Raw genomic sequence first — 57,671 nt, forward strand, 5'->3', positions numbered from 1 at the left:
GTCTCTTATAATAGTTGCTAACCTACGCTAATGTGCTTCGGGACAGGCTGGTTGTATTATCTAAATACTGCTGGACAATCGCTAGCTGTTGGTGCAAAGAAGCAGTGCGCTTTAAATCGCCCCGTATTTTGCTGATCGTACCATGTGTCCGGGCAGGCCCCGACAGGGCGAAAGAACCATAATGCGTTAGAGGCTGGCCAAGTTTTCTCACCGCCAATGTTTCTTCTTGCAAGTCGGATGTCCCTATCGCGCGCTTTTTGGTAAAAATAACTTTTTTGAACAGCTTCGAAACCACCCGGATTCTGGTACACCATATCGGGTATGCTTCTAATATTTCGGAAATCGAGACAATCTCCAAGCACACGATTCACACCAACATTACCGACCATCATCATGCCTTGCTCGCCTTCACCTTCGGCTTCCGAACGCATGAGACGGGCCAGCATTCGCTCGTGTTCCGAATTGGATTTAATTACTGCCATTCGGCGCTTTCCCTCCCTTCACACGTTACCATCATATGTGTTATCGCCTAATTGGTGACTTCTGTACGCTTGTCATTTTTAATCTAAAATTAACTTTTGATTAAGGCTGGCCTATACTAAGGCGTATATAGTAAAATTTAGATGTTCGAACTTAGAGGAGGAATAAACTGCAGTGAAAGATCAAGAGACGGAATTAGAAGAGAAGCAGAACAACACGCAGGACAAGCCAACACCTGAACAAACAAGCAACAAGGAGGGTCACGAGGAGCCCATAACAGAGCAGACGCTCCTTACTACACAAGAGACACCAGTAGCTGAATCATTAGTGAATGAGCAGCCGCGCGCAAAGGGAATCGGCACAGGATTCTGGATCGGGACAACCGTTATATTTGCATTGGCATTAGTAGCACTTATTTTGCCGATGTCCATCAAGAGTGACGCTTCCAGCTCTACGGTAGCAACCGTAAATGGAACGTCTATCAGCAAGGATAAATTGTATGATGAACTCGCTAAGCAGGGCGGGGCACAGACGCTGGACACCCTGATCACCAATGAGCTTATTCGTCAAGAGATGACGAAGGCAAACTTGACTATCTCAGATGCTGATATTAACAAAGAGATGGAAAAGGTTAAGAAAGGCTTTAATTCTGAAGATGAGCTGAACGCCGCACTGGCACAAGCAGGCATGACTACAGAGACATTGCGTCAACAGGTTGTGAAGCAATTAGAACTCACTAAACTTCTGTCCGTCAAAGTATCGGTTACAGACGATGAAGTGAAGCAAATGTTCGAGCAGAACAAAGCCAGCATGGACACGCCTGAGCAAGTTCGTGCATCTCATATTTTAGTGAAAACCAAAGAAGAAGCTGACGCCATTGTAAAACAGCTTAAAGAAGGCGCAGACTTTGCAGCACTAGCCAAAGAGAAGTCATCGGATGGTTCCAAAGACAAAGGAGGAGACCTCGGTTTCTTTGGAGCTGGAGCAATGGTGCCTGAATTCGAAAAAGCGGCCTTTGCTTTGAAGACGGGAGAGGTAAGTGAACCGGTCAAGAGTCAATTTGGCTACCATGTCATTAAGACGACTGATCGCAAGGCAGCCCATACTGCTACATTTGAAGAGAAGAAAGGCGACATCAAGGACGCGCTTATCGCTCAGAAAGTGTCTCAGTTGTATCCTTCCTGGATTGAAGAACTGAAGTCCAAGGCTACCATCACCAATTCTTTGGAAAAGAAAGCCGCTACACCGACTGAAGGAGAATCTCACTCCTAATATGAATTGGGGTCAGCCGCTCCTATGCAGTTGACCGCAATGCCAAAGACTCCACTCAAGCTGATGCCTGACTGGAGTCTTTGTTTTATCCTTTATGTTGCATCTGTCCCTACCCAATCCCATCGCTGCCGATATTGTGTCAGCCGTGGATGAATGTGATCTGGTTCTGCTGACAGGAGTAATCTAACCTTAACGATCCAAGCCTCAAAGGACGCGTATGAAGCTAATAAGTTAGCCATGTCCGGCGTGACGTACAAGAAATAGGGTGCCCGATAGGTGTCCATTATGTGGTGGAGCGCCGTTTCTACTGGCGTATATTTCTTCCGTCTTCCCTCCCAGCTTTCAATGGCAACATCATGATAACCGCGATCGCGTTTCCATTCATGCAATCGATCTTCCCGCTTGTAATAAGCACTAACTGGTTCAGCATACATCCTTTTAGTGCTTTGCTCATGCAGCGGGTACAATACCAGCTTGGCAAAAGACCGCTGTTCAGCCTGCTGTACCGCCAGATCTAACTGTATGTCCGACGTGTGCTCAAACGAATCATAATAAATTAACGTGCCTTTGGATAAGGCTTCTGCCGGCTCATATCCATACGGTATCTTTATATTCCGCATGATGCATCCTCCCACGTATCATATTTTGGCTTAGTATCTCCAATTATACGTATTTGACCAAGCTATTGATACGCAAATAAGCGAGCCTATGTTAGACTCGCTCCGCTTGGTACGTGACTTAAACTTAAGTATTAGCGCTGCTTCATACGCCGATTGTTCAACCACAGCGGGATTCGGAATATCAGATTAATAAATAATACGACAAACACAAGGACCGCAGCGGACTTGTCTGCAATCGAAGCCGCATCCTCTACTATCGCTTCCGATTGGACGTACCATAGATGCACAGCCAACGTTTCTCCTGGCGAAAATAAATTAAAATCCCACATTTCACCAGACGTGCTTAATCCTGCCGTCAAAATAATAACCGCCGACTCACCAAATGCACGTCCTGCCACGAGGCAAATGCCTGTAATAATTCCCTGCAGCGCAACTGGAATAACAACTGTACGGATTACTTGGAACTTCGTTGTACCAAGCGCATATGAAGCATTGCGCAATTCTTCTGGCACTGCTCGAATCGCTTCTTCGGTCACACGAGCCAGCATTGGCAAGTTCAAAAATGCCAAACTGACAGCGCCACCCACAATCGTAAGTCCAACTTGAAAATATTCAGCAAATATAGCCAGACCAAGCAAGCCAAATACGATCGATGGTACAGATGACAACGTCTCTACAGCCATACGCAGTATCTCAGTAAAACGATTGTTCGGAGCATATTCGGCTAAGTAAATACCTGCCCCTACCCCAATAGGTACAGAAATAACAAGGGAGATTATTAAGATGTAAAAAGAGTTAAATAGAACCGGACCAATACCGCCACCCGCATCCATCTCCTCAGGAACCTTTGTCAAAAAGTCCAGCGTGATACTAGGCAGTCCTTTGCTCAAAATCGTGTACAGCATCCAGAAAATGAGCAGCAGCACGGCGCAGCCAAGCAAGTAGAACAACCCAGTGGCCGTATGATTGTAGAGTTTGGCCCGCTTGTTGCGATTCGTATTTACAAATGAATTCATGCTTCCTGCCTCCGTTTGCGGCTCATTAAGCGAATGATGAGAATCAGAATAAAGGAAATGATGAGCAAAAGGAACGCCATCATATGAAGCGCATAGTTCCACGTTGATTCAAATTCAACGTTGCTGATCTGCATCACAATATTACTCGTCAGCACCGACGTTGGCATAAAGAGATCTGTCGCCAACTGGGCCGTATTACCGATTACCATCACAACCGCCATCGTCTCGCCGATGGCACGTGTCATACCAAGAATAATCGCAGCCACAATCCCTCTGCCTGCCGCTGGCAGCACTACACGCATCATTACCTGCAAACGCGTTGATCCAAGCGCATAAGCCGCTTCTCGATACTTCTTCGGCACCGCCGCAATAGCTTCGTCGCTAACGCGGGCAATCGTCGGCAGAATCATCAGTGCCAGCACGAGCGCTGCTGCGAACAGGCCATCACCTAGATTCTCTCCACTCCATTCGCGGAGCAGCGGAATTAAGACAGTCAACCCCAGATAACCATATACAATTGAAGGTATACCTACCAGCAGGTCCAGAACAGGTCTTACAAATTGCTTAAACCATTCCGGTGCAATCTCGACCAGCAAGAACGCCATTCCCACTGAAATCGGCACAGCAATTAGCAGTGTAATTCCAGTCAATGACAGCGTATTTAATATAAAAGCCAACGCTCCAAAATGCCCTTCCTCAGGTGTCCAATCCATGGATAAGAAGAAGTCTGCAAAGCTAATGTCCTTAAAGGTGAGGATGCCCGTCTTTCCAATAAAGAAAATAACTAATGCTAGTACCAAACATAACATTAGGATACTGAACAGAAAAATGTATTTAAATAGCTTATTTGTAAATTGAACTCGCGCGTAACGATTAAAACGGCGCCGATTGGATGTCTTTAACAAGCTGGCGCCCTCCATGGACGCGATTCTCTGCACTTCAGTGCTCATGCTCATCGTTGTTCCCCCATATAACGGCCAGCCTCTTTAGGTTGAGAGGCTGGCCGTTATGAACAATATGGAATCTAGTTCTAACCGATTATTTCATAGCAGAAAGCGGGATGAATTTTAACTTTTTCAACGAACCTTGTTGGAACTTGGAGCTTTGCACATATTCAATAAATGCCTTAGTCGCGCCAGTAGGCTGGCCTTTTGTCATATAATAGCCGTAAGACCACACTTTATATTTGCCATTAATGACGTTGTCTGTTGTTGGTTCTACGCCGTTAAATTTCACAGCCTTCACATCACTGTTTACATAAACAAGGTCGATATAACCAATAGCGTTAGGTGTTGTTGCGACTGCTGTTTTCATATCGCCGCTAGAGCCTACTTCTTTATAGTTCTCTTTCTTCTTTGTGATATCTCCGCCACCAAGTGCTTTCAGTTGATAGTTAACACGAGTACCGGAACCAAAAGCACGTGTAATTACAACGATATCCGAATCACTGCCGCCTACGTCTTTCCAGTTCGTAATCTTGCCGGAGTAAATCCCTTTTAATTGTTCTGTAGTCAGGTTGCTTACGCCCACATTTTTATTTACGATAGTCGCGAACGGAATTACTGCCACTTTGTTAGCAACTTGGCCGTCAAAGGCCTTAAAGCCTGGAACATCTATTGAGGCATCCCAGTCGCATGCGCCAATTTGAGCAATACCTTTCTTAACCGCTTGTGGTCCTGTAACAGATCCTTTACCGGAAGCTGCAATTTTAACTTTCGGATTCAGCTTCTGAAATTCCTTAGCTGCTTGTAAAGTCATCGGCAGCAAAGCTGTAGAACCGTTAATCGTAATGCGGCCTTTTAGTTCTTCTTTAGCAGAAGCAGCACCGCTAAATAAAGTTGTTACTGCAAATAAAGAAACAATAAGAGCCATCGAAAATGCGCGAACTCGTTTGTTCATTTTATATTTCTCCTCTCGTGCGTACACGTCATTGTAGTGGATCTGTTATTTACTTAGCTTTGTTGCTTTGCCTTCCGAAATGACAATGGCAGAACCGTCTTCGATTGCCGCAATGCTCGTTCCATTGGCTGACGGCGTCAGCTCGGTAATCGAACCGGATGTACTATACAGTACGTTTTTCTTACCATCCGCTTTGACTTCATATACCTTTGTGCTGCCATCTTTGGATGTACCCGCTACGAATAATTGTCCAGATGCAGACAACGCAGCTACTGTTACATCAATATCATCCACCAGGATTGTCGTTTTCTTGTCGCTAATCGTAATAGCGGACAGGTTAGCATTAGCTGTACCATCTGGATCGGCACTCACATATACAACTCGACCGTCATTCAGCAAGCTTGCATACAACTTGTTGTCTTTGCCAGTCGTTATTTGAACAGGTTTACCCTCTTTAACGCTTGTATCCAATATGTACAGTTGATCTCCTGCATTGGTATAATCGATAGTTAGAGACTCTTCGGTGCTGTCTGCATCGTTTTTGGCAACACCTGTAATACTTACGGCATACAAGAGCGTCTTGCCATCGGCAGCGATTCGAATATTGGATTTGTTCTCTACCTTATCGTTAACGATTGTCTTGACCGTTCCTGCGTCCAAATTGATGGAAGCAATCTTCTCTTGCTTGTCACCTTGCGCAAAATATAACAGCTTGCTATCCGGTGACCAGCTCAAGTCCGTTTTCACGGAAGAGTCGCTGCCCCAAGTCTGAGTAGATCCACTTGCCAAATCGATCAGGTGGAGCTGGCTGTTGGCGTCCGTGTAGGCCCCCCACTTTCCATCAGGTGATACAGCAAGATCCGCAGCGTCTTCGTTAGCTGACAGCTGCTGATATTCAGCAGTAGTAGGGTTGAAAGCATAGACTTGAATGCCTGCATCAGATGTACGTGTTACAACCGCTTTTCCACTAGCGTTCCATCGTGGAGCGCTGAAATCACCATCAAGCTTCTTGTATCTTGCAAATTGCAATTCGCCTTTATCAGTTGTACGCTCACCGCCCAATGCCGTCACCAATGCATCCAGTTCTACATATAGAACCCCGTTTTTTGAAACAGGAGCTTGCGTGAACTCTAACGTAACACCATCTGCCTGATAAGACTTCACATTCGGCTGGAACTGTATCACATGCAAAGGTTGTCCGCCATATAAGTAGATATTGCCTTGCTCTGCTTCAAGTGCAACATGCAGCGCACTTGCCAGGTCACGGACAGCGTATAAAGTAGTGCCGCCTGTTTGAAGCGCACGCACAGTGCTTGCCTTACCGTCGACTACAATACTTACAGAAGATAATGCTGCTGCCTTCTGGGCAGACGCCAAGATCGTTACCTTGCTCTTGCCAACTTCTGCTGCACCTGAGACACCTGGTACGAGAAAAGAGGAGACAATTATAGAGGTTGCTAATACGGCCAGCATGTTACGTTTCATATTTTCACCCTTTTGTATGTAGTAGGATTCTGGATTCATTTTCACATATGAATGTAAATTCAGTTTCAGCTTCTTGTGAAGATCATGTAAATATTAGATTTTTATAAAATATCGTTCTCAGTCATATGCACACACACGACCAGCCATTCACCTGCCACGTTTGCGACATTATCCCTTCTTTTCGCTGAAATGAGGATGAATGCTGGAAGATGAGAAGAAGCACTCTTTTTACACATCCTTTACCCGAAGAGCTGTAACGCCATCAGATTTGTCTCCAGCAGGACAAACACGATTGCATAAAAAAGAGGAATTCCCCAGTCGCTCTGACCAGGAAATTCCTCTTCTTGTTATCCGTTATCTTATACAGTTGCAAACAATCGTTTTACACTTGCTTCTGCGTTTACTTTAGCAGCTGCCAATAGTGCTTCCGCTTGGTCAGGAGCTGCGTTCATACCTTCAACAACGATATTTTCGAAGTCTGTGATGCCGACAAATCCCATAATCGCTTGCAGGTAGTTGTTAGCAAATTGATAAGCAGGAGCTTCCGCATATGCTCCACCACGCGCTTCGATGTGAACAACTTTCTTGCCGTTTAGCAAGCCTTGCGCGCCTTCTGCTGTGTAACGGAATGTACGGCCTGCAATACACAGGTTGTCGATGTATGCTTTAAGCAGCGGTGGATAGCTCAAATTCCACATAGGTGTTACGAATACAATCAGGTCTGCTGCAATGAATTGATCCAGGATCTCATTCATGCGGCCAAGTGTTTCTTGTTGACCTTGCGACAATTCCGCGCCTGCTGCCGCTTTGCCCCATGCATCAAGTACAACGCCGTCAATAAGCGGAATGTGTTCTTCATAAAGGTTCACTGTTGCAATTTCAACAGCGCCTGCTGCCTGCAGCTCAGACAAGAAATGATCGCTCAAGCGACGTGAGAAGGACATCTCAGTTGGTTTAGGATTCGAGTTCACGACAAGTACTTTTTTCATAAAAATAAAACCTCACTCTCAAAGATTTGTTTAATGTAATTAAATTATTTACTAACTTATAGATAGTATGTTATCTCGAATCCAAGCTAATGTCAAGTCATTTTTAAAAATAGGACCTTAACAAATCAGGCCGACACTGATTCATCCGAATTCACAGCAGACACCCGCCGTGTCTTCCATAAATAGCCTCCATAGACAAGCAGCATGCAAATCGCACTTAATGCGGATATACGATACATCATCGCGTAATTGGTCATCGTAGCCACTGCGCCTAACAACAATGAGCCTACTGCTACGCCGAGGTCAACCGAGTTATAAAAAGCGCCTGTAGCCGCCGCTCGACGTTCGACCGCCACTCGCTGAACCGTCCAGGCTTGAAGTGCAGGCTGCAAAGCTCCATACCCAAGCCCATACACACATGCCGCCATAATGAGCATGCTCGTCGAATGACTCCATGACAGGAGCAGAAGCCCCGTCCCGAACAGCACACAACCAGCAGGCACGATAGCAAGATGACCAAATCTGTCATACAACTTGCCTGAGAATATACGTACAACCAAAATCGCAAGTGCGTTAAATAAAAAGAACATCCCTACATTCCCAATTCCCGCTTCTTTGCCAAACATCGTAATAAACGTTAAAATGCCCCCGTACGTAATCGTCATCAGCCAATTCAGTAAACAAGGAAGCAGTGCTTTACGATCCATCCATGGACCACTGCTTCCGCTTTTAGTCGGTTTGGGGCTGCCTACTGGCTCAGAACTTTTTAAGTTGAGCAAAAGAGGAAATACAATAATAACGAGAATAAATGCAGTAACAATTAACGTTTGGTAACCAAATTGACCTAACAGCCACAAACCGACAATAGGACCTAATGCCATCGCCAGACTATTCGCCAAGCCAAAGAAACCCATCCCCTCTCCCATACGTAGCGGCGGAATGACACGGGTGACTAACGTCCCAACGGCAGTACTCGTCATCCCAAATCCTATCCCATAAATAATTCTCACGCCCATAAACAACAACAAGGACGGTACAATACCATAGGCTCCGGTTGATAACGAATAGATAGCTAACCCTATCCAAAGAAATGTCATCGGCTTAAACCGTTCAAAGCTTCTCCCCGCAAACAGCCTTGTCACGATAGCCGATAGAGCAAATAAACTGACCACCAGACTGACGGTTAAACTGCCAGCTTGATATGTATCTGCCACATAAGCAGGCAGAGACGGTGTGATCATTAACAAGTTTAAAGATAATAAGAAATTGGACATCGTCATGATCATAAAAGATTTAGTCCACAGCTTTGGCTCCGCTGTGACTGTATGGATTGTATTGCTCACTTTCTGTCTCCCACTTTCATTTATGCTCGATTTTGCTGGTCTGTTGATCGTACATTGCGCTGAACATGCAGCATATCCTGTACAAGCCGCTCTTCCTCCGCGGACGAGAATCCGGCCATCAGTTCGGCAATAAAAGCCTGCTCTATCGGAATCAACTGTTCGATCAACGCCTCGCCTGCTGCAGTTAATCTGATTTCATAGGCGCGCTTGTCCCGCGCAGACTGCATACGCTGTATGAATCCTTTCCGAACAAGATGCTGTATGATACGCGTCACCGTTGGCTGATCTTTATCACATCGTTCGGCCAACTCCACCTGGGTGATTCCATTTTCATCTATGAGGCGGCTTAATACAGCCCACTGTTCTCGTGTAATATCATACGGTCGAATTCGAGCAGATAACTCCATTGAAACTTGGCGATAGGTTTGTGCGAGCAAATATCCAAACTTCCGTTCAAATGAAGGCAAAATTTCAATCACTTCCTTTCCAAAGTCTCTGTAAACCCATTTAACCTATTTACTTAGCATAACAATGATTATATAAGTAATTAATGTCATATGCAAAGAAAAACAGAGTGACTCCCGAAGAAGTCGCTCTGTCCTTAGTGTTATACCAAATGAGATTGTGAAGTGTAGCTCTTTAAGTAACCACCTGGTGCATAACTGCTAGCTGAATAGCTTTGATTGTTATCCCCGCTATAGGTTTGTCCTGTGATGTTTTGAGCTTGTCCCGCAGCCGAATAATTGCTCGACACGAAATTGGATTGCTCACCATAGCCTTGTCCGTTCACACTATTGGTTTGACCATACGATTGATACCCGCTAGATACTCCATTTTGTTGTGCACCCTGTGTCTGCGCCGTGATGCTTTGTACTTGGCCATACGGCTGGAAGCTTTGTGGAACTACATTTTGGTGCGCACCATGTGTTTGCGCCGTGATGCTTTGCACTTGGCCGTACGGCTGGAAGCTTTGCGGCACTACATTTTGGTGCGCGCCATGTGTCTGTGCCGTGATGCTTTGCACTTGGCCGTACGGTTGGAAGCTTTGCGGCACTACATTTTGGTGGGCGCCATGTGTCTGCGCCGTGATGCTTTGCACTTGGCCGTACGGTTGGAAGCTTTGCGGCACTACATTTTGGTGGGCGCCATGTGTCTGTGCCGTGATGCTTTGTACTTGGCCGTACGGCTGGAAGCTTTGCGGCACTACATTTTGGTGCGCGCCATGTGTCTGTGCCGTGATGCTTTGCACTTGGCCGTACGGCTGGAAGCTTTGCGGCACTACATTTTGGTGCGCTCCATGTGTCTGTGCTGTGATGCTTTGTACTTGGCCGTACGGCTGGAAGCTTTGCGGCACTACATTTTGGTGGGCGCCATGTGTCTGTGCTGTGATGCTTTGTACTTGGCCGTAGGAGCCATCTGAAGACTGTTGTGCATACCCACCCGTTGCAGATCCATAACCAAGACCTTGTTGATTGGAAGTATAAGATGCTTGACCCCCATAGCCGCCAGAAGCGTAACCACCACTCAAGAGCGTTCCCGATTGATAAGATGCTTGTCCAGCATTGTTAGCATATGCTGTGGAAGCTTGATAAGGTGCATTGGATGGGTAGGATTGACCTATTTGTTCATGTGGCAAACTAATTCCTCCTCATATGTTGAAATGTGTGGTCCGCGAACAGACTACATTCTGCCGTTATGTCGACGCTGTTAGTATGATACTAACCAGGTACATTATGCATTTCGAACAAGTCATTTTAAAAATTTCAAGTAATCCCCTAATAATGTAAATGACTTAATTAAAATGAATTTCATTTACAAAAATGTATCAATTGTATGTTATACCGAATTAATAGTAGAATAGGATGGTATGTGGTCAGGATCATAACAAATATACTTATTGCTGGAGAAAGAGAAAGAGATACATCATGTTCGAATGGAATAACTTCTGACGCGTTCGCTTATTTGGAACTAGCGTACTTATTTAGGGGATTATTCCTTACTTATGCAAAGAAGCGGACATAAAACAGATTCCATAGTTTTCATGGCAACTTCCCCATGTGATGTATGCCCTAATTATCGGAATGGTGATCGGCTCGTTGTATGTCGTCTTCCCTCGCATACCAACTTCAACAGGAGCAGCAGTGATCAGTATATTTACCTTAATAACGGGGCTCGGTAGTACCTTATTCCTAAGCAGAGCGAACGTCTAACCATTCATTGCGAAGTACGTTATTGGACATGATAAAAGGGTGTCTTGCTGCTGACCAGCCGGACACTCTTTTTGAGCTTATATATCGTTACATATCCTCTTCGCAGAACAGACACCTTTGATGAAGCACTTGTTGCTTCATATACTTCAACATTTGAAAAGAGGATGATTTATGGATATCTTGTTAGCCCTTATTCCTGCTTTTACTTGGGGAACCCTGCTGCTTCTCAGCTCTTATTTCGGCGGCAAACCTCATCATCAACTTATAGGCATGACGATAGGAGCGCTTATCTTTGCTCTAGGCGTATTTTTCATCAAAGCACCTGAGCTCACGCCTGTCATCTGGGTTGCCGGCGCTCTCTCTGGCGTACTCTGGTCAGTTGGTCAGTACAATCAATTTAGCAGTGTCACTTATCTTGGGGTATCTCGAACTGTCCCCATCTCAACAGGCATGCAATTATTTGCCACGACGGCATTTGGCGTGTTTGCATTTGGCGAATGGAAGACGACGACCGCGGTTATTCTAGGTATTATCGCAATTGCCTGTATTCTGATAGGTGTCATATTTACAGTTAAAAATGATAAAAGCAGTGAGGGCAACGGCGAGCAGCATATTAGAAAAGGCTTGGGCACCTTGCTCGTGTCTACAATCGGTTATGTAGGATACGTAATTGTTATACGGTGGTATAACATTGACGGTTGGGCTGTTCTATTGCCGCAGGCCATCGGGATGTTTGCAGGTGCTGTTGTCTTTACTTGGAAACATAAACCTTATACCCGATATGCGTTTCGCAACATTTTCACTGGAGTCTGGTGGGGAATCGGTAATCTAGGTTTGCTTATCTCCTTGCCGCGGATTGGTGTCGCTACTAGCTTCTCTCTGTCCCAGACAGGCATTATATTATCTACATTAGGTGGTATTTATTTGCTGGGCGAAAAGAAATCCAAACGACAAATGGCTTATGTCATTATAGGCTGCGTCTTAATTGTAGTTGGAGGCGTCATGATTGGGTTAACCAAAGAGTAATCTCTCTAGATATAATAAGTATAAGATCCTGTACAACACCATACTTAAACACAACAGGGAGGAAACCTACTAGGCTTCCTCCCTGTCTTATAATCATCACTTATTTCATGATCATCCATTTCTTAACTCAACTATCGATTCAGCAAGCTCCCAACATATCTCAGCAATTCATTGGCGCATACCGGGCAGTAACCATGCTCATCGATAAGTCGTGCCGACACCTCATTAATACGTTTCAATTGATTCTCATCTGGTGTCTTCGTAGACGTTGTAATCTTCACGATATCTTTCAGATCTGAGAATAACTTCTTCTCAATTGCTTCCCGCAACCTGTCATGGCTGTTATAGTCGAATTTACGGCCTTTGCGTGAATAAGATGACAAACGAATCAGTATTTCTTCACGGAACGCTTTTTTAGCATTCTCAGACACGCCAATTTGTTCCTCAATTGAACGCATCAACCGCTCATCCGGCTCCATCTCGTCGTCCGTCAACGGATCGCGGATTTTCTTCCAATTACAAAACGCTTCTATGTTGTCGAGATAATTCTCGAACAGCGTCTTCGCAGACTCTTCAAAGGAGTATACGAACGCCTTTTGAACTTCCTTCTTCGCCAACCCGTCATATTCCTTGCGAGCGACAGAAATGAAGTTTAAGTAACGTTCCCGTTCTTCCTTGGTTATGGAAGCGTGCTGATCCAGTCCATCCTTAATTGCTCTCAGCACATCCAACGCGTTAATGCACGACAGATTCTGTTTAATAAGTGCACTGGAAATGCGGTTAATGACGTAACGCGGATCAACGCCTGACATTCCCTCTTCTGAAAATTCGCTTTGCATCTCCTTTAGGTCGTTCTCCTTGTAACCTTCAACCTCTTCCCCATCATACATACGCATTTTCTTCAGCAGGTCCATGCCTTGTTTTTTGGTTTCCTTCAGCCGTGTCAAAATAGAGAATATAGCCGATGCCTTCAGCGCATGAGGAGCAATATGAATATGGCTCATGTCACTTTGACTGATTAGCTTGCTGTATATTTTCTCTTCTTCCGTTACTTTTAAGTTATACGGGATCGGCATCACGATCATCCGAGACTGAAGAGCCTCATTTTTCTTATTTGAAATAAAGGCTTTGTACTCAGATTCGTTAGTATGGGCGATGATAAGTTCATCCGCGGAAATAAGCGCAAACCTACCCGCCTTAAAGTTGCCTTCTTGAGTAAGAGAGAGCAGATTCCAAAGAAATTTTTCATCACATTTTAACATTTCCTGAAATTCCATAAGCCCCCGATTCGCTTTGTTTAACTCGCCATCAAAGCGATAGGCTCGAGGATCCGATTCAGAGCCAAATTCGGTAATCGTGGAAAAATCAATGCTGCCTGTCAGATCTGCAATATCCTGCGACTTCGGGTCAGACGGACTAAACGTCCCGATGCCGACACGGTTTTCCTCTGAGACCAGCACGCGTTCTACCGCCACCTGCTCGATGTCTCCTTCGAATTCAGTCCGCAGCCTCATCTGGCAGGAGGGGCACAGATTCCCTTCAATGCGAACGCCCAGCACGCGTTCTACTTCCGGTCTTAATTCGTTAGGTATTAAATGTAGCGGATCTTCATGCATAGGGCAGCCCTTAATCGCGTACACAGCTCCACGTTCTTGACGTGTGAACTGCTCCAAACCACGCTTTAGCATCGTGACAATTGTTGATTTCCCTCCACTGACAGGACCCATTAACAACAAGATCCGTTTACGTACATCTAATCTTTTGGCAGCCGAATGAAAGTACTCCTCGACTAGCTTTTCGATGGCACGATCCAGTCCGAAAATTTCCTTTTCAAAAAACTTATATCGATTGTGGCCATCAACCTCTTCCACGCCATGTGACGCGATCATCTCATAGACCCTTGAATGAGCGGTCATCGCTGGCGAAGGGTCGTGACGCAGCAATTCAACATATTCTTTAAATGTGCCGGTCCAGCCTAACCGTTCGCTCTCGGCGCGGTGTTCAGCAATCCGTTTGAAAATGTCCATCCCACTAACCTCCCATGCTCCCGATTTGCTACATTGCCCTCCAACACCGTCTCTGTCTACCCTTGCTGGATATACTCGCCTGTCACGCGAATGAACAGTTCGTCATGACTGTCTAACGACTAAATAACTAAAGTGTATTACAATCCTATGCGAGCGCTTTGGATTAGTTTCTCGAAATTTTTCTCGTTAAAGGTTGTCTGGACATCATGTCAGGTCTGCAATCAGGGCTCTTCTTGGCATGCTATAATAAAGCAAGTACACATGAGAAGGTAATCACACGTGTGAAGTGGACGTGCTGTATACGGGAGGAATGTATATGCCTTCTGCCAACAATGGTAGCTTGAGCAAACAGGTACGTAAGGAGACAGATTTATATGCTCCTATCAAATCCTACTGGGAAAGTCGGGGATTCGAGGTGCGGGCAGAAGTACGCCACTGTGATGTTGTTGTGCTTCACCCTAGCATGCCAGAGCATCCCATCATTATAGAAATGAAGGCCTCTATTAATTTAACGCTGCTCTTGCAAGCGATGGAACGGCTGAAGATCTCTTCCGACGTCTACATCGCCGCTGAGCAAAAACGAGGCAAACAAGCAGGACGTCGAAGGCTGAACGCTATCGCTGACATCTGCCGCCGACTTGGTTTAGGACTAATGACGGTCACTTTTTATACGAGGAAAACCCCATTTGTTGAGGTGTTTTGCCACCCGTCGCGTGTAGCAGCGGGGTTGGCGGAAGGCAGCTTGGCAGACCAAATTCCACGGCAGCACAAGACTGAACTACAATCCGACCAGGCAGCAGGACAAGAAACAATCATGCACACTGAAGCAGAAGTAGACACAAGGGATCAGACTCAATCGCCTAGCACATCTATAGTCTTGAGTCCCGGTGCATCCACATACGAAATACAGGATGGTGGAGCAGTGAACTACTCTGTTAATAGTAACGATAGGGGCAGCAAGGCAGCACCTAAGCCCAAAGTTCGCGCAGCTCGCCAGAGCAAGCTGCTGCGCGAATTCGCCGAGCGAAGCGGCGACTATAATGTCGGCGGCAGCACAAAGCGGCCGCTTATGACCGCATACCGTGAGAAGGCGCTGCGCTTGGCGGCCGCGTTAGCCGAAGGGCCGAATCAGCCGGCAAGGCTGCGCGAGCAGAGCGGCGTCGGGGATGCTGCCGCGATCTTGCAGCACAACTATTACGGCTGGTTCGAGCGTACCAAGCGAGGGGTCTACACGCTTACGCCCGAGGGCACTACGGCGCTTGAGCGTTATGCAGATGTGCTTGCAAGCAGCATAGACAAGCCGTAGCGCAGACTTTAGAACGGTGCAAGCTGCACCTTAAGACTGCGACCACGAGCTGTTATCCACTGCGACGCCCGCCGCACATCAAAAAAAGAGCAAGCGAGGAATGAACCGATCCTCACTTGCTCCAGGCGGAATGAAGCTGTATAACTTGATTCATTCCGCTGTCATACGGCCGTGTCTACACGTGACGGCCGAGAAACTCTCCAACAGCTTCGCCCAGACGATCCATCCCCGTATGGATGACCTCAGGCTCCGCAAAGGAATAATTCAGCCGCATCGTATTCCGTTTGGCTTCGCCCGCAAAAAACGGCGTTCCCGGCACAAATGCAACTCCTTTGCCAACTGCGCATTTCAGCAGTGCCTCCGCATCCAATCCTTCCGGCAGCTCCACCCAGAAGAACATACCGCCTTGCGGCATCTTCCACACAGCTTCGCGCCAAGGAACGTCCTGCTGCAGATGTGTGGCCATCGTTTCCATTCGTTCTTTATATACAAGCGACAGCTTATGTATATGGTCATCCAAAGAGAACGTGTCCGATTCCAGCAGTTCACTAAGTATCAGCTGATCGAATACACTTGAATGTAAATCTGAAGACTGCTTGCCGCGTGCCAATCGTTGAATAACACGCTTATCGGCAACAATCCATCCGGTCCGCATGCCTGGTGTCACCGTCTTGCTGAATGTACTCGTGTAAGCAACGATTCGATTGGCTGCATTTCCTTCTAATGCCGCAATATTGGGCACCTTGTTGTTGCTAAACCGCAGCTCTCCGTAAGGATCATCCTCCAAGATCAGCACTTCATGCTCGGTGCATAGCCGCAGCAGCACCTCACGCCGCTCTACACTCCATACACGTCCCGTTGGATTGCTAAATGTTGGCACTACATACACAAACTTAGGTTTATATTTCTTCAGCTTCGCTTCAATATCCTCAGGAATCATCCCGTAATCGTCACTTTCAACACCGATCACGTTTGCCCCGTACAATTGAAGCACCTGCAAACAGGCTAGATAAGTCGGATTCTCCACTAGCACTACGTCACCGGGATCAATCATCGCCTTGGCAAATAAGTCCAAAGATTGCTGCGATCCAGATGTAATCATGATCTCGTCAAGCTCAACGGGTATATTTCGATAGGTAATCATACGTTTGGCTACCCGTTCCCGTAGTGATGTCGCACCTTCAGTTAACCCATATTGGAATGCTTGGGTTCCCATACGGAACACCTGTTCAGAAGCTGATTTAAGCGCATCGATCGGAAACCATTCCTCTGCAGGTAATCCTCCTGCAAAAGAGATAATCCCTTGTCCTTGTGTCAGCTTTAAAATATCTCTCACTGCCGAGCTTTTTACGGCTTCAATCCGTGAGGAAAATGAGTATTTCATTATATACCGCCCCTTTCACTATTTCCAAAATATACACCTATGCCCGTTACTTTGCAATCGCAAACTCATGAATCAGCCACCAATTGTGTAGGTTGAAATTTCGGTACTTTTTACCATTGGCAGGCGAATCTGGATTTTGGATCCATTACCATCTGTGCATAACGCCTCCATCGTTCCATCCAATAGCTGAACCCTATTCCTGAGCTGCATAAGTCCATGTGCAGAATCGTTCGGCTCCATAGCTAACTTGGCAGCAAATCCTACACCATCATCCACATACAACAACTCCCAGTTGTCATCTACTTGCTTGAATGACAATTGAAGCAAAGAGGCATACGCATGCCGCTTGCCATTGTGCAGCAATTCCTGTGCCATCCGAAATACATGACGTTTCCAATCTTGAGATTGAGCCTCCAGCAATTCGGCACTGCCAATCTCCATCTGAACAACTGGCATCTTCTCCGCAAATTCACCCTCTATCCAAGATCGCAGCGCATGCTGCAAACCTACCGTCTGGATTAGTGTAGGCCGCAAACCTGAATTTAGATGCTGCATATATAAACTCACATCTTCCAAATTGCGCTGGATATGCTCCATCCCTGCCTGCACCTGTTCGACATCTTCTAAAGCTTTTGTTTCCTCCATCATAATTGCCATATCATGCAGCGGCTTCATTGCCTTCTGCTGAATCGATTGTGCTACCAACCCTCTGTTCTTTTCCTGCATATCAAACAGTAAGGAAACCATGCTCTGCTCAATCGTGTCATTTTTATTGGAATGATGATATTGCAGATCTGTTAGCTGGCTTTGCAAGACTCTGGCCCGATAAATATGATTTAAGCTGATCGATAAATAAGTTAATACATGTTCCATCCACTGCTTCTCTTCCCGATTCAGCTCAGCCTTGGAAGAACGGCGCTCGATAACGATGTAATATCTATTCTCTACTTCCAAATTGATATCAAACCAGAACACATAAGGATGCTGGAAATTCCCTTTTAAGAGCTGTCTTTTAAGTAAATCAGCCTCCATCTCGCCCTCCATTATGATGTCGATGGCGCCATGTCGGTCTTTGCGGACAATAGCAGCAGCGTTACACGTCAATGTGTCAACGATAACACGCAGCACTTCTTCGTTCCAGTCTTCACGATGCTGAATGTAGCCAAGCCGAGAAGCAATACGCTTTAACGATTGATCAAGTTTAGTCTTGCGAGGAAACAATACTTCCTCCAGCTTGCCGCACGAATATTCAATCGTAAACATGAAGGTCGTAACAATAAATAGAATGAATAAAAATGTAAATATCTGAACAATCATCGACTCTTGGTCGCCGAATACAATCGCGTCCCATCCCATAATAATCGCGCTGGGAACTACAGCAATGAGACCAATTGTGAGTACACGCTTCATAATGACACTTATGTCATGCAAGCCGTAAAAGGTCGTGAGCCAAGCCAGCCCCATCATAAACATGATTCCAAACCAACCCGATATGAGCGGAGACACCAAAGGGAGTCCTGAAAAAATATTGGGCACAAAGGACAGGCTGACAATCGGCATAAATGCAATCCCAACACAAAAAGAAATCAGCGTTAAAGCTGACGTAAAATAAGTACGCTCATGTCGGTATTTGAAATACAGTCTAAACATAAACAGTACATTTACAATCGCAATTAACACAAAGAAAAAGTATGTAAATACATTATCAAATTTGTAGGCTATGTACGTGCGATCAGAAACCATATATACCCACTTCACAATCGAACATGTAAAAATAAATGTGTACAAGCCTTTGATATACTTCGTTGACAGCACCAAGCTCGCCTTCTCTTTAATATAAAGATAGACGTAATGTAAGAACATCACCGGAATTAGCATCAGTCCCGTAAACATTAGCCAGTAACTAAGCACGTCTCCACGTAAAGATGCTCCATAACACAAATAAATCAAACCCATCATAAAAAATAAACAAGCAAGCATCTTGCCCGCAGTTGACCCATCTCTTCGCTTGAGCAGCAGCCACCCGATAGTAAACAACACCATCTCCGTTATAATTGGCATAAAATCATACAAAGGATGCCGTTCATTCTGATCGAGGCGAACCGTTAGAACTTCTCCTCCCCGCGCCACAACGACAGAATTGGCTTGTTCAAGCTTATGCCATTTCTTCACTGGCATATGTGCCTCTGGCACATGTCCGTTAATACGGATGATATGATCGCCGATACGAAGCTTTCGCATATCAAATTGTTCTGTGGTCGCAAAGCGCGACACAACCCATGCATGGTCTTGTTCCTTTACGTGCACGCCAATATACGGATACTTGATAATCACAAATAACAACCATATTTGTACAATGGCTAAGCCTACAATCCCCCACTTGCGTAAACTGGTAAGGTTTATCATTTCTCTCTATTTCTCCATGTCTGTTTATATCAATCTATGAAACTTTAGTCTCAGCTATACCCGAAATTTGATCTAATTCGATTGTATCGAACGCTTTCCGATATAGCAATAAAGCGAATTTTGTCATTTTGCCCCGACTTGACAGTCATGATAGAATAATAGAATGTATTTTAAGTACTGGGTCTAATTGGATAGACTCTTGTTCGAGGTGAAGATTGATGGAACCTACTTTGGAACCCGGTCGCGAGTCATCTCGCCGTACCCGAACGAAGGCGAACGGAGCCCCTGCAAAATGGTTTTTGCTATTTTGGTTCGTCATGATCGGAATCGGCGTAACCGCGACGTATTATTACAGCCAGCACATCAAAGTGACGATGTTGACTCAATTGGAAACACAGACAAATGCCCAGATTCAAGCGGTTCAGAAAACCTATCAGGAGCAATTGCACAAGTTGGAAACCAAGCTGGTTGAAATGCAAAGTAAAATCGATTCATTTAACGAGTTACTGACCTTTACAAAAGATAACGCTTCTAATAAGACAGATAACAGTAACAAACTGTACACGCAGCTCAATGAAGTAAAGAAGCAGTTGGACACGTTAAAGAAAAAAATGGATTTGCTTAAATAAGTGAGGCGAAATAGATATGAAAGTAAAATTCGTCAACCGCTTGTTTATGATGACAACCGCACCGTTCCTCGGTCTGATGCTGTGGATGGTCTTCTCTTCCTTAACAGTATCTGTAGAGCTTACTAACGCTAAACCAGTAGAAATAAACACGTGGAACACAGCTTACGACCACGTAACCGAGGGGTTGGATCAAGCAGGGAAGACGGCACAATATACAATTGATGCTGTCCGCCGTGTCTCTGTCCTGTACAAGCAGACGACTTCAACGATGAACGATATTGTATACACAGCATCTAAACAAGCCAATCGCCCGGAGACGATCTACAACAAACGGATATCCTCCAAACTTGGAGCGCCAATCGATCATATCGAGAGCGATAACATACGTGCCGAGTTATATGCGATTAATCAGGCTACATATAATGGTTATGCAATGAAGGTTAAGCTGAAAGAACAGAAAGCTATGAAAATGACACTTGGCAAGGATAAATACGGCGGATCAGAAACGACGATGCAAGCCGTGAAGCGTTATGGCGCAGTTGCTGGCATCAATGCTGGTGGTTATGCCGAAGGTCGCGGCAATCGCTATCCACTTGGAACAACGGTTCTGAACGGAGACTATGTGAGTGCCTTCGAGCCAAGCTTCAAAGATCTGGCTTTTGTCGGACTTGATACCTTAGGTCGGCTGATTGGCGGCAAATTTTTCGACAAGACGCAGCTTGATCAGAAGAATCCGAAGTTTGGAGCTACCTTTGTTCCACACCTGTTGAATAACGGCAACAAGCTTACAATACCCGATAAGTGGAAAGCACCCAATCGCGCTCCGCGTACGACCATCGGCAACTACAAAGACGATCAGCTCTTGATTATGGTTATTGACGGCTACAATGAAAATGGCGGATCAGGTGCAACGCTTGAAGAGATGCAGCAGAAGATGATTAATTTAGGTGTTCGTGATGCCTATAATTTGGATGGCGGGGGCTCCTCATCACTCATCTTTAAAGGACGGGTTGTGAATCACCCTTCTGACGGCGAGCTGCGTCAACTGCCTACGCACTTTTTATTTTTTGAATAGTTTAGCGTAATTTTCTTATTTACCCAAATGAAAAGCAGTTATTATAACACATCATCCATTGACTGACTGTACCATAATTCACACCTTTTTCATTTCCTTTTTGGAATGTATTGGGTATAATAATAGTAGTCTATTGGAGGTGTGCGCATCATGTCTCTTACGTTTTGGATCATTATGTTAACTCTTGCATTGTTTATTACAGCCATGCTCACATCTGGCTACAACGAAGACAAGACAAAAGGACTGTAGTCCATACTTACGCAGAAGCCTCCCATAATCATAGGGGGGCTTCTTTCGCTATTATCCCATGGACAGCACGAGGGCATCACGTTAGTGATGCCCTCGTGCCCCCTATGTCGTCAACACTAACGCACCAGATGCGTCATGTCAGTCATACATTGTGAACATATGTAACGCTCTTTGAATTCGGCAACGCCATTCATAGAGCCACAGAACACACATTTTGGACGATATCGCTCTAAAATAATATGATCGCCCTGGACCAGAATTTCGACAGGATCCCCTTCATTCATTTGGTAACGCTTTCTAAGCGATTTCGGAAGAACAATTCGCCCCAGTTGGTCGACTTTACGGACAACACCGGCAGGTTTCATCAGTTACACCTCTCTTGTATATTCGTCTCCTCATGATTACCCTAGAGAACTCTGCCCCTATACCCTATTATTTTCGCTGTATTATTCATAATTCCTGCTGAAAACTGTCAAAATAATTAGTTTTTATTCAGTTACTGTCATAAAGTTGTTTTTGTCTTTTGACTACCTCTGCTGCGCATCATGCCGAATAATATCCAGTGCTGCTCAAGCAAAATACAGCCAATCACAAGTGATTGGCTGTATTAGCATGAATGCAAATGAAAAAAGTTGGCCAAGCTCCACCGATTTCTGATTATTGACCACTATATAATTACCGGGCTGCGTCCTAACACGATGTCTATTAAGACTATCCTAATCGTCACCCGAAGCCTGGAATAACAACTCACTGCATCGCATATATTCGTTACGCCGCTCACGGCGGTCGCAAGGCTTATTCCATGCCTGGATAATTCAGCTGTCTTAACGCTTCATAGACAATAATCGCAGCCGAATTAGATAAGTTAAGTGAACGTACCTTGTCTGTCATCGGCATACGAATGCAGGTCTCTCGATTAGCCTCAAGCAATGGTTCCGGTAATCCCTTTGTTTCTTTGCCAAATACAAAGAAATCTCCGTCCACATACTCAAAGTCGCTATATCGCTTGTCCGCTTTGGTTGTCGCATAAAAAAAACGCGAATCTGCGTAACGATCCCGTACTTCAGCAAACGAATCATGATATTCAATGTTAACTGCATGCCAATAATCCAAGCCTGCACGCTTTAAAGTTCGATCGTCCGTATTAAATCCGAGCGGTCTGACCAAATGAAGGTGTATGCCTGTTGCTGCGCATGTTCGTGCAATATTACCTGTATTAGCCGGAATTTCCGGTTCCACTAGTACGATATGTAGAGCCATCTGATGTGTCACCTCACAATTATTCCTTTCTATTATACACCAATCTGAGATTTGCCAAATAGCTCTGCCTAAGCGGTACCATTTGACAATCAAAATTCACCACGATATAGTTCTATTATCGAACTATTCGATAATAGAACTATTAGAAAGGAAGTCACTTCCCTTGACCTTTAATCCGCAGCAACTTATCCAACGGTACATGTCTGCGCAATCGACCGTGATAAAGCAGCTATTTCAACAGCTTGACAGTTCCACACCTAATACAATGACACCAGAACAGTTCCAAACCATATGTATTATCTATGATCAGGGAACATGCACGCCGACTTATCTCGCAGACACGTTAATGGTCGGCAAAAGCTCAATTACCGCCATTGTCAGCCGACTAGCCGATAGGGGGCTTGTAGAGCGCTCCCGTGATGATTCTGACAGGAGGCAAGTCTATTTATCACTCACCGAAGCCGGCCAAGAAACTTACCAGCACATGTCTGGCAAAGTGCATGCCATTGTATCTTCTTATTTAGTTCATTTTCAAGAAGAAGAAATTGAATCGTTCATTAGCAAGTTTGAAAGACTGGCTACATTAATGGCAGAAGGAAGTGACACCAAATGAGAACCATACTGAAAGCAAGATGGGCCATTATGGCTATCTGGATTGTGGCAGCAATTGCCTTATTTATGACGGCCCCCTCCCTTAGTGAGCTTGTAAAAGAAAAGGGTACTATTCGTGTCCCGGATGGTTATTCTTCGTCCAGAGCCCAGGAGATCCTGGATGAAGTAGCCGCAGCAAATGGGGACTCTCACAAGTCTCAAATCGCGCTATTATTCCATAATCCAAACGGGCTATCAACGGATGAGAAACAAGAGGTCAATCACACGTTGACAATGCTTGCAGACAGCAAAGCAAAGCTGCACATTATATCCATGCTTAACCCATTTGAACAGCCCGAATTAGCGGATAAACTTATATCCAAAGATGGCAAAACGATTTTAACCTCCCTCACCGTTGACACAGGCAGCGTCAGTTCACAAGAGGTGAAGGAAGCAATCTCTACTCAACTAAACGACGTTAGAGTTGAGCATTACATGACAGGCCGACAACAAATTGATCACGATCAGATCGAAAGCTCACAAGCAGGCTTGAAAAAGTCAGAGTCCATTACAGTTATCTTTATTTTGCTTATATTATTTGTAGTTTTCCGGTCGTTTGTAGCTCCGTTTATTCCCCTATTGACGGTAGGGCTGAGCTACATTGTATCCCAATCCATCGTTTCTTTTCTGGTCGACAGTACTGATTTCCCGTTATCTACCTTTACCCAGATCTTTATGGTTGCGGTTCTCTTTGGGATAGGTACTGATTATTGCATTCTCCTAATCAGCCGTTTTAAAGAAGAGCTGGCACAGCACGAAGATACTTGGGAAGCCATTATCGCTACCTATCGTACCGCTGGCAAGACTGTTTTGTTCTCTGGACTCGCCGTACTGGTTGGGTTTTCCGTTATTGGCTTGTCACAGTTTATCCTGTACCGTTCTGCGGTTGCGGTTGCCATCGGGATTGCTGTGATGCTGCTTGCACTTGTTACGGTAGTGCCCTTCTTTATGGCAGTGCTGGGCAAGAAGCTATTTTGGCCAACTAAAGGCTCGCTTGAGCACAAGGAAAGTCGTATCTGGGGTGCCGTCGGCAGCTTCTCCCTCAAGCGTCCGCTGGCCGCTTTCTTGATTGTTGCCGCTGTAACTGTGCCGTTCTTGATAACCTATAGCGGTCAGGTATCTTTCAACAGCTTGGAGGAGATCGGTGACAAGTATGAATCTGTCAAAGCCTTTAATCTTATTTCGCAAAGCTTTGATCCGGGTGAGTCTATGCCTACTCAGGTCGTGATTAAGACGGCCAATCCACTTAAGGAAACCGAGTACATGGCATTAGCGGAGAAAATGAGCCGCGAGATCATGAAGGTGGACGGTGTATCAAGCGTGCGCAGCTTGAGTCGGCCTGCCGGCGACGAGATTCAGGATTTCAAGGTTGCCGAACAAGTTAAAAGCTTGGAAAGCGGTCTAAAAGAAGGCAACAAAGGCATCAATGACATCAAGTCTGGACTGTCGGAGGCTAACAGCCAATTAACAAAAAATGAGCCTCAGTTAAAAAAAGCAGCTTCCAGTACAGATAAATTAACTGACGGAACAAAACAATTAACATCTGGCATTACTCAGCTTCAAGGTGGACTTTCGCAAATTCAGAAAGGGATAGCAGATGGTTCGATGGGAGCTGGTCAGCTTAAGCAAGCGCTGCAGCAGGCCAAAGCAAGCGCACAACAGCTTGCACAAGCTCATGAGAAGCTGCTGCAGAGCTACCAGCAGCTTGGTGGTGGAATGGTGCAGATGAGCAATGGCCTAACTCAAATGCAGCAGCAAGTAGAGGGGGCAGCCAAGTCGCTGCAAGGGCTGGAGCAGCATTTCACCAGCTTGCAAAGCCGTTACCCTGAGCTGCAGCAGGACCCTGATTATGTGACGATTCATGCAACAGTCACCCAATCTGGCAAGGGAATTGGTCAACTTGGTGCTGCGTTAGGTCAAGTGCACAGCCAAATGCAGCAAATTAGCGGTGGCATGAAGCAGGCCAACGATGCCTATACACAAGCTGCTGCCGGTCAGAGATCGCTAGCCAGCGGACTTGATCAGCTTATTGCCGGTATCAGCAAGCTGGAATCCGGCTTGAATCAAGCCGCTGCTGGTCAAAGCCAGATTATCGGCAAGTTGCCAGGCATCGTGCATGGCCTCGAGCAGCTTCAAGATGGTCAAAACCAGATTGGCCAAGGTTTCACCCAATTGACAGGACAATTGACTCAGCTCACCAACGGTTTACAAAAGAGCGTGGACGGTCTCTCGCAAATCTCAGGTGGTCTGCATTCAGCCAACAATTATTTACAGCAAGTCGGAAGTACGGCTGACAACGAATTGGGAGGCTGGTTCGTCCCTGAGGAAATTGTACAAAATAAAGAATTTAAGCAAGCGCTGGATTTATATTTGTCAGCTGACCGTAAAGTAATGACATTAGACGTTGTATTCAGCGTGAATCCATACGGGACTAAAGCCATTGATTCCGTAAAAGAAGTGCAAGCGGCCGTCGACCGTGCCGTAAAAAACACAAAGCTTGAACAATCCGATATTGCCCTGGGTGGCGTATCCAGTACATTTGCCGACTTAAAGCAAATTTCTGGCGAAGATTATACCCGTACTGTAGCACTAATGCTTATTGGCATCTTGTTGATTTTAATCCTATTGTTCCGTTCTATCGTTATGCCGTTGTATATTATTGCATCTTTGCTGTTAACCTTCTTTACCTCAATGGGAATAACAGAGCTTGTATTTACAAATATTTTGGGTTATTCCGGCGTGACATGGGCAACTCCTTTCTTTGGATTTGTAATGCTGATGGCACTCGGCGTTGATTACAGCATCTTCTTAATGGATCGTTTTAATGAAAATAAACATTTAAGCGTTAAGGATGCGATTTTGTTTGCCATGCGTAATATGGGACCGGTTATTATATCCGCCGTTATCATTCTGGGCGGTACATTCGCTTCATTCTACCCGTCAGGCGTGTTATCTATGATGCAGATTGCAACCGTCGTATTGTCTGGCTTATTGCTTTATACCTTCCTGCTGCTGCCATTTTTCGTACCGGTTATGGCAAAAATGTTTGGCGCAGCCAATTGGTGGCCTTTCGCTCCCAAATCGGAGCACGCTGACAAAAGTCAAAAAATAAGCGCGTAAATGGTACAGTTTATGTTTATCTAGCAAGGGGTAAGCAAGCATCGGCCCAGGCCAATGTATGCTTACCCTTGTTTTTTCAATTTTCTTGCTATTAAAATTACATATTTTACACCCATTTTACGTTAGTTTAATATGACGCTGATAAACAGGTTGCATAATAAGAATATCAACTGCAACTTAAGCGTTTATTATGAACGTAAAATCTGGGGAGGTACGTGATGAAGTCCAAAATACTGGTCGTCGACGATGAGCCATCCATCTCGACTTTGATTGAATACAACTTAAAACTAGCCGGTTATGACGTGCTGTGCGTATACGACGGAGAAGCCGTATTTGATGTCCTTTCCACGTTCCGCCCTGATCTAATCGTGTTAGACCGCATGCTCCCAAAGAGTGACGGACTTGAAGTATGCCGCAAGTTGAGAGATCACCAGAACATGGTGCCTGTTATTATGCTAACGGCGATGCAAGACGTCGGAGACAAAATTGCAGGTCTTGATAATGGCGCTGACGATTATATGACAAAACCCTTTAGTCCTCAAGAGCTCATCTCACGTATACATGCCGTAATGCGTCGCATCCAATCACTCCCGCCTTCGGACGATGGACGAATATATAGTATTGGGCACTTGAGTGTGTTAGCCGATCAACGTGAAGTAATGCTAGATGGACGTTCCGTAGAATTAACACCTAAGGAATTTGAATTGCTTGTCTTCCTTTGCCGCCATCGCGGAAAAGTGCTAAGTCGCCAGCAGCTGCTGCATGGCGTATGGGACTATCATTTCTTGGGCGATACTCGAATCGTGGACGTACACATCAGCCATCTCCGCGATAAGTTGGAGAAAAATGCACGCAATCCAGAATACATCATGACAATCCGTAACGTTGGTTATAAACTGACAGAACCGTCCAAGAAACATTTGGCATAATTGTATTACATTCTCGTCCTTATACGTATTCCTCTCATTTTCGATATGAAGCCCGTTGGCCCCCCCGAGCCAGCGGGTTTCTTTTCATTTCAGCACATCACATTGTATTCTTCCATCACATCACAGGCTGCTTTGAACTCCATGAATGCCAAATGACCCGATAAGGGGAATCCTGCCGTTTGTAGCAGACTTCCTCTTTCGGGCCACTGAAAAGGGTAAAGCAAATAATTTAGCCTTTAATTAGCTGTTCTTTTGTTGAAAATGGTTCATAAACTGGCTCAAAGCAGCACAGTTCTCATGTGGAACGGCATTATAAATCGATGCACGCAAACCACCAACGCTGCGATGGCCTTTGAGGCCGATAAAGCCTTCCTGCTCCGCTTCTTTAGCGAAAAGCTTCTCCAGCTCTTCCGTTCCTAAGCGGAACGTCACGTTCATGCGAGAACGGCTGTCTACCGCTGCAACGCCTTTGTAGAACCCGCCGCTGCCGTCAATTGCATCATAGATCAGCTTTGCTTTTGCTTCGTTAGCTTCTTGAACAGCTTGTAAGCCACCACGCGCTTTAATCCATTGAAGAACCAAATTAACGATATATACTGAGAATGAAGGTGGAGTGTTATATAAGGAATTGTTTTTCTGATGAATACTGTACCGCAGCATCGTAGGAATCGTCTTCGGGCTGTTCGTTAACAGTTCTTCCTTAGCAATTACCACTGTTACACCTGAAGGACCCAGATTCTTCTGTGCACCGGCATAGATCATCCCGAACTTCGACACATCAAGCGGTCGACTAAGAATATCACTGGACATATCCGCAATCAGCGGCACCTCTCCGGTGTTCGGAAATGACTGGAATTGTGTACCTTCAATCGTCTCATTAGACGTTACATGCACATAAGCAGCATGTTCAGGTACCACAATGTCAGCGACAGCAGGCACACGTGTAAATTTATCAGCCTCCGTTGAAGCGATTACTTGTGTTTCCCCTACCAGTTCCGCTTCCTTAATCGCCTTTACGGCCCAGCTTCCCGTATTTACATAAGCACCGATCTTGCCTGGTGTCAGCAGATTCATCGGAATCATCGCAAACTGTGTGCTGGCTCCCCCTTGCAAGAACAATACATCGTACCCATCAGGAATGCCTAGCAATTCCTTTAGCAAGTCCTTCGCTTCATTGTGTACGCCCTCGTAGACTGGTCCACGGTGCGACATTTCCATGATCGACATGCCGTTGTTGCGGAAATCAACGAATTCCGTCTGGGCACGCTCCAATACTTCGAGCGGTAGTGCTGCCGGTCCCGCATTAAAGTTGTAAGCTCGTTGACGTTGTTCCATACGGTTCTCCCCACCTTCATCTTATTTCTCATCTCATATTTGCATCATACGTATGAAATATTATTTGTAATGATAGCAGGTAACGCAATCCCTATCAAGTTAATAGTACGAAAAAAAACTAGCGATATAACAGATTTCATTCGGAAATGAGGCATCATATTTACAATTTCAAAGTTATTCCTGTAATTTTCACACCATTTTAAAATAACATTGTGAAATTAAATACATTACATACTTCCTGCTGCACGCTCTTTGGCCTCTATTTTGTACCATCTCCATCTCCAGCCCCCATGCCCTTGCAGCACTATATCCATATTTTCGTAATCCCCCGAGACCGTTTTATCAATCTCCAGTTACGACTCGGACCTAATGGTTTACGCACGCAGGATACGAAAAATGTTGATGGAATGCTATCTATAATCTCATCGAGCCCCCCCCTCTTCGCTTCGCCCTTGCTCGCTAACACAAATAGACAGAACACGCCTTTGAAGACGCGCCCTGCCTATTGAGTCGCTATTAACAGTCGAAGTAAAGATTGTACTCTTGTGGATGGATACGGATTGCAACAGATTTCGCTTCCGAACGTTTAACGGCAATGTAGTTGTCGATAAAGTCTTTTGTGAATACGCCACCGTCTAGCAAGAATTCATGGTCAGCCTCAAGCGCATCAAGCGATTCTTCCATCGTTCCTGGTACGCTGCGAATCTCTCTCTTATCAGCATCAGATAATTCGTAAATATTTTTATCAAATGGGCCGTACCCAAGCGCACTTGGATCCAACTTTCGCTTAATGCCGTCCAGGCCAGCCATCAACATCGCGGCAAACGCCAAGTATGGGTTAGCAGTGGAATCTGGCGTACGGAACTCAATACGACAGCCTTTAGGTGTAACAGCAGCCACCGGAATACGTACCGCTGCGGAGCGGTTCCCCTTGGAGAATACCAAGTTAACCGGAGCCTCATAGCCAGGCACTAGACGCTTAAAGGAGTTCGTGCTCGGATTCGTAATGGCAAGCAGCGCAGGAGCATGGTGCAAAATGCCCCCAATATAGTGCAGTGCCATTTCACTGAGGTTTCCATACCCGCCTTTTTCATAGAACAATGGTGTGTCACCGTCAAAGATTGATTGATGAACGTGCATGCCGCTGCCATTGTCCCCAAACAACGGCTTTGGCATAAATGTTGCTACTTTGCCGAATTGGCGAGCAGTATTGTGAACGATATATTTATATTTCATCAGGTTATCAGCCGTACTTGTTAACGTATCAAAGCGGAAGTTGATCTCACCTTGGCCTGCTGTGGCTACTTCATGGTGATGACGTTCAACGCGCAGTCCTGCTTCTTGAAGCAGTCGGCACATCTCACTGCGCAAGTCCTGCTGTGTATCTACCGGAGCTACTGGCACATATCCACCTTTTGTGCGGACCTTAAAGCCCAAGTTGCCGCCTTCTTCTTTACGGTTTGTATTCCAGGAAGCTTCTTCGGAATCTACATAGAAGGAAGAGCTGTTCATAGAAGTTTCATAACGGACATCATCAAAAATAAAAAACTCGGATTCAGGGGCGAAGTAAGCAGTTGTGCCTATGCCAGCCGTTTGCAGAAACTCCTCCGCTTTCTGAGCGATACTACGTGGATCACGCTCATAACGGTCTCCATCTGGAGTATGGATGTTGCACATTACGATTAATGTGGCGTGTGCTGTAAATGGATCAACATATACCGTCTCTGTATCCGGCATCATAACCATGTCGGATTCTTCAATACCACGGAAGCCTTGAATGGAGGAACCATCAAATGCTACTCCATTAACAAAAGTATCTGCATCTACTTCCGTTGCCGGCAAGCTAATGTGGTGAGCTTTGCCGCCCAGATCCACAAAACGAAAATCTACATACTCAATCTTTTTTTCCCGAATCAATTCCAACACTTGGTTCACCGACATGTTAATTCCTCCCCAAAATCCGAACATTAACCATCCAATTGACGTTAATTGTTCAACATCGTTTTTATATTGTTGTCATTATAAATCCAGAAATTAAATCTCGTCAATACTCATGTCAGGTATTTTTTTATTTCATGTAAGGTATACTGACATCAATAAAATAATTTCCTTTTTTACCTTAAAAAGAAAATAAACTTCTGCACGTTATTTGTCTCTAACCAAACAAAAATAACCGCCCTTGGCTGCTGCCAATAACGGTTATCTTATGATAAGATTCATCATTACCTTTTATTTTTTCCAACTCTCAAATGCGGATGCTGGTTGTTTGGCTGTTGCAAATGTACTGCCGCACAGCGGTGCTAACTGTTCCAATTCTTTCAGCAGACGCGCGAATTGATCAGGGAACAACGATTGCACACCATCTCCAGTCATCGAATTGTCAGGATCTGTATGCATCTCAATAATGAGCCCATCCGCCCCAGCAGCAACTGATGCTTTAGTCATCGGTTCAACGAGTTCACGCCGCCCCGTTCCATGACTAGGATCAGAGATAACCGGCAGGTGAGTCAGTGACTTCATGACTGGAATAGCGCTAAGATCCAACGTATTACGCGTGTAACTCTCGAATGTTCGAATACCACGTTCACAGAGCATAACGTTCGGATTGCCCCCAGCCAGAATGTACTCTGCTGCATTCAGCCATTCGTCATAGGTGCTGCTAAAGCCGCGTTTCAGCAGAACTGGACGATTCGTCTCCCCAAGCTTGCGCAGCAGATCAAAGTTCTGCATGTTCCTTGTGCCTACTTGCAAGATATCAGCATACTCTGCACACACATCCACATATTCTGGTGTCATCACTTCCGTAATGGTAAGCAATCCATGCTTGCGTCCCGCCTCAGCCATCATGATAAGCCCTTCTACGCCTACCCCTTGGAAACTATAAGGACCTGTCCGTGGTTTAAAAGCCCCACCGCGCAATATTTGACCACCGGCTGATTTGACCAAACGAGCAATCTCATCGATTTGCTCTGCGGATTCTACAGCACAAGGTCCACCCATCACAACAAGTTCGCCACCCCCGATACGTACGTCACCGATCTCAATGACGGTATCTGCCGGATGGAAGTCACGGCTTGCCAGCTTATAGGACTTCGATATCTTCACAACGTTCTCTACGCCATGCAATTGACGCAGATGTTCTGCAATTGGAGGTTCTACGGTACCAATAATACCTATAACGGTACGATCTGTGCCTTTAGAAATATGGGCTTGCAGCCCTTTTCCTTCAATATAACTAACAATTTCCCCCATGCGGGCTTCCGATGTATGATTGGATACGATAACGATCATAGCATTCCCATTCCCTTCTTTTACTTCCATACTTAAACGCTTGTTCGCGTCTATGCTTTTATCCATTAAAGAAATGATACCTCTATTTATCTTTTTCGTCAAGCTATTCCCTCCTACCAATCCATATCACCCTCTGAATTGTGAACAAGCCGTCATATTTAATATGTAACCTCATGTGTTAAATCCAACTTCATAGCTATGAAAAAAACGGTCGCGCATAACGGGGACAATATATCCCACATCATGCACGGCCCGTTTTCCTATAAGCCTTGCCCTTTATTATCCTAAATCAACTTATCTGCTTACGTCGGCATACGCTGCAATCTTCGTTTCTCACGACGACGCTGTTGCAGCAATTCCAGCCCTTTCTTAACAGGCAAATACATCATAAACGCCAAAATACATCCGTCAATGATCCCACCGACAATAAGGTGCAAATTTATCGTCATCAGATGGTTCAACCAATGCGGAATCCCATGAAAATGAACTACAAAATGTTCAGGCAGCAGCCAATGCCCCACCCGTTCATTGAGTACAGCCACCGGGATATAAATAATTTTACCAAAAATAAATCCAACCAGTGCCGAAGCCATCCGCCCGCGCAGCATATAAACAAATGGAAATATTAAAAAAAATGCCAAGCCTGCTGTCGGCAGCGTAAACATCTCAATGGCAAGACCAATGCTAAAACCTTTTGCTACAGCAGAAGCGCTGCCGTTAGTCCGCATTAGCTTAAGTGTCTGATACTTCAACCATCTTTTCATGACAGAGACCTCTTTTCGGCGCCCTAGTTGATGCAAGAATTAGGATTTGTCTCGGAGCCGAGGAAGCAGCTTGCTCATATTGACGGTCCGCTTCTTCTCCCATGTGGATTCATCGGCTGGATCGTACTGCTCCAGAAACTGCACCACTTCCTTCGTAATCGGACTTGGTGTAGACGCTCCTGATGTAACTCCAACGATCTCGATGTTGTTCAGCCACTCTAAATTCAACTCCGACAAGTCCGAGATACGATGGGCAGGCACTCCCGCTATTTCTTCCGAAACCTGTGCAAGACGGTTCGAATTGTTGCTGCGCGGATCACCCACCACAATCAACAATTCACATTCGTGCGCTTGATCAGCAACAGCCTGTTGTCTTTCTTGTGTCGCCATACATATTTCATTATGGATTTCCGCTGTCGGAAATTTCTGAATGAGCCGATTCATAATATGCTTGATATCCCATTGACTCATCGTTGTCTGGTTCGTAATAATGATCCGCTCTGTATCAATCGTTAAAGAATCAATCTCTTCTTCTCGTTCGATCAAATGAACGTGAGCAGGAGCAACACCAATGGCACCTTCTGGCTCAGGATGGCCCTTCTTGCCGATATAAATAATATCATAACCATCTGCAGTCTTCTCACGAATCAAGTCATGAGTCCGCGTCACGTCTGGACACGTCGCATCAACGGTAGTCAGGCCTTTCTCTCTTGCCTTGCGACGCACTTCAGGTGAGACACCATGAGCTGTAAATATAATCGTCCCTTTATCTACCTGATCCAAAATATCCAAACGGTTCGCACCATCAAGCGTAATAATACCTTCGTCTCCGAATGCATCCGTGACATGACTATTATGCACTATCATACCTAATATATAAATCGGTCGCGGCAAGTCCAGATTGCGAGCTGTCTGCTGCGCGATAACCATCGCATCCACAACACCATAGCAATATCCTCGCGGCGTTATCTTATGAACCTTCATGATGCACCTACTTTCTAACGGATAAGATCCAGTATCACTTTTAGTGAATACTTCTCTATTATACTGGATCTACCTTATCCACGTCGACAACTGCAAGTGGCAGCCAGATAAGGAAGGTCGTTCCTTCACCCGGTTTTGTCACTACCTCGACTGAGCCTTTGTGTTCATCGATAATCCACTTCGCGATCGATAACCCCAATCCTGTTCCAGATGTTACCCCACGCGAGACGTCAGCACGATAGAAGCGCTCGAAAATATACGGTACTTCCTTTTCATTCATGCCTATGCCGGTATCTTTAATCTTAATGCCTACTTGACGATCCAAAATGACAGCACTTAATATGACAGAGCCGCTTTCTGTATATTTAAATGCATTTTCAATAAAAATGAACAACATTTGCTGCAAATAATCTTTGTTGCCGTACACAGCCACTTCTTTCAGGCCTGCTTCCTCTTCAATAACCCAATCCGCCTTACGAGGCAAAAATTGGGCACGGCGTACAACATCGTCAAGCAGCGGCTTCAACTCCAAATACTGCTTCTCCATCGTATATCCCGCATCTGCACGAGCAAGTGACAGCAGATCGTTCACCAATCTTGTCATCCGCCGTGACTCATCTGCGATATCGCTAAGCGCCTCAAGCGACATAACTTCACGCTCCTGGGCCGACAGCGGAGTCGCTTGGGACTGATTCACCCACATCTTTTCGAGGAGATCAACATTCCCCCGGATCGTCGTTAATGGTGTGCGCAGCTCATGCGAAGCATCTGACACAAACCGCCGCTGAGCACGATAGGCTTCATCCAGCTCATTGTAGAACGTTTCCATCCGACCTAGCATGCTGTTGATCGTTTCGGTGAGCTGTCCAATCTCATCCTCCGGCGCGCCTTCGCGCGGAATACGCATGCTAAGGTCCGTCCCTTTCTGAATCCGGTTAGTAGCTTTGATGACGTTCTCGATTGGCCGCAGAGACTTTTGAGCAAGAAATAGCCCTAGCGAGAAGGCCAGCACAACCGTCACCATAGATGAGATGATAAGAATACTGCGCAGTTCCCTGAAAAATCTAGCTTCTTGTCCAGTATAAGACAGTACTTGAATAGCACCGACAATCTGACTCTTGATTGTAATCGCTTGTTCATAGATCAGAAATTCATTGCCTCGAATATCAACGGTCCGATAGCCGTCTCGAATGTCGCGCGGAGATTTCGGCGGCTTAAGCTCGATACGACTTGCAATCATTTCGTCTGACTGCTTGACACTTCCGTTCGTATAATTGGTAAGCTGCGTAAACAACGCTTCATTAACAAGACGGTTAGCATCCCGAGGTGTTACGTCAAAGTCAAGACCATTTTGAAAGTCCAGCGTTGGAAGAATGGTGATCTGATTCACCGTGTCACTAATGCGCTGTTTGATATCCCCGTATATTTTGTAATCAACGAATGTATAGATGGAAATTCCAAACAAAAACAACGTAAACGCCAATAACGCGGAATACCAAACGGTTAGCCGAAGACGAATCGACATCCGTTATGTGTCCCCTCTCAACACGTAGCCAGTACCACGAATCGTCTGTATGATTCGTTTTCCGCTGTGTTCCTCTGTTTTTTGTCTTAACATGGCAATATATACTTCGAGTACGTTGGACTCACCACTGTAATCGTAACCCCATATTTTCTCCATAATGACATCTCGAGGAAGAACTCGCTTTGGGTTCTGCATAAAGAGGTGCAGGAGCTCAAACTCCTTCGCTGTCAACTCAATCATATGATTGCCGCGTTTGACTTCACGTGTATGCAGATCCAATAACAGATCCTCGTATGCAAGACGATGGTTGCCGCCTTCGCTGTCTGTCCGACGTCTAAGCAGAGCACGTACACGTGCAAGCAGTTCTTCCAAAGCAAACGGCTTGACCAAATAGTCATCTGCCCCTAAGTCCAAGCCTTTCACACGATCCTGCACTTCATCTTTAGCAGTCAGCATTAATACAGGCACTGAGCTGCCCGCTTCTCTCATCCTGCGCACAACTTCCCAGCCATCTACTTCTGGCATCATCACGTCCAGCACGAGCAAGTCCGGCTCTCGCACAATCATCTCGCGCAGTCCCTCTGTCCCGTTAGAAGCTGTATTCACTTCAAAGCCTTCAAATACAAGGCCTCTTCGGAGCATGGATGTAATCTTCTCATCATCATCTACGATTAAAATGTAAGAGCGCATGTTCAGGCCGTCATCCTTTCACCGTTCCATCTTTTTCATCCTATTGTAACATGGACACGCTCATTTCAGAAAAGGAAGCGAAGAAAGTTCAATCCTCTCTTCGCTTCCCTGTCCCACTATTGTGTTTCCAAGATTAAATAGTCCTCACGCTTCCTATCCTTAAGGCTGTTCAATGTTTTCGAATTTATTTTTATCGCCAATCGTTACTTTAACATCCATCTTCTTGCCATCACGGTATACTTGGAACGAGACAACATCCCCGACCTTTTTCTTCTGGATCGCTTCAATTAGTCCCTCTTTGTTTGTTACGGCTTTACCTTCGATGCCCGTAATGACATCGTATGCACGCAGGTCACCTTTATAAGCAGGTGAACCGTAAAGGACATTGGCTACCAACGCCCCGTCCATGCTTTCGATTCCGATTTTTTTAGCGATTTCGTCAGTCATCGTCATCAAGGTAGCGCCGATGAATGGACTTGGCTCTTTAGGAATTTCTTTGTTTGCTTTCAGGTTCTCGACAACTTTGTTGATCACGTTGGATGGAATCGCAAACCCAATACCTTGCGCCTGCTTACTCACCGCAACGTTCATTCCGATCACTTCGCCTTTCATATTCAGCAGTGGACCACCAGAGTTGCCTGGATTAATAGAAGCGTCCGTTTGCAGCAAATGTTCATATTGGCGCGTCGTACCATTGTCATCAATATTAATCGAACGCTCTTTGGCGCTTAAGACACCTGTAGTTACGGTATGATCAAATCCCGACGGGTTACCAATGGCAACCATCTGCTCCCCAACTTGTGCGGCATTCGAGTTCCCAAGCTTTAACGTTGGGAAATCCTCGCCTTTAATTTTCAGAACAGCCAGATCAAGGTCCTGACTCTTTCCGAGCACCTCTGCTTCTAGCGGCTTTTCATACCCTTCAACAGTAACTTGAACCATCTCTCCGCCTTCTACCACGTGATTGTTCGTTAAAATATAACCACTCTTATCAAAGATAAATCCAGTCCCGATGCCAAGCGGCTGCAGCTCAGATTTAGGTGCAGTGCCTTCCGAACTGTTATTGCCGCCATTTCCTCCATTACCGCCATAGTTGTCACCGAAAAATTGCTTAAAGAAAGGATCATCCATCCAAGGGTTCGAAGAACCTACTCCTCCGCCTCTTCTTGCAGAAGCATATGTCTCAATCTTAACAACTGCCGGACTAGCTGACTTGGCAACCTCTGCTACGGACGAAGCTCCATTCGGGAATGGGGTTGGTGTATTATTCACAACCGTCTGTGCCGCCTCACCGGAATTATTGTTATGACTCGCAGCTTCACCTGTAAATAAGTTCGTACGATCTGCTGCATACATCAATGACGTAATTACGATCATTCCCGCCATAAAGGAAGCAAACATGGCCTTAAACGACGTCCCTTTGCGCTGAGGCTTCTGATTGTTAAAATTCCAGTTCCCCGGCGGCGCCGTCCCTGGCCCCGCGCTTGAAGCGTCAGTACCACTGCCGTATTGATTAAAAGTTTGGCGTGTAGCACTTGAAAACGGCAGCGGCTTCACTGGATTAGGCGGTGTAACTTGAACGTCACTGGATGCGCCGTATGCATCTCTTGAGGTTGTTGACGCCGTGTCTTCCGAATTAACCGACTGATAAGGACCATAGGCATAGTAGTAGGATGAATGTCCTTGCTGAGCATCACCTTGCTTGCTTGCTGCTTGCTCCTGTTCTGCCTGCTGCTGTTCATTAGATGCTTCAGATGCTGTATGTTTCAGTTCCGACTCGGAATTAGAAAATGGTTTGCGATTGTCTTCCATAAAGAACCCCTCCCACGATGTTCAATATCATTATTGTTATTGTCTATAACGTTATGTTCTTATCTTGCACTCCCAACCTTAAACTTACCTTAAAAAGAACATAAAACACAATAAAACCTATTCAATCAACAAAAAAACAGCCCGTTGCTCAGCCTCCATAGACTGGAGACACGAGATAAGCTGCTTTCTAGTGGTATTATTTGTTTAATTTGTATTCAATCTGCTGGATAAGCTGTCTGCCCGCCTTCCATTCTTCATCGGACACTTCGGCATCTGGCTGCACAGGAGTTTGAAATTGATCAATCATTGCACCCATCAGGTGCATCTCAGCGTGCGGGTCGTTGCCACGCTGTACAACATGCTTCAGGACCAATGGACTACGCAGCTCAATAATCGTCTCATTATCTGATTCTGCGTCAAAGTGTCCGTCGATCGCTAGAAACGGGATGCGTACAACAACATCCTGGTGTGTCTCGACCACCTTGTCAAAGCTGCCGCCTTCGTAATTCCAATTCCCTCCGACTGCGTAGCCGCATGATTCTAATACTTCCTTAATCCCATCATATCGATATTGACGTCCAGAAATCAAACTGTCTATTTCACGCATGCTAACAACCTTCTTCCTAACGATAGTTACCATTAGGATGATTCAACTCAACTTAATTTAACCCAGCCTTTTCGATGGGCAAATACAGCCAACTGCGTACGATCCTGCATCTCGCATTTCATAAGCAGATTAGAGACATGCGTCTTTACCGTTTTAATGCTGATATGGAGCTCATCCGAAATATCTTTATTCGACTTGCCATCCGCAATCAGAAGGAGTACTTCTTTTTCACGCTCCGTTAATCCTTCATCATCAGGCCGTGCTGCACGTTTGCGAAGACCACGTGTCAATGCCTGTGACACTTCTCCGCTCATAACAGGCATTCCGCGATAGGCGCCGCGAATCGCATAGATAAGATCTTCCGCCGAGACGGTTTTCAGTACATAGCTGGTTGCTCCCGCTTGGATAGCAGCTACAACCTGCTCATCTTCCATAAAGCTCGTCAGCATGACAATACGAAGCTTGGGATACTTCAAGATAAGCTGTCTAGTCGCCTCGACTCCGTCCATATCCGGCATCATCAAGTCCATCAGCACCAGATCAGGCAACTCATCACTTCGCTGGCTGATCTGATCGATTGCATCTATTCCTCCACTTGCTTCCCCAATCACATCAATATCAGGATCAAGCATCAAGTATGTCTTCAAGCCGAGTCGGACCATCTCATGGTCATCCACGAGAAATACGGTCATCTTGCTCATTCGCTTCGCCCTCCACCTTGTTTCATTCCGTCTTCTAATTGCACGATAACGGCTTGTTGTTCATTTCCTTCAAATAAAGGAATGTATACCCGAATTGTTGTGCCTGCTCCTGGCTGGCTGACAAGGTCCATATGTCCACCTAACTTGTCCACACGTTCCCTCATCGTAGATAATCCGTAACTGCCCCCGTGTGCAGTCTTGTTCATATCGAACCCTCTGCCATCATCCGCGACTACAAGTACAATTCGGCTATCTGCTTCCTGCATCGTCAGGGTCACTTGCCTTGCCTGCGCATGCTTAACGACATTAGCCATTGCTTCCTGTATCATTAAGAAACATTGATGTTCTTTCACTTCCGATAAGCCTTCATGCAATTGAATGTCGATCTTGCCCTTGAGTCCGTTCTGATTGCAATAGTCAGGGAACCAGCGCTCCAGCGCTTCTTCCAGCGTTCTGCCGTCCAATTCGATCGGACGCAACTGCGCGATCAGCCCCCTCATCTGTCTCTGGGCAATATGAGACATCTGAATAAGCTGCTCAACGACCACCTTCGCGCGGTTCATATCCATTTCCATTACCTTCGGCAGCGAGGACGATGACATATGCAACGCAAAAAGCTGCTGACTGACCGTATCATGCAGGTCACGTGCCAGCCGCTTTCGCTCTTCTTGTACAATCGCTTCACTTTCTCGTTCCCAGTCGATCATCTGCTGTTCAGACAGCTTTTGCAGAAGACGCAGCTTATGTTCCATCGTCTGCATCATTGCATTAAAATCAGTGTAGAGACGGGCAAAAGAAGCGTCCTCATCATCAGGAATTCGGGCAGACCAATTCCCTTTGGTCACCTGCATCATACTCAAATGAAGCACATCCAACCTTCGCTGCAAGCGAACACCAGATATATATCCAGTAATTGCCGATACAATCAGCACGGTTATAATGCCGTACAGCCACCAGTTTAAGCCATTGCCCCATTCTCCACCGTGAACTAATCCGAACCAGAGCACGCTAATGATGACACACCCAGATATAATAAAAGTGAAAAGCAATTCCCACTTTGCACTCCGGGCATTACGAAACCACTTCATCACCATGCTTTCTACCCTACCTTCATTACTTTGACATCACCAATAAACGTGTTTACAATAATTCGCACTTTCTTTCCAGCTTCGTAGAACTGTGGTGTTTCTGCTTGTACATTACGAAGGAAACCGCCCTCTTCCATATCCAATACACGTACATCGCCGATAAAGGATGTTGAGGTCACAACTACACCCAAGTCTACATCATTCGGAATGTATACCTTTACATCACCGACAAAGCTTGAAATGTTAATCTTGGTTTCGCCGTAAGGAACTTGAGCTTTGGTCAAATCAAGTGTGGTATCCCCAATAAAATGAGATACGTTCATCGGTTTAAGCTCCCAAAAATCCTGTCCCATATGAATGTCACCGATAAAACCCGATTTGTTCACAACTGTACGATGCTTGCCAAACATGGGCTCACTGTACATACGACCTTTATCTTCATTATTTGTAGTAAATTGTTTATGTGGTTCTGATTCATAATTGTAGTTATGCGGCCGAGTCCCTGCCCCTGTATTGCCGTTCGTCTCACTTTCGTTGGACTGCTTGTTATCGGCGGAGTAATTAACATCCTTAAAGGGGTCCGGGTAGTTGGTGTAATCAGGATAATCCGAAACGTCCTCCTTACCATTGTTACAACCGGACTTCCATTGCTGCTTTTGCGCTTTCCATTCTTTGCGTTTGCCTCTCCATTCCTCCCGATTAGCTCTCCACTCCTGGCGATTGTTCCGGTGTCGAGTGTGACGAGGACGGAACAAAATAAAAATTCCCCCTACGATCAGTGCAAACGGAAATGCGAGCTTGATAAAGTCCCCCATGGATAACGTCACAATACCTAGATTCCTCAATAAGAAGTAAACACCTACCCCTAATGGGAACACACCCCAGAAACCACCTTGCAACAACCCGCTAAGTCCCACAAATATTACGATGAGTGGCCAATAGGTGCGTATTAAATCTCCAATATCAAATGATACGTAACCCCATTGATGCAACAGGAACACAAGTCCGATACAGATCAGTACGAAACCGCCTAACCATCTTCCGCGATTGTACTCGTTCATTTTAATCCCTCGCTTTATTATGATGCATTCGATTTGCTGCGTTATCTTTACTTATACTTGTATTGTAAAGGAAATAAAAGCTGCCGAATAGCGCCGAGGGATTGAATCCGCTCTCAGTCTCCAGACTGAGAAGTTGGTAAATCAGACCATGATCATACAAAAAATGATAAAAGCGAAGCTATACTGCCAATTATCCGCTTGCGCTCAAGTATCAGCAAACAAACCAGCACAGCTCATGTAGAACAAACCAGCTACGTCTGATTGTACGTGTGACTTCAACTTCTAACGGCAAGGCACATCTAAGCAGCTCATGTTATGGCATATGAATGAATGCATCCAGCCTGATGAACAGCTCTCTTTATTTATAGCAAAGGGGTCTCGGAAATTATGCTATTTCAACCGAAAAAGGCTGTCTCTTGGTCATCTAGCGATGACTTTTAAGACAGCCCTTTACATCAATTATTTTGCAGTGAGTTACCTTACACTCGTGCTGCATTTATTATTGTTGCTGCGGTTTTTGAGATTGCCCTTTAGCTGGCTTGCTGGTAGCATTGGATAAACCTGCTGCCTCAGCAGCAAATTCAGCATCAAAGCTTTGGTTAGCACCCAATTTAGAGTTTTTGTTGTTTTTACCCATCTGATGTCACCTCCTATACGATCATGCTGTCGCAATACCAAACGTTAAGAGTACACTTTCGTGTCTCCATCAAGTATTATGCGAATCGTATAGACGCAATATGCAGTTAATCAGATGGTGCAATCCACCATCTCTAACAATCAGACACACACCAGTGTGAGCATATGACTATAATGGTTTTTTCGGCATGCCACGATGCTTAATAACCGTTTCATTCAGCTGGTTTAATAATTTTTCTGTAACTTTACCCTGACCAAGCTTAATAACCTGAACGTCGACTTCCTTTTTTCCCCATTGCTTATAAACTTGCTTTGTTGTGTCAAAATAAAGATCTAATTTCTTCCCTTTAATTTTCGAGCCAATATCTGCGACAATACCATACCCGTATCCTGGAATGTATAAAATAGTCCCCAGTGGAAATACGGACAAATCTGCTGCAATCGTGGACACATAATCACGTCGCACTTTGACTCCAGAATAGGTAATACCATACTCTGGATGACCTGGCTTCTTCCCAGTCGACTCAATACCTGCTGTATAACCAGTCGCAACCACCGTTACTTCCTTTTCAACCTGTGCTTGCACAGGTGCGTACAACTCATCGTTATAAAGCGAGCGGCCTGTCGTCGACACGGCTTGATCCTTATTCTTCTTTGGTGTGATAGCAGATCTATTTTGCGCGTCTACATATACAAATAGGGTGGATCGTTGTACCGTCTGATGAGCAGCTTTCATACTTACTGTATTTTGTTGAAGGTGATGAACTGCATCGTGTACTACCTTCACATTGTTGGAATAGAACCAATTCTCAATTGTATTCCATGCTAGCTCCTTACGCTGATGCTGATTCAAGATACCCTGAGTAATGTGTGCTGCTTGCACTTGAGCATATGGTTCACTCACCAAGCTTACTCCTAATACAACGATCATGCAGCACACCCACATCGACAACCTGTTCACTTTCACGATGATGTCACTCCACACAGTTAATGTTCTTTGTTTGCTACCATTCATGCGTATTGTAAACATATGGTCACTCCTCCCTAGTGGGAAGGATGTCCAGCGCCATTTTCTTTTATTCATTTTCGACAAAAAAAGAACGCCTACGACATCAAGAGGCACCGCGATCTGAATATATAATTACAACTTTTGATATGGCTGTGAAACTCCCCTCCTTTCTTTTCGTGATACGATGTATACGCTTATCCGAGCGAATGCCACCACTTTCGACCCTTATAGACTGTACCAATCCATGCTTCTTTCACTTAATTTTTTGATTTGAATATAAATTAATATTTTCTAACTCATAACAAACAAAAAAAGCTCGGCCATATGCTTAATAGCATATGGCCGAGCTTCGAGTATCTAATGCAGAGCAGGAAGATGATTCATATCGAACCTGCATCTACTCCATATTTATTCTGCTTCCACTTTTACTTCCGGCATTTTGCGTGTACGAATCTCTTCGTTCAGCATGGCAATCGCCTCATTCAACGACATCATGCCCAGATCACCATGGCCGCGTTTACGAACGGATACTGCTCCGTTATTCTTCTCATTCTCACCCACGACGAGCATGTAAGACATCTTCTCCAGCTGTGCTTCACGAATCTTATAACCAAGCTTCTCGTTACGTACATCTGCCTCAACGCGGATACCGGCTTCGCGCAGCTGCTCTTCGACTTCTTTGGCAAACTCCTCATAGTTCGGTGATACTGGCAGAATCTTAGCTTGCACCGGCGACAACCACAACGGCAAAGCACCAGCAAAGTTCTCAAGCAAGAAAGCTGTCATGCGTTCCATCGTACTAATGATGCCTCGGTGAATAACTACCGGACGGTGCTTCAATCCGTCCTCTCCAACATACTCCAGTTGGAAACGTTCTGGCAGCAAGAAGTCCAACTGCGCCGTTCCAAGTGTCTCTTCCTTACCAAGCGCAGTCTTGATTTGCACATCCACTTTAGGGCCGTAGAATGCAGCCTCTCCTTCTGCTTCAAAGAATGGCAAGCCCATCTCTTCCACAACCTCACGCAGCATACGCTGCGACATTTCCCACATCGCATCGTCTGGGAAATACTTCTCCGTATCCTGCGGATCACGGTAAGACAAGCGGAAACGGTACTCTTTAATGCCGAAGTCCTCGTATACTTTGCGCAGCAAGTTAATAACACGTGCGAACTCTTCTTTGATCTGATCCGGACGACAGAAGATGTGCGCGTCGTTTAGCGTCATCGCTCGTACGCGGTGCAAGCCTGTTAACGCACCCGACATCTCATAACGATGCATCATACCCAGTTCTGCAATACGAATAGGCAGATCGCGATAACTGCGCATATCGCTCTTGTATACCATCATGTGATGCGGACAGTTCATTGGGCGAAGCACAAGCTCCTCGTTGTCCATTACCATCGTAGGGAACATATCCTCTTGATAGTGTTCCCAGTGACCGGATGTCTTGTACAACTCTACGTTTGCCAATACGGGTGTATATACGTGGTTGTAGCCGAGACGCTCCTCCATGTCAACAATATAACGCTCCATCGTACGACGAAGTGTAGCACCGTTAGGAAGCCAGATTGGCAGGCCTTGTCCCACTTCACGTGAGAATGTAAAGATCTTCAGCTCTTTTCCCAGCTTGCGATGATCACGTTTCTTCGCCTCTTCCAGATAATGAAGATACTCATCAAGCTGCGTTTTCTTTACAAACGCTGTTCCATAAATACGCTGCAGCATTTTGTTTTTGGCATCGCCTCTCCAATAAGCGCCTGCCAAGTTGAGCAATTTGAATACTTTTAGTTTGGATGTGCTTGGCACGTGCGGTCCGCGGCACAAATCGAAGAACTCGCCTTGATCATAGATCGTAAGCTCTGAATCCGCAGGGAGATCGTTTATTAGCTCTAATTTTAAAGGATCACCAATCTCTTCGTAAATACGAAGCGCTTCTTCGCGAGATACGACGCGACGACGAATCGGCAAATTCTCGTTTACGATACGCTCCATCTCTTTTTCAATCTTAACCAGATCCTCAGGCGTCAGCGATATGTTCATATCGATATCGTAATAGAAACCTTCTTCAATGACAGGTCCAATACCAAGCTTAACATCGGCATCCTTATACAACCGTTTGATCGCCTGCGCCATTAAGTGAGCAGAGCTGTGACGAATGACCTCCAATCCCTCTTCCGAATCAGGCGTTACGATCGCAACAGCCGCATCTTCATTAATTGGAGTGTACAGGTCAACCACTTTTCCATTCAACTTACCTGCTACCGCATTTTTCTTCAGTCCGCTGCTGATTGATGCTGCCACATCTTCAATTGTCGCTCCGCGCTCGTACTCACGAACAGCACCATCTGGTAAAGTTACTCGTATCATAGACATGTATGAGCTCCCCCTCATTTCTACTGATTTGTAATCATGTTATAAAAAACAAAAAAACACCCGCCCTCTAGAAGGGACGAGTGTTGTTGTTTATACCCGTGGTTCCACCCTCATTTGAACCATCCAATTCGTGCCAATCAGGCACAAATATTCGCTACGGCCCACTTCAGGAGCTGAGGCGACGGAATAATTCCTTGAGTCATTCGCTAACGAGAATGATTCGTTGAATGATACTACATACGACAGCCTGTAAACAAGCTTGTGATCGTTCCCATTCAAAGCTCTAAAGGGGTAAATGCCTATGCGTACCGAAGGGAATTCCAGCCTAGTTCCCTCTCTCTGTCCGGACGACCATTTGCATTCATGTCTTCGTCATCGCTGCATATAGATGTAAACTTTAATATGGGATATTATATGCGAAATCAAGGAGACGGTCAAGTAATCTGTACACCTCTTATTTCTTGACCGCTTACTATTTACTACATATTTAAGGAACCAAGTCCTGAGACTTCCAATTACTCGTTAAATATGGGTCACATGAAGTGCAGTAGACGCATACATGAACCCGCGCTTCAAATATTTGTTGGATCGTTTTGATCACTTGAGATTCTGGATCACGTGTATGAATGACGATATGACCCGGCGAGACATTAATGAGCGTACTTACGATCATATCTTCCATTTCCATATCACAATCGATCATCTCAACGACCATCCCATCTACAACGTGGGACGGTTCAATCGGCTGCCATTGTTCATCCAGCAGCGTAAATTCATGGCAGCCTTTGTGCATTAGGTGGGCCATTGGAATTTTCGTATCCTGAATGTATACAAAGTACTTCAGCAGACTAATAAATTCTTGATATTGGCGTTCCAGCACATATTCATCAATTGCATAATCAACCACTTCGCGCAGCTCTGTCATGTAGCTTTCCAAGCGAAACCGAATAAATCCGTCAACATTTAACACGGTGTGCTCTTCAAGGTAAAGCTGCAAGGCTTTGGATACTTTACTCTTTCGTCTGCGCCTTACTTCAGGAGAACCATGGTCCTCATAGCCATTTAGCAATTGATAGCAGTATACTTCAATCTTCTTGCGATCCGCATCCTCAACGTGCTTTTCTTTTGCAATCAAAGCACGTATGAGCGCTCCTTCCTTTATGGCTAAAATATACTCTGCAACGGCACTAGCTGCACGTTTCCATACATCCTGTCCATGAACTTTAAGCTGGAATTCAGGCAATAAGCCGGTGCATGTCACGCCTGCTATTTTGTCTGTTCGGAAAGTGTCTAATGTAATTCTGCTTGAACTTGTATGTAAATCGCCCATCTCACATTTCAATAGCTCAGTTAAGGATTCCAGCTCTTTAAGCTGTGCACTGGGAATGGATACGGTGAACAGTTCCATGAAGCTCACTCCTTTCTGTTCCTTATTCAGTATATGGGTGCCTAGAACCATATATACGAAGTGAGATTTGGTAATCCATTCAGACGTTAACAGAACATGCCTGGTATACAGGCTCTTTATCTTCCCATCCCTTTCAGATATCGTATGTGAACTGTACGGTTTCGTGGCTTGGCTGCACAGGTTCTGCTTTAAGCTTCATACATGCAAAAAAACGTATCAAGAATAATAGCCCCCTTGGCTAATATTCTCAATACGCTTAGGATGTGGATTGATATTAATTCTGCATAATAAAGTCGCGTGCTACAGCATTCTTCTCGTCATTAAACACTTGTAAAATGTTGTACTGTGTATCCCGCTGCGCAGGTACTTTACCAGCTTCTCGAATAATGCGTAAAATACTCTCAATATTGACCTTATGTGTGGCGCCAGCTGCGGATACAACATTTTCCTCGATCATCGTACTACCGAAGTCATTGCAGCCATAACTTAATGTTTGCTTGCCTACTTCTGGCCCCATCGTCACCCATGACGATTGGAAGTTAGGGATATTATCCAGGAAAATACGGCTGATGGCAAGTGTCTTCAAATACTGTTCAGGCGTAACCCGTTCTGCCTTCATATTGGTATTATCCGGTTGGAATGTCCATGGGATAAATGCCAAAAATCCTCGTGATGGATAATTAAATTCCTTGCATTCATCTTGTGCGATCCGAATACGCTCCAAATGGAGCGCACGCTCTTCCATCGATTCGCCGAAGCCGATGACCATCGTGCCTGTAGTCGTCATACCAACTTTGTGTGCAGTCTGCATAACGTCCATCCACTCTCGCCAAGTACCCTTTAAACGGCTGATCTTACGACGAGTGCGGTCGTCCAATATTTCTGCACCGCCGCCTGGCAGCGAGTCGAGACCCGCTTGATGGATCTGACGCACAACCTCTTCAAGGGACAATCCCTCCGACACTTCTTTCATCTTCCATATTTCAGCCGGTGAGAAAGAATGCATCGTAATCTTAGGAAAACGCTGCTTAATTTCCTTTAACAAATCCGTATAATAGCTAAACGGCAAATTAGGGTTCGTGCCGCCCTGCATCAAAATTTCAGTGCCGTTAACATCAAGTGTTTCTTGAATCTTCTGGAAAATCACTTCGTTCGGCAGTACGTAACCTTCCTTCGATCCAGGCGCTCTGTAGAAAGCGCAGAACCGACAGTAAGTGTCACATACATTCGTATAGTTAATATTACGTCCAATAACAAATGTCGCGATCGGGTCTGGATGCCACTTCTTCATAATCTCGTTAGCGACATGTCCCATCTTCTCGACCTGATCAGATTCGAACAGCGTTACGCATTCTTCTGCATTGATGCGCTCACCGCGCAAAGCTTTGTCTAAAATGCGATCTACCGGTGATATCATCGTCACCGTCACTTCCTCTCCTATTAGGATGCACGGATTCAACGGCCAAGCTCGTCGTATGTTGAAACTGTATTCGTACGTGCAATAAGTTATGAATAATAAACTTGATTCTGAAAACTAATAATCATCGTAACATAGTTTACCCCAGAAAAATACCCCCTTCACCATCGACGAAACCGATACATTTTAGCAATAAAATATATCGGTTTATCCGGCAAAGCAGGGTATTCATAAACCATCTCAATTCGTGTTCAATGCCTGTTCCAAGTCAGCTAGTAAATCTTCAATGTGCTCCAGACCGACAGAGAAACGAAGCAGACCATCCGTAATTCCTCTTTCTGCACGTACTTCCGGTGGCATTGCAGCATGTGACATCATAGCCGGGTACGATAAAATACTTTCCACTGCTCCCAAGCTGACGGCGACAAGCGGCAAACGAACCTTATTTAACACTTGTTTGGCCCGTTCGCCTGAACCTACATCAAATGATACGACAGCTCCGTATCCACTCGATTGCTGTTCATGTATTTCCCGTCCTGGGTGGTTAGGCAGCCCTGGATAATACACATTAACGATATCCTCTCGCTCACTCAACCACACAGCCAACCTGCGTGCGCTCTCTTCACTTTGCTTCATTCGAGCTTCTAATGTTTTCATGCCGCGAATAAGCAGCCAGCTATCCTGCACACCAAGCACCGTGCCAAGCCCATTCTGCAGCACTTTTACTTGGTGTCCTAGATCTTGATCATGTGTCACGATAAGGCCTGCAAGCACATCGCTGTGTCCTCCAAGGAACTTGGTGGCACTATGGATGACGATATCCACGCCTAGTTCAATCGGTCGTTGATGATATGGAGTCATAAACGTATTGTCCACCAATGTAAGGAGTCCTTTGGACTTGGCCCATGCGGTTACGGCCGCAATGTCGGTAATTCTAAGCGTCGGGTTGGATGGCGTCTCCATGTATACAGCTTTCGTATTCGGGCGAATAGCTGCCTGAACCTGCGTGATATCCGTCATGTCTACAAAAGTGGATTCAATGTTTAAGCGATTCAACACTGTAGTCAGCAAACGATATGTACCGCCGTATACATCCTCCGTAACGATGACATGATCACCTGCCGAAAATAAAAGAAAGGCCGTAGATATAGCCGCCATACCGGATGCAAATGCAAAGCCTCGCTTGCCGCCTTCCAATACCGTAATATAATCCTCTAATGCCTCGCGTGTCGGATTGCCTGAGCGGGAGTAATCATGACGCGGCGGATTATAAATATCTTCATGATGAAACGTCGAAGCTTGGATAATCGGAACGCTCGAAGCCCCCGTATGCTTACACACCTCACTGCCAAAATGAATAAGTCGCGTTGCGAACTGATCGTTATGATGTCCCTGACTCTGACTCATGCTCTACACCCCTTTTGCTTCCAAAACAGGCGTTGACGCCAACTCTTCCTTGGCGGCAGATAACGCTTGTTCCAGGTCTGCAATAATGTCATCTACATGTTCGATTCCAACAGAGAAACGCAGCAGGCGATCATCAACACCTACAGCTTCCCGAATTTCTTGCGGGATGTCCGCATGGGTCTGAACTGCAGGATAGGTCATTAGTGATTCCACACCGCCCAGACTCTCCGCAAATGCAATTAGCTTAATATGACGTAAGATCGGCTCCACATAACGAGCATCACGCAAGCGGAACGATAATATTCCGGTGTTGCCTGATGATTGTTTGCGTTGGATCACATAGCCCGGGTGATCCACAAGTGCTGGATAATAAACCGTGTCTATTGATTCGTGTGTATTAAGCCACTCTGCAACACGTGTAGCGTTGTATTCATGCCGCTCCATACGCAGCGCTAACGTCTTCATTCCGCGCATGAGCTGATAAGAGTCACTCGGACTAAGCACAGCACCAATAGAATTATGAAGGAAAGCCATCTCTTCGGACAATTCTTTACCCTTTGTCACGATAAGTCCAGCAAGTACATCATTGTGTCCGCCCAAATATTTGGTAGCACTGTGTACGATAATATCCGCTCCCAGCTCAATCGGACGCTGGAAAAACGGCGTAAGTAATGTATTGTCCACGATTGTCAGCATGTTATGGGACTGCGCCCACTTGGCAACAGCTTCAATATCGGTAATCATCATAAGCGGATTCGTAGGGGTCTCGATAAATATAGCTTTAGTGGACGGTTGACGAACGGATTCTATCGCCTCAAGATCGTTTGTATCCACATAAGAAGCCGTCACACCAAACCGGGACAGCAGTCGTTCTAGCATACGATAGGTGCCACCGTATAGATCCAAAGAGACAATCAAGTGATCACCTTGTCCGAATAGGGCAAAGACGGTCTGAAGCGCCGCCATGCCCGAACTACAGGCAAAACCTGCATCTCCGCGCTCTAACAAGGCAGCCGCATCCTCCAACACCGCCCGAGTCGGGTTCTTGGTCCGAATGTAATCAAAACCTGTACTCTGTCCTAGGCGAGGATGCCGATACGCGGTAGCTTGATAAATTGGGAAGGTTACTGCGCCTGTCGTCGGCTCCTGAATGGAACCAATTTGCGCTAATTGGCTTTCCATCCGATAAGACTGCTCGTCACGGTTAATCATGCTATACACCTGCCCCTTCTTTACGTACTGCTACAGAACGTAGTTCATACGGCGTTTCTTGGTATACATAGTAGTTAAGCCAGTTGGAAAAAAGTAAGTTGGCGTGCCCTTTCCATGTTGAACGCGGTGTTTTGGTCGAATCATCATTAGGATAGTAGTTACACGGCAGCTCCATCTCCATTCCTTTAGCAACATCCCGATCATACTCCCACTTCAATGTACACGTGTCATATTCGGAATGGCCTGTTACAAAGATATGACGTCCGTCTTCGCTCGCTACCAAGTATACGCCTGCTTCGTCCGACTCAGATAAAATTTCCAAGCCTTTCTTCTGCTCAATGTCCTCTCTGCGGACTTCCGTATGACGAGATTGTGGTACTAGAAATAACTCATCAAAGCCGCGAGTCAACTTGACATTCTCCTTGCTCAATGAATGGTGGAATACACCAAAACACTTATTAGAAAGCGGATGTTTGGGTACACCGTAATGATAATACAGCCCAGCTTGTGAGGCCCAACAAATATGCATGGTTGATGTCACATGATCCTTGGACCACTCCATGATGTCGCAGAGTTCCTTCCAATAGGTTACCTCTTCGTATTCCATTTGCTCAACAGGAGCACCTGTAATGATCATGCCGTCAAATTGTTCATTTTCTACATCTTCAAATGTCTTATAGAAGGACGACAGATGCTCCGCCGAAGTATTTTTGGATACGTGGGTCGCAGGATGAAGCAACGTCACATCCACTTGCAGCGGCGTATTCCCGATTAGACGTAACAACTGTGTTTCAGTGGTCTCTTTTGTCGGCATTAAGTTAAGTATAACAATTCGCAGCGGACGAATATCTTGTGTATAAGCGCGTGATTCGTCCATGACGAATATGTTCTCCTGAGTCAATATTTCTTTCGCCGGCAAATGGTCCGGTATTTTAATCGGCATGACGCTCTCCCCCTTCGAAATGTGTCCTGAAAGATGAACAATAACGTAAGCAAATTCGACTTTTGTTAAAATTGAATACAAAAAAACCTTTCTCTGTATGATACGAGAAAGGTCATGCCTGCATATATTCATGCGCCTCTCTCATCTATCAGCTGCCGGGCGCAAAACATTCGTCTACACCATGCATCTGCAAGAATTAGCACCGCTGCGCAAAACATACTGCTTGCGCCGGTTGCCGGGTATCATCGGGCTTGTCCCTCCACCTGCTCTTGATAAGATTGCCATTTGCTTATGAAATTGGTCATCAATTGGACTTGGTAATAATTTAAGGCATTGGCAAGCATTTCGTCAAGAGTCAAATCACATGTAATGGCAGCACACCATATATTGAAGGCATAAGTTTCATCTGATTATCCCTTGAAAGGCTACTAATGCCGCGTTATACTAGACAAGTGCTTCAGACCTAACGGATTAAAAGCACTTGTTTACATTCTATTTTGTAGAGGTGAATTTCGGATGGATGGCGACCCGAGGCCGTGCCACGGTAAGAACGGACAACCGAATATGACGATTCGACGATCACGTAAGCTTGTGCTTGTGGCTGTCGTTAGTTGTTCGCGCTTGAGGGACCCTATTATGGTGTCCTTACACGCCTGACTCTGTTTATTCACTCAACACTGTGAACAACTTCACCATCCCCGCATCTTCACGTTGCTAGTTATGAATCGTCATGATAACGACGACGCAAGCTACCGATAAGCGGTGGTATGAAGGAGTGATGGTGATGAAAATACGTCTCGTCAACGACGGTGTGTTTACACCGATCGAAGACATTAATGTCACATTGACCCCGCCTGATGCAGGATTCTACTGGATCGATGCGGACGTTGATGATCTTCTTGTATTACAGCCGATGTTTCATATTCACGATCTCGCAGTTGAGGATTGCCTAAGTGAGGATGAACAGCGGCCGAAGATGGAAATATACGAAGGTCATTACTTCATTGTGATTAACAGCATTCGGTTTGATGATGAAGAAATATTTCTCCGTGCTTTAAATATTTTTCTTGGCAAACACTATCTAATTACCGTTACCAAGCAGAAAATTAATGAATTGCGTACCGTTAAGCCCTTGCTGTGGGAACAGGAAGTGAGCACGCCGGACCGTATGCTCTATATACTTGCTGACACCGTTGTAGACAACTACTTTACGGTTGCGGATCGAATTGAAGCCAAGATTGACAATCTTGAGGAAGTCGTACTCGTAAATGCGAAGAAATCTCACTTAAACGAAATCATTAATCTGCGAAGCGAGATCTTGTGGCTTAAGAAGGGACTAGGTCCGCAGAAGGAAGTACTCCTTGTTCTGTATCGCAAAGACTTGCGGCTTATTGATGATAACCTTCAGAAATATTTTCGCGACATTTATGAAAATGCTGTTAAAGTAGCTGAAACATTTGAAACGTTCCGCGACTTAATGGCAAACTTACGAGAGTCTTACCAATCAAGCATTGCAAACCGTGCCAATGAAATCATGCGCGTCTTTACGGCCGTTACAACGATCTTTATGCCCCTGACCTTCATTACCGGCTTCTACGGCATGAACTTTGATTATGTGCCATTTATGCATAACGAATACGGCTCGTTATATGTCAGCGGCTTTATGCTGGCACTCGCCCTGTTTATGTTGTATTGGTTCCGTAAGAAGGATTGGCTGTAAACTTAACAATTGAACAGGTTCATTTCCTGCATAATCCGCCCGCTAATCAATAATGGTTAGCGGGCTATATGTATACTCGATCAGCTTGTAATCTAAGCCGTCTGCCTTCCCTGCTTCTTGTCACTTGACGTTCCTTCTGCCGGCGTATTTGGTGCTTTGTTAATACTTAATTCTTGTACTTCATCCTGATTCCCTGTTACTTGACCGTTCAATGTCATTCTTACGAGCCGAATGTATTCATATTTGCGCTGCAATTCACCACTTGCCATCTGCAAGGCGTCCTCTCCATACACACGAACGAATACCGGTTTTAAGTATTCAACCCCCAATTCTGCAAGTGCAGCTATAATGGATTGACGTTCCTCACTTGAAATTATGGATAGCTCCAGCTCAATAAAGTCATGGATGTCATAACCGTCTGCGACTAATGCTTCGATCCGTACTAGCAATTCTCTTCGATCTATTTTCAAGTGCCCTGTCAACTGCTCAGCCGACATCTGATTCTGTATCCCTTCGAGTAACATTCGACGTTCTACAAGTTTTCCAAATTCATTATTCAGTTTGGCCTGCTCCTGCTCATAAACCCACTTGAGAAATACCGGTTCAGACACTGTTTCTCGCACCCAGTTCAATGGGAATTCCGCAGCGCGTCCGATCGTCTTCGTTATTGCCGTGATCGACTCCGCATACGCCCTTACCTTAGCCTCGCCGAATCCCGGCAACTGCCGCAGCTCTTCTGCAGAATAAGGCACAAATGCACTTACCAGTCTAAGCATTCGATTCGTTGCAATCCAGAATGGCGCCCTCTTCAAGGTAATCGCTTGTTCTCTGCGCCACGCCGTTAAACGTTCATACAGCGTATCATTAACGTTCAGGTCTCCGTAGCAGTTGATCCATTCGTTATGCTCTTTCATACGCCGCTCATGAATATTCGTATCTGGCATGAAGCCAAGAGCAGGCTGAAATCCAATGCTAAGCAAGCGTGCCATGCCCGCTCGAAGCGCCGCCCGCATCTCAAGCCAGACCCCACCTTCATACCAAGTGACGGATTCCTGCTGTATATGGTTGTCCGTTATGTCGTCCACTTGATCAGACACGCCTGTCTCCCACAATACAATCCATTTTCCTTCTTCCTCACCAGCACTTACAAGCCCGGTAATAGTCACTCCGGCTGCTGTCACCTTCTCCATTCGTGTCATCCATACTACTAGCATATCGCCTTACCTCCTATTGAAAAATAATAGTCCTTCATAACAATCCGGCGATATGCAGGCATCAAAAAGGAAGCACGCCTTCAACGTATATCGTCGTCGAAGAGGTGCTTCCTCATCCTAGTTATGAATTTAAGCTTATTATAGCATGACCATCTTTTCTGTCAATATTAGGATCGTTATTCCTATCCAATATTTGACGTAATGGGCTATAATGAGAACGTTATCTATGGAGGGGGCGAGTGGGGATGAATCACGAATTAGACTTTCTATCTGATTACACCGAAGATACAACATCACGTTTTGTGACATTTATAGGGGAAAGCTTGCATCGCTTTGACCTTGCCGTAACAACGACAAGCCGCTTCTACGGCAAGAAGCTGGTAACCGATCTGCAAAGCGGGATTACAGGCATCATCGGTCAAGATGACTTAAAAGACGAAGGTTATTTAGAAGCGCATTTTAAATTAGGCATTGAAGAAGCTGAGGAGCTTCGTCAGTTTTTATACCTGGTCGTAGGGGAAGCCCATTTTACCGATTAGCGGCCGTCAACTTCAGTTCAAGCAGCAAATAGAAGCAGGCAATAGTGCCTGCTTCTATTTGTGTCATCCACACCACTTTAAAATAAATGGACTCCCACCCGCAGTCCAGCCGATTATCTTTTGGTTTGACTTATGAGCTACGGCTTACGGAACAGTAAAGCATTGCTCAGCGCGCGCCCTGGTTCAGTCATCATTTTGCCATTAGCGTATAGGCCTGACGATGCTCCTCCATCCAGATTCATCGCCTGCTTCGCACCAAGCTGCTTCCAGATCGCCGCCCACTGGCTCATCGTTGCCGAAGGGACCGTCGCCAGCATCACCGAGCCATCCGGCATAACACCTATACCGCTGCGCGTAGCGGACAGACTTAATATTTTGTCCTGCTTAAAGCCTTCTTGCGCAGGATTCAAGGCAATTCGGCCATCTTTGACTAATCTAGGCCCAGCTCCAATTGCTGTCTGAACCTCGGACCAATCCAACTGGTTGCCTGCTGTATTCGTATACTTGGTCTGTACATCAACAAGATCACCTACAGCAAATCTGTCCGCCATACGCTTTTCCTTGCCTGTATAAACAAGTACAAAGCCGTTTGCCGGGATGGCGACATTTTTACCAGCAGCAACCTCTTTGACGATACCTTGCTCAACCACTACTGCTTTGCCATATGTAAATCCGATGTTTTTGCCACGCATTGGGGTGTAAAGAACAGCCGAAGAACCGTCTTTTGCTGGTGTTCGATTCACAAAATAGGTATACCAATTGTTCTTCTTCCCTGTCGCCTTGCTCTCCACGGTACCCGTAATCTGGATGCGAAGTGTGTCCATCAACACATTGCCTTGTCGATCAAAACCGATTATCGTTCCCGTATTGCCCACATGTTCTATCTTTCCGTTAATAATTAACGTTCCCCACGGTTCTGGTACTCCAGTGTAAGCCTCAAAGAACGTACCATTTATGGCAGCTACGGCTTGATTGGCTTTGACGATAGCGCCAAGACCGGCAGAAGTTCCATACTGCTGCTTGCCAAATGTCGAGGATACTCGATAGCCCTTAGGAATCGTGACAGTAGATACCTTAAAAGTCTGCTTACCCGTTTGGACAGACTTCAGTTGAGCCTTTGGAGCAGCAAGCGGGGCATTTTGGGATACGGATACCGCTTTTATCGACCCAACTGCTTGCGCTGTATTGACTTGATAAGGTACAGCAAGCGTAATCGTTACACTTAGTGCAGTGACAAGCGCAGCTATTTTTAACATAAATGTACTTCTTTGTCTGTCTGGTTGTGCCCCACTTATAATTGGAGCCGTATGTTTCTGACGCAATGCACTCTTCCTTCCCTATGTATCAGATCTTGATGCCAAATTACATCACTCTTCTACTGCTGTACAAACCTAACTCAAGATTGGCCTGTAGCAGCAGGATCTGTGCAATACCGAGTGCTGGATATACACCCGGCATTGCGCATTTCAATCCTTCTATGTTTAAGACACTCCTGTAAAGGCAATCATGCTTTTCATTTCCAGCCGTTCAAAGATCAATTTCACTTCTTCAGCATCCGGAGCAAACACACATGCATCCAGCTCACATTCCAACGGAACCTCACATTCTATGCGAGCCAGTTGTCTGGATAAATGCAGCATATCCAAATCCGCTTCAATCTTCGTACGAACCCCTTTGGTCAGCTCATGCATATGGTCTAAAATACCTTCAATCGTACCGTATTGCTGCACAAGCTTGTACGCTGTTTTCTCGCCGATGCCGCGAACACCCGGATAATTATCAGACGTATCTCCCATCAATCCTTTAACATCTATCACTTGTTCAGGAGTTAATTGACGTTCTTCCATCAAGTAGTCCGGGCTGTAAACAGCATAATTGCCATGGCCCTTCTTCATGATAATCACCTTCGTGTGCTCATGGACAAGCTGCAGCATATCGTGATCCCCTGTCAAGATCATAACATCATTCTGATCTCGATAAATGCGTGCCAGTGTCCCAATACAATCATCTGCTTCATAACCTTCACAAGATACATTTGGTATGCCGAAGGAATCCATGACATCACGGATAAGTTGGAATTGAGGCACTAGATCCTCTGGACACTCCGCTCGATTGGCTTTATATTCGGAAAATTGCTGCGAACGGAACGTCTTGCTGCTTAAATCCCAGCAGCATATGATATGAGAGGGCTTAAATCGTTCTACCGCATCCCAGAAATAACGAATAAAACCAAAGATTGCATTGGTAGGCGTGCCGTCACTCATCCTACGGATTGATCCGCCGTAAGCAGTTGCATAGTAAGCACGAAACAGCACAGCCATCCCGTCAACCAGCAGCACGCTTGGCCTCTGGCTTATAGCTGTGTTTAATTCTTGATCCTGCATCATATATTAAAATGCTCCTTTCGCGAAGCTTATGTATTTAGTATAGCATAGCTGCCTAGCAACAGCCGATAACGAATTCTGCCATTACGATGCAATACATTTGTTATGGAACAGCTGATGTGCACGCGCTTTAATTATGTCTGCTTCCTTTTCATGTGAAATATAAATAGCCCCC

Annotated in this window: 48 protein-coding genes and 1 riboswitch; of the genes, 10 read left to right on the forward strand and 38 right to left on the reverse strand. The window is 45.4% G+C overall.

Annotation, left to right across the window (positions count from 1 at the left end; translation table 11 throughout):
* Nucleotides 1–56 precede the first annotated feature (56 nt).
* The gene (locus tag MH117_RS20470; RefSeq protein ID WP_239331941.1) at nt 57–482 is read right to left on the reverse strand and encodes a cell wall hydrolase; all 426 of its coding nucleotides are present in this window, start codon (nt 480–482) and stop codon (nt 57–59) included.
* Nucleotides 483–654: 172 nt separating this feature from the next.
* Here MH117_RS20470 and MH117_RS20475 point away from each other — a divergent pair, with 172 nt between their 5' ends.
* Nucleotides 655–1,752, forward strand: coding sequence for a foldase protein PrsA (locus tag MH117_RS20475; protein WP_239331943.1), 1,098 nt, complete (start codon nt 655–657; stop codon nt 1,750–1,752).
* Nucleotides 1,753–1,844: 92 nt separating this feature from the next.
* Here the strand turns inward: MH117_RS20475 and MH117_RS20480 are convergent, their stop codons facing one another.
* The 9 genes from MH117_RS20480 to MH117_RS20520 form a co-directional block, all read right to left on the reverse strand.
* Nucleotides 1,845–2,372, reverse strand: a complete 528-nt coding sequence (locus MH117_RS20480; RefSeq protein ID WP_275444757.1) for a hypothetical protein — start codon at nt 2,370–2,372, stop codon at nt 1,845–1,847.
* A 131-nt stretch (nt 2,373–2,503) separates the two neighbouring features.
* Entirely contained in the window at nt 2,504–3,388 is an 885-nt protein-coding gene (pstA, locus tag MH117_RS20485; RefSeq protein WP_239331945.1) for a phosphate ABC transporter permease PstA, read from the reverse strand.
* Complete coding sequence (gene pstC / locus MH117_RS20490) at nt 3,385–4,338, reverse strand: phosphate ABC transporter permease subunit PstC (RefSeq protein WP_239332379.1); 954 nt, start codon at nt 4,336–4,338, stop codon at nt 3,385–3,387. The genes pstA and pstC overlap by 4 nt, the downstream gene beginning before the upstream one ends.
* Nucleotides 4,339–4,426: 88 nt before the next feature.
* Nucleotides 4,427–5,287 carry a phosphate ABC transporter substrate-binding protein gene (locus MH117_RS20495; RefSeq protein ID WP_239331947.1) on the reverse strand — a complete coding sequence of 287 codons (861 nt, stop codon included), beginning with the start codon at nt 5,285–5,287 and terminating at the stop codon, nt 4,427–4,429.
* Nucleotides 5,288–5,332: 45 nt separating this feature from the next.
* Nucleotides 5,333–6,772 carry a hypothetical protein gene (locus tag MH117_RS20500; RefSeq protein ID WP_239331949.1) on the reverse strand — a complete coding sequence of 480 codons (1,440 nt, stop codon included), beginning with the start codon at nt 6,770–6,772 and terminating at the stop codon, nt 5,333–5,335.
* A 359-nt stretch (nt 6,773–7,131) separates the two neighbouring features.
* Nucleotides 7,132–7,761, reverse strand: a complete 630-nt coding sequence (locus tag MH117_RS20505; RefSeq protein WP_239331951.1) for an NAD(P)H-dependent oxidoreductase — start codon at nt 7,759–7,761, stop codon at nt 7,132–7,134.
* Between the two features lie 125 nt (nt 7,762–7,886).
* Nucleotides 7,887–9,104: an MFS transporter gene (locus MH117_RS20510; protein WP_239331953.1), complete on the reverse strand. Its 1,218-nt coding sequence runs from the start codon at nt 9,102–9,104 to the stop codon at nt 7,887–7,889.
* Between the two features lie 20 nt (nt 9,105–9,124).
* Nucleotides 9,125–9,583, reverse strand: a complete 459-nt coding sequence (locus tag MH117_RS20515) for a MarR family winged helix-turn-helix transcriptional regulator (protein WP_239331955.1) — start codon at nt 9,581–9,583, stop codon at nt 9,125–9,127.
* Nucleotides 9,584–9,711: 128 nt separating this feature from the next.
* Nucleotides 9,712–10,740: a hypothetical protein gene (locus MH117_RS20520; protein WP_239331957.1), complete on the reverse strand. Its 1,029-nt coding sequence runs from the start codon at nt 10,738–10,740 to the stop codon at nt 9,712–9,714.
* Nucleotides 10,741–11,485: 745 nt separating this feature from the next.
* Here MH117_RS20520 and MH117_RS20525 point away from each other — a divergent pair.
* Entirely contained in the window at nt 11,486–12,340 is an 855-nt protein-coding gene (locus MH117_RS20525; RefSeq protein WP_239331959.1) for a GRP family sugar transporter, read from the forward strand.
* Between the two features lie 131 nt (nt 12,341–12,471).
* Here MH117_RS20525 and MH117_RS20530 read toward each other — a convergent pair whose 3' ends face one another.
* On the reverse strand, nt 12,472–14,367 hold the full coding sequence (locus MH117_RS20530) for a PrkA family serine protein kinase (protein ID WP_239331961.1): 1,896 nt from the start codon (nt 14,365–14,367) through the stop codon (nt 12,472–12,474).
* Nucleotides 14,368–14,683: 316 nt separating this feature from the next.
* Here MH117_RS20530 and MH117_RS20535 point away from each other — a divergent pair, with 316 nt between their 5' ends.
* A complete protein-coding gene (locus tag MH117_RS20535) occupies nt 14,684–15,673 on the forward strand; it encodes a DUF2161 family putative PD-(D/E)XK-type phosphodiesterase (protein WP_239331963.1) in 990 nt (329 codons plus the stop codon).
* 175 nt (nt 15,674–15,848) lie between these two features.
* On the opposite strand, the gene MH117_RS20540 is transcribed toward MH117_RS20535, so the two are convergent.
* Both MH117_RS20540 and MH117_RS20545 read right to left on the reverse strand, forming a co-directional pair.
* On the reverse strand, nt 15,849–17,057 hold the full coding sequence (locus MH117_RS20540) for an aminotransferase-like domain-containing protein (protein ID WP_239331964.1): 1,209 nt from the start codon (nt 17,055–17,057) through the stop codon (nt 15,849–15,851).
* A 72-nt stretch (nt 17,058–17,129) separates the two neighbouring features.
* Nucleotides 17,130–19,463, reverse strand: a complete 2,334-nt coding sequence (locus MH117_RS20545; protein ID WP_239331965.1) for a sensor histidine kinase — start codon at nt 19,461–19,463, stop codon at nt 17,130–17,132.
* Nucleotides 19,464–19,681: 218 nt separating this feature from the next.
* On the opposite strand from MH117_RS20545, the gene MH117_RS20550 reads away from it, so the two are divergent.
* Complete coding sequence (locus tag MH117_RS20550; RefSeq protein WP_239331967.1) at nt 19,682–20,092, forward strand: hypothetical protein; 411 nt, start codon at nt 19,682–19,684, stop codon at nt 20,090–20,092.
* Between the two features lie 10 nt (nt 20,093–20,102).
* Nucleotides 20,103–21,167, forward strand: a complete 1,065-nt coding sequence (locus tag MH117_RS20555; RefSeq protein ID WP_239332381.1) for a phosphodiester glycosidase family protein — start codon at nt 20,103–20,105, stop codon at nt 21,165–21,167.
* A 365-nt stretch (nt 21,168–21,532) separates the two neighbouring features.
* On the opposite strand, the gene MH117_RS20560 is transcribed toward MH117_RS20555, so the two are convergent.
* Both MH117_RS20560 and trmL read right to left on the reverse strand, forming a co-directional pair.
* Nucleotides 21,533–21,781: an AbrB/MazE/SpoVT family DNA-binding domain-containing protein gene (locus tag MH117_RS20560; protein ID WP_239331969.1), complete on the reverse strand. Its 249-nt coding sequence runs from the start codon at nt 21,779–21,781 to the stop codon at nt 21,533–21,535.
* Nucleotides 21,782–22,211: 430 nt separating this feature from the next.
* Complete coding sequence (trmL, locus tag MH117_RS20565; protein ID WP_239331971.1) at nt 22,212–22,676, reverse strand: tRNA (uridine(34)/cytosine(34)/5-carboxymethylaminomethyluridine(34)-2'-O)-methyltransferase TrmL; 465 nt, start codon at nt 22,674–22,676, stop codon at nt 22,212–22,214.
* Between the two features lie 163 nt (nt 22,677–22,839).
* On the opposite strand from trmL, the gene MH117_RS20570 reads away from it, so the two are divergent.
* From MH117_RS20570 to MH117_RS20580, 3 genes are all read left to right on the forward strand, one after another.
* Nucleotides 22,840–23,289 (forward strand): MarR family winged helix-turn-helix transcriptional regulator, encoded by a 450-nt coding sequence (locus tag MH117_RS20570; protein ID WP_239331973.1) that lies wholly within the window; start codon nt 22,840–22,842, stop codon nt 23,287–23,289.
* Nucleotides 23,286–26,447, forward strand: a complete 3,162-nt coding sequence (locus MH117_RS20575; RefSeq protein ID WP_239331975.1) for an MMPL family transporter — start codon at nt 23,286–23,288, stop codon at nt 26,445–26,447. Before MH117_RS20570 ends, MH117_RS20575 begins: the two co-directional genes overlap by 4 nt.
* 218 nt (nt 26,448–26,665) lie before the next feature.
* Complete coding sequence (locus tag MH117_RS20580) at nt 26,666–27,376, forward strand: response regulator transcription factor (protein WP_028546081.1); 711 nt, start codon at nt 26,666–26,668, stop codon at nt 27,374–27,376.
* Between the two features lie 240 nt (nt 27,377–27,616).
* Here the strand turns inward: MH117_RS20580 and serC are convergent, their stop codons facing one another.
* The 20 genes from serC to metA all read right to left on the reverse strand — a co-directional run bounded on the left by serC (nt 27,617) and on the right by metA (nt 51,639).
* Nucleotides 27,617–28,711, reverse strand: a complete 1,095-nt coding sequence (gene serC, locus MH117_RS20585; RefSeq protein ID WP_239331977.1) for a 3-phosphoserine/phosphohydroxythreonine transaminase — start codon at nt 28,709–28,711, stop codon at nt 27,617–27,619.
* A gap of 516 nt (nt 28,712–29,227) precedes the next feature.
* Nucleotides 29,228–30,652 carry a type I glutamate--ammonia ligase gene (gene glnA, locus MH117_RS20590; RefSeq protein WP_239331979.1) on the reverse strand — a complete coding sequence of 475 codons (1,425 nt, stop codon included), beginning with the start codon at nt 30,650–30,652 and terminating at the stop codon, nt 29,228–29,230.
* A 288-nt stretch (nt 30,653–30,940) separates the two neighbouring features.
* Nucleotides 30,941–32,002, reverse strand: coding sequence for a 3-deoxy-7-phosphoheptulonate synthase (gene aroF / locus MH117_RS20595; RefSeq protein ID WP_239332383.1), 1,062 nt, complete (start codon nt 32,000–32,002; stop codon nt 30,941–30,943).
* Nucleotides 32,003–32,304: 302 nt separating this feature from the next.
* Complete coding sequence (locus MH117_RS20600) at nt 32,305–32,766, reverse strand: DUF2062 domain-containing protein (protein ID WP_239331981.1); 462 nt, start codon at nt 32,764–32,766, stop codon at nt 32,305–32,307.
* Between the two features lie 39 nt (nt 32,767–32,805).
* Nucleotides 32,806–33,750: a 4-hydroxy-3-methylbut-2-enyl diphosphate reductase gene (locus MH117_RS20605; RefSeq protein WP_239331983.1), complete on the reverse strand. Its 945-nt coding sequence runs from the start codon at nt 33,748–33,750 to the stop codon at nt 32,806–32,808.
* A 58-nt stretch (nt 33,751–33,808) separates the two neighbouring features.
* Nucleotides 33,809–35,275 carry a sensor histidine kinase gene (locus MH117_RS20610; RefSeq protein ID WP_239331985.1) on the reverse strand — a complete coding sequence of 489 codons (1,467 nt, stop codon included), beginning with the start codon at nt 35,273–35,275 and terminating at the stop codon, nt 33,809–33,811.
* A 3-nt stretch (nt 35,276–35,278) separates the two neighbouring features.
* Nucleotides 35,279–35,965 (reverse strand): response regulator transcription factor, encoded by a 687-nt coding sequence (locus tag MH117_RS20615; RefSeq protein ID WP_028546074.1) that lies wholly within the window; start codon nt 35,963–35,965, stop codon nt 35,279–35,281.
* Between the two features lie 159 nt (nt 35,966–36,124).
* A complete protein-coding gene (locus MH117_RS20620) occupies nt 36,125–37,777 on the reverse strand; it encodes a S1C family serine protease (protein ID WP_239331987.1) in 1,653 nt (550 codons plus the stop codon).
* Nucleotides 37,778–37,973: 196 nt separating this feature from the next.
* On the reverse strand, nt 37,974–38,384 hold the full coding sequence (locus tag MH117_RS20625; RefSeq protein WP_239331989.1) for a YugN family protein: 411 nt from the start codon (nt 38,382–38,384) through the stop codon (nt 37,974–37,976).
* A gap of 47 nt (nt 38,385–38,431) precedes the next feature.
* On the reverse strand, nt 38,432–39,085 hold the full coding sequence (locus MH117_RS20630; protein ID WP_239331991.1) for a response regulator: 654 nt from the start codon (nt 39,083–39,085) through the stop codon (nt 38,432–38,434).
* A complete protein-coding gene (locus MH117_RS20635; RefSeq protein ID WP_343224477.1) occupies nt 39,082–40,173 on the reverse strand; it encodes a HAMP domain-containing sensor histidine kinase in 1,092 nt (363 codons plus the stop codon). The genes MH117_RS20630 and MH117_RS20635 overlap by 4 nt, the downstream gene beginning before the upstream one ends.
* A gap of 11 nt (nt 40,174–40,184) precedes the next feature.
* Nucleotides 40,185–41,234: a cell wall-active antibiotics response protein LiaF gene (liaF, locus tag MH117_RS20640; protein ID WP_239331995.1), complete on the reverse strand. Its 1,050-nt coding sequence runs from the start codon at nt 41,232–41,234 to the stop codon at nt 40,185–40,187.
* A gap of 499 nt (nt 41,235–41,733) precedes the next feature.
* Nucleotides 41,734–41,871 (reverse strand): hypothetical protein, encoded by a 138-nt coding sequence (locus MH117_RS20645; protein ID WP_239331997.1) that lies wholly within the window; start codon nt 41,869–41,871, stop codon nt 41,734–41,736.
* Nucleotides 41,872–42,039: 168 nt separating this feature from the next.
* Nucleotides 42,040–42,900 carry a 3D domain-containing protein gene (locus MH117_RS20650; RefSeq protein WP_239331999.1) on the reverse strand — a complete coding sequence of 287 codons (861 nt, stop codon included), beginning with the start codon at nt 42,898–42,900 and terminating at the stop codon, nt 42,040–42,042.
* A gap of 387 nt (nt 42,901–43,287) precedes the next feature.
* Nucleotides 43,288–45,252 (reverse strand): threonine--tRNA ligase, encoded by a 1,965-nt coding sequence (thrS, locus tag MH117_RS20655; protein WP_239332001.1) that lies wholly within the window; start codon nt 45,250–45,252, stop codon nt 43,288–43,290.
* A 487-nt stretch (nt 45,253–45,739) separates the two neighbouring features.
* Nucleotides 45,740–46,660 carry a putative sporulation protein YtxC gene (gene ytxC / locus MH117_RS20660; protein WP_239332003.1) on the reverse strand — a complete coding sequence of 307 codons (921 nt, stop codon included), beginning with the start codon at nt 46,658–46,660 and terminating at the stop codon, nt 45,740–45,742.
* Nucleotides 46,661–46,934: 274 nt separating this feature from the next.
* Nucleotides 46,935–48,077, reverse strand: a complete 1,143-nt coding sequence (gene mqnC / locus MH117_RS20665) for a cyclic dehypoxanthinyl futalosine synthase (protein WP_275444767.1) — start codon at nt 48,075–48,077, stop codon at nt 46,935–46,937.
* 240 nt (nt 48,078–48,317) lie between these two features.
* A complete protein-coding gene (locus MH117_RS20670; RefSeq protein WP_239332005.1) occupies nt 48,318–49,484 on the reverse strand; it encodes a trans-sulfuration enzyme family protein in 1,167 nt (388 codons plus the stop codon).
* A gap of 3 nt (nt 49,485–49,487) precedes the next feature.
* Nucleotides 49,488–50,696, reverse strand: a complete 1,209-nt coding sequence (locus MH117_RS20675) for an aminotransferase class I/II-fold pyridoxal phosphate-dependent enzyme (RefSeq protein ID WP_239332007.1) — start codon at nt 50,694–50,696, stop codon at nt 49,488–49,490.
* Nucleotide 50,697: 1 nt separating this feature from the next.
* A complete protein-coding gene (gene metA / locus MH117_RS20680) occupies nt 50,698–51,639 on the reverse strand; it encodes a homoserine O-acetyltransferase MetA (protein ID WP_239332009.1) in 942 nt (313 codons plus the stop codon).
* 138 nt (nt 51,640–51,777) lie between these two features.
* Nucleotides 51,778–51,918: riboswitch (SAM riboswitch) on the reverse strand.
* A 505-nt stretch (nt 51,919–52,423) separates the two neighbouring features.
* Here metA and corA point away from each other — a divergent pair.
* Entirely contained in the window at nt 52,424–53,359 is a 936-nt protein-coding gene (gene corA / locus MH117_RS20685) for a magnesium/cobalt transporter CorA (RefSeq protein ID WP_239332387.1), read from the forward strand.
* A gap of 92 nt (nt 53,360–53,451) precedes the next feature.
* On the opposite strand, the gene MH117_RS20690 is transcribed toward corA, so the two are convergent.
* Nucleotides 53,452–54,573 (reverse strand): HRDC domain-containing protein, encoded by a 1,122-nt coding sequence (locus MH117_RS20690; RefSeq protein ID WP_239332011.1) that lies wholly within the window; start codon nt 54,571–54,573, stop codon nt 53,452–53,454.
* 245 nt (nt 54,574–54,818) lie between these two features.
* On the opposite strand from MH117_RS20690, the gene MH117_RS20695 reads away from it, so the two are divergent.
* A complete protein-coding gene (locus MH117_RS20695) occupies nt 54,819–55,112 on the forward strand; it encodes a DUF3055 domain-containing protein (RefSeq protein WP_239332013.1) in 294 nt (97 codons plus the stop codon).
* A 137-nt stretch (nt 55,113–55,249) separates the two neighbouring features.
* Here the strand turns inward: MH117_RS20695 and MH117_RS20700 are convergent, their stop codons facing one another.
* Together MH117_RS20700 and MH117_RS20705 are read right to left on the reverse strand one after the other, a co-directional pair.
* Nucleotides 55,250–56,434 (reverse strand): phosphodiester glycosidase family protein, encoded by a 1,185-nt coding sequence (locus tag MH117_RS20700; RefSeq protein ID WP_239332015.1) that lies wholly within the window; start codon nt 56,432–56,434, stop codon nt 55,250–55,252.
* A gap of 159 nt (nt 56,435–56,593) precedes the next feature.
* Entirely contained in the window at nt 56,594–57,499 is a 906-nt protein-coding gene (locus MH117_RS20705; RefSeq protein ID WP_239332017.1) for a 5'-3' exonuclease, read from the reverse strand.
* Nucleotides 57,500–57,671 lie beyond the last annotated feature (172 nt).

Source organism: Paenibacillus sp. ACRRX (assembly GCF_022346885.1).
Lineage (GTDB): Bacteria > Bacillota > Bacilli > Paenibacillales > Paenibacillaceae > Paenibacillus_B.

What these genes read in the sequence shown, in the direction of transcription:
- MH117_RS20600 (WP_239331981.1), bottom strand. Translation starts at nt 32,766, where the DNA reads ATGAAAAGATGGTTGAAGTATCAGACACTTAAGCTAATGCGGACTAAC.
- MH117_RS20540 (WP_239331964.1), bottom strand. Translation starts at nt 17,057, where the DNA reads ATGAAATACTCATTTTCCTCACGGATTGAAGCCGTAAAAAGCTCGGCA.
- MH117_RS20545 (WP_239331965.1), bottom strand. Translation starts at nt 19,463, where the DNA reads ATGATAAACCTTACCAGTTTACGCAAGTGGGGGATTGTAGGCTTAGCC.
- MH117_RS20705 (WP_239332017.1), bottom strand. Translation starts at nt 57,499, where the DNA reads ATGATGCAGGATCAAGAATTAAACACAGCTATAAGCCAGAGGCCAAGC.
- corA (WP_239332387.1), top strand. Translation starts at nt 52,424, where the DNA reads ATGAAAATACGTCTCGTCAACGACGGTGTGTTTACACCGATCGAAGAC.
- MH117_RS20615 (WP_028546074.1), bottom strand. Translation starts at nt 35,965, where the DNA reads ATGCGCTCTTACATTTTAATCGTAGATGATGATGAGAAGATTACATCC.
- pstA (WP_239331945.1), bottom strand. Translation starts at nt 3,388, where the DNA reads ATGAATTCATTTGTAAATACGAATCGCAACAAGCGGGCCAAACTCTAC.
- MH117_RS20575 (WP_239331975.1), top strand. Translation starts at nt 23,286, where the DNA reads ATGAGAACCATACTGAAAGCAAGATGGGCCATTATGGCTATCTGGATT.
- MH117_RS20670 (WP_239332005.1), bottom strand. Translation starts at nt 49,484, where the DNA reads ATGAGTCAGAGTCAGGGACATCATAACGATCAGTTCGCAACGCGACTT.
- pstC (WP_239332379.1), bottom strand. Translation starts at nt 4,338, where the DNA reads ATGAGCACTGAAGTGCAGAGAATCGCGTCCATGGAGGGCGCCAGCTTG.
- MH117_RS20610 (WP_239331985.1), bottom strand. Translation starts at nt 35,275, where the DNA reads ATGTCGATTCGTCTTCGGCTAACCGTTTGGTATTCCGCGTTATTGGCG.
- trmL (WP_239331971.1), bottom strand. Translation starts at nt 22,676, where the DNA reads ATGGCTCTACATATCGTACTAGTGGAACCGGAAATTCCGGCTAATACA.
- MH117_RS20690 (WP_239332011.1), bottom strand. Translation starts at nt 54,573, where the DNA reads ATGCTAGTAGTATGGATGACACGAATGGAGAAGGTGACAGCAGCCGGA.
- thrS (WP_239332001.1), bottom strand. Translation starts at nt 45,252, where the DNA reads ATGTCTATGATACGAGTAACTTTACCAGATGGTGCTGTTCGTGAGTAC.
- MH117_RS20645 (WP_239331997.1), bottom strand. Translation starts at nt 41,871, where the DNA reads ATGGGTAAAAACAACAAAAACTCTAAATTGGGTGCTAACCAAAGCTTT.
- MH117_RS20470 (WP_239331941.1), bottom strand. Translation starts at nt 482, where the DNA reads ATGGCAGTAATTAAATCCAATTCGGAACACGAGCGAATGCTGGCCCGT.
- MH117_RS20500 (WP_239331949.1), bottom strand. Translation starts at nt 6,772, where the DNA reads ATGAAACGTAACATGCTGGCCGTATTAGCAACCTCTATAATTGTCTCC.
- MH117_RS20580 (WP_028546081.1), top strand. Translation starts at nt 26,666, where the DNA reads ATGAAGTCCAAAATACTGGTCGTCGACGATGAGCCATCCATCTCGACT.
- glnA (WP_239331979.1), bottom strand. Translation starts at nt 30,652, where the DNA reads ATGTCGGTGAACCAAGTGTTGGAATTGATTCGGGAAAAAAAGATTGAG.
- liaF (WP_239331995.1), bottom strand. Translation starts at nt 41,234, where the DNA reads ATGAACGAGTACAATCGCGGAAGATGGTTAGGCGGTTTCGTACTGATC.
- MH117_RS20530 (WP_239331961.1), bottom strand. Translation starts at nt 14,367, where the DNA reads ATGGACATTTTCAAACGGATTGCTGAACACCGCGCCGAGAGCGAACGG.
- MH117_RS20495 (WP_239331947.1), bottom strand. Translation starts at nt 5,287, where the DNA reads ATGAACAAACGAGTTCGCGCATTTTCGATGGCTCTTATTGTTTCTTTA.
- MH117_RS20625 (WP_239331989.1), bottom strand. Translation starts at nt 38,384, where the DNA reads ATGCGTGAAATAGACAGTTTGATTTCTGGACGTCAATATCGATATGAT.
- MH117_RS20620 (WP_239331987.1), bottom strand. Translation starts at nt 37,777, where the DNA reads ATGGAAGACAATCGCAAACCATTTTCTAATTCCGAGTCGGAACTGAAA.
- MH117_RS20675 (WP_239332007.1), bottom strand. Translation starts at nt 50,696, where the DNA reads ATGATTAACCGTGACGAGCAGTCTTATCGGATGGAAAGCCAATTAGCG.
- MH117_RS20550 (WP_239331967.1), top strand. Translation starts at nt 19,682, where the DNA reads ATGGAACCTACTTTGGAACCCGGTCGCGAGTCATCTCGCCGTACCCGA.
- MH117_RS20525 (WP_239331959.1), top strand. Translation starts at nt 11,486, where the DNA reads ATGGATATCTTGTTAGCCCTTATTCCTGCTTTTACTTGGGGAACCCTG.
- MH117_RS20535 (WP_239331963.1), top strand. Translation starts at nt 14,684, where the DNA reads ATGCCTTCTGCCAACAATGGTAGCTTGAGCAAACAGGTACGTAAGGAG.
- mqnC (WP_275444767.1), bottom strand. Translation starts at nt 48,077, where the DNA reads ATGATATCACCGGTAGATCGCATTTTAGACAAAGCTTTGCGCGGTGAG.
- MH117_RS20480 (WP_275444757.1), bottom strand. Translation starts at nt 2,372, where the DNA reads ATGCGGAATATAAAGATACCGTATGGATATGAGCCGGCAGAAGCCTTA.
- ytxC (WP_239332003.1), bottom strand. Translation starts at nt 46,660, where the DNA reads ATGGAACTGTTCACCGTATCCATTCCCAGTGCACAGCTTAAAGAGCTG.
- MH117_RS20505 (WP_239331951.1), bottom strand. Translation starts at nt 7,761, where the DNA reads ATGAAAAAAGTACTTGTCGTGAACTCGAATCCTAAACCAACTGAGATG.
- MH117_RS20630 (WP_239331991.1), bottom strand. Translation starts at nt 39,085, where the DNA reads ATGAGCAAGATGACCGTATTTCTCGTGGATGACCATGAGATGGTCCGA.
- MH117_RS20605 (WP_239331983.1), bottom strand. Translation starts at nt 33,750, where the DNA reads ATGAAGGTTCATAAGATAACGCCGCGAGGATATTGCTATGGTGTTGTG.
- MH117_RS20560 (WP_239331969.1), bottom strand. Translation starts at nt 21,781, where the DNA reads ATGAAACCTGCCGGTGTTGTCCGTAAAGTCGACCAACTGGGGCGAATT.
- serC (WP_239331977.1), bottom strand. Translation starts at nt 28,711, where the DNA reads ATGGAACAACGTCAACGAGCTTACAACTTTAATGCGGGACCGGCAGCA.
- aroF (WP_239332383.1), bottom strand. Translation starts at nt 32,002, where the DNA reads ATGATCGTTATCGTATCCAATCATACATCGGAAGCCCGCATGGGGGAA.
- metA (WP_239332009.1), bottom strand. Translation starts at nt 51,639, where the DNA reads ATGCCGATTAAAATACCGGACCATTTGCCGGCGAAAGAAATATTGACT.
- MH117_RS20635 (WP_343224477.1), bottom strand. Translation starts at nt 40,173, where the DNA reads ATGAAGTGGTTTCGTAATGCCCGGAGTGCAAAGTGGGAATTGCTTTTC.
- MH117_RS20650 (WP_239331999.1), bottom strand. Translation starts at nt 42,900, where the DNA reads ATGTTTACAATACGCATGAATGGTAGCAAACAAAGAACATTAACTGTG.
- MH117_RS20695 (WP_239332013.1), top strand. Translation starts at nt 54,819, where the DNA reads ATGAATCACGAATTAGACTTTCTATCTGATTACACCGAAGATACAACA.